Origin of the sequence: Pseudoxanthomonas gei, assembly GCF_010119615.1 — a bacterium.
In the GTDB taxonomy this organism is placed as follows: domain Bacteria; phylum Pseudomonadota; class Gammaproteobacteria; order Xanthomonadales; family Xanthomonadaceae; genus Pseudoxanthomonas_A; species Pseudoxanthomonas_A gei.
In genome coordinates, this window is sequence record NZ_QOVG01000001.1 from 284,449 (window position 1) to 341,051 (window position 56,603).

Annotated in this window: 52 protein-coding genes and 1 tRNA gene (1 of these 53 running past the window's edge); 28 read left to right on the forward strand and 25 right to left on the reverse strand. The window is 64.8% G+C overall.

What is annotated here, in order from left to right:
* Together DT603_RS01265 and DT603_RS01270 are read left to right on the forward strand one after the other, a co-directional pair.
* On the forward strand, positions 1-1,720 hold the 3' portion of the coding sequence (locus DT603_RS01265) for a 3-hydroxyacyl-CoA dehydrogenase/enoyl-CoA hydratase family protein (RefSeq protein WP_162348034.1). 653 nt of this gene lie to the left of the window's left edge; the window shows 1,720 of its 2,373 coding nt (coding positions 654-2,373); its start codon lies beyond the left edge, outside the window; the stop codon is at positions 1,718-1,720.
* 98 nt (positions 1,721-1,818) lie between these two features.
* Positions 1,819-3,024, forward strand: coding sequence for an acetyl-CoA C-acyltransferase (locus DT603_RS01270; protein WP_162348035.1), 1,206 nt, complete (start codon positions 1,819-1,821; stop codon positions 3,022-3,024).
* 79 nt (positions 3,025-3,103) lie between these two features.
* On the opposite strand, the gene galU is transcribed toward DT603_RS01270, so the two are convergent.
* The 8 genes from galU to cmk all read right to left on the reverse strand — a co-directional run bounded on the left by galU (position 3,104) and on the right by cmk (position 11,376).
* Positions 3,104-4,003 carry a UTP--glucose-1-phosphate uridylyltransferase GalU gene (gene galU, locus DT603_RS01275; RefSeq protein ID WP_162348036.1) on the reverse strand — a complete coding sequence of 300 codons (900 nt, stop codon included), beginning with the start codon at positions 4,001-4,003 and terminating at the stop codon, positions 3,104-3,106.
* Positions 4,000-5,910 carry a polysaccharide biosynthesis protein gene (locus DT603_RS01280; RefSeq protein WP_162348037.1) on the reverse strand — a complete coding sequence of 637 codons (1,911 nt, stop codon included), beginning with the start codon at positions 5,908-5,910 and terminating at the stop codon, positions 4,000-4,002. The genes galU and DT603_RS01280 overlap by 4 nt, the downstream gene beginning before the upstream one ends.
* Positions 5,907-6,908: an MraY family glycosyltransferase gene (locus DT603_RS01285; protein ID WP_343037706.1), complete on the reverse strand. Its 1,002-nt coding sequence runs from the start codon at positions 6,906-6,908 to the stop codon at positions 5,907-5,909. The genes DT603_RS01280 and DT603_RS01285 overlap by 4 nt, the downstream gene beginning before the upstream one ends.
* The gene (gene lapB, locus DT603_RS01290) at positions 6,908-8,086 is read right to left on the reverse strand and encodes a lipopolysaccharide assembly protein LapB (RefSeq protein WP_162348038.1); all 1,179 of its coding nucleotides are present in this window, start codon (positions 8,084-8,086) and stop codon (positions 6,908-6,910) included. The genes DT603_RS01285 and lapB overlap by 1 nt, the downstream gene beginning before the upstream one ends.
* A gap of 16 nt (positions 8,087-8,102) precedes the next feature.
* Positions 8,103-8,375 (reverse strand): hypothetical protein, encoded by a 273-nt coding sequence (locus DT603_RS01295; protein ID WP_162348039.1) that lies wholly within the window; start codon positions 8,373-8,375, stop codon positions 8,103-8,105.
* A 90-nt stretch (positions 8,376-8,465) separates the two neighbouring features.
* Entirely contained in the window at positions 8,466-8,771 is a 306-nt protein-coding gene (locus DT603_RS01300) for an integration host factor subunit beta (protein WP_162348040.1), read from the reverse strand.
* A 73-nt stretch (positions 8,772-8,844) separates the two neighbouring features.
* Positions 8,845-10,539 (reverse strand): 30S ribosomal protein S1, encoded by a 1,695-nt coding sequence (gene rpsA / locus DT603_RS01305; RefSeq protein WP_162348041.1) that lies wholly within the window; start codon positions 10,537-10,539, stop codon positions 8,845-8,847.
* Positions 10,540-10,704: 165 nt separating this feature from the next.
* Positions 10,705-11,376: a (d)CMP kinase gene (cmk, locus tag DT603_RS01310; RefSeq protein WP_162348042.1), complete on the reverse strand. Its 672-nt coding sequence runs from the start codon at positions 11,374-11,376 to the stop codon at positions 10,705-10,707.
* 190 nt (positions 11,377-11,566) lie between these two features.
* Between cmk and ykgO the strand changes: the two genes are divergently transcribed.
* From ykgO to DT603_RS01340, 6 genes are all read left to right on the forward strand, one after another.
* Positions 11,567-11,692, forward strand: coding sequence for a type B 50S ribosomal protein L36 (gene ykgO / locus DT603_RS01315; protein ID WP_005913193.1), 126 nt, complete (start codon positions 11,567-11,569; stop codon positions 11,690-11,692).
* A 239-nt stretch (positions 11,693-11,931) separates the two neighbouring features.
* Positions 11,932-12,258 carry a hypothetical protein gene (locus tag DT603_RS01320; RefSeq protein WP_162348043.1) on the forward strand — a complete coding sequence of 109 codons (327 nt, stop codon included), beginning with the start codon at positions 11,932-11,934 and terminating at the stop codon, positions 12,256-12,258.
* 18 nt (positions 12,259-12,276) lie between these two features.
* Entirely contained in the window at positions 12,277-13,308 is a 1,032-nt protein-coding gene (locus tag DT603_RS01325; protein ID WP_162348044.1) for an agmatine deiminase family protein, read from the forward strand.
* Between the two features lie 69 nt (positions 13,309-13,377).
* Entirely contained in the window at positions 13,378-14,283 is a 906-nt protein-coding gene (locus DT603_RS01330; protein WP_162348045.1) for a carbon-nitrogen hydrolase, read from the forward strand.
* Positions 14,280-14,810 (forward strand): GNAT family N-acetyltransferase, encoded by a 531-nt coding sequence (locus DT603_RS01335; protein ID WP_162348046.1) that lies wholly within the window; start codon positions 14,280-14,282, stop codon positions 14,808-14,810. Before DT603_RS01330 ends, DT603_RS01335 begins: the two co-directional genes overlap by 4 nt.
* Positions 14,803-16,059, forward strand: coding sequence for a TraB/GumN family protein (locus DT603_RS01340; protein WP_162348047.1), 1,257 nt, complete (start codon positions 14,803-14,805; stop codon positions 16,057-16,059). The genes DT603_RS01335 and DT603_RS01340 overlap by 8 nt, the downstream gene beginning before the upstream one ends.
* A gap of 558 nt (positions 16,060-16,617) precedes the next feature.
* On the opposite strand, the gene DT603_RS01345 is transcribed toward DT603_RS01340, so the two are convergent.
* The 3 genes from DT603_RS01345 to DT603_RS01355 are packed head-to-tail and all read right to left on the reverse strand — an operon-like array spanning position 16,618 to position 24,397.
* A complete protein-coding gene (locus DT603_RS01345) occupies positions 16,618-19,737 on the reverse strand; it encodes an efflux RND transporter permease subunit (RefSeq protein ID WP_162348048.1) in 3,120 nt (1,039 codons plus the stop codon).
* Positions 19,734-23,291: an efflux RND transporter permease subunit gene (locus DT603_RS01350; RefSeq protein ID WP_162348049.1), complete on the reverse strand. Its 3,558-nt coding sequence runs from the start codon at positions 23,289-23,291 to the stop codon at positions 19,734-19,736. Before DT603_RS01350 ends, DT603_RS01345 begins: the two co-directional genes overlap by 4 nt.
* Positions 23,288-24,397 (reverse strand): efflux RND transporter periplasmic adaptor subunit, encoded by a 1,110-nt coding sequence (locus DT603_RS01355; protein WP_162348341.1) that lies wholly within the window; start codon positions 24,395-24,397, stop codon positions 23,288-23,290. The genes DT603_RS01350 and DT603_RS01355 overlap by 4 nt, the downstream gene beginning before the upstream one ends.
* Before the next feature lie 288 nt (positions 24,398-24,685).
* On the opposite strand from DT603_RS01355, the gene DT603_RS01360 reads away from it, so the two are divergent.
* Both DT603_RS01360 and DT603_RS01365 read left to right on the forward strand, forming a co-directional pair.
* Positions 24,686-25,129, forward strand: a complete 444-nt coding sequence (locus tag DT603_RS01360; RefSeq protein WP_162348342.1) for a c-type cytochrome — start codon at positions 24,686-24,688, stop codon at positions 25,127-25,129.
* 7 nt (positions 25,130-25,136) lie between these two features.
* Positions 25,137-25,583, forward strand: coding sequence for a c-type cytochrome (locus DT603_RS01365; protein WP_162348050.1), 447 nt, complete (start codon positions 25,137-25,139; stop codon positions 25,581-25,583).
* Between the two features lie 72 nt (positions 25,584-25,655).
* On the opposite strand, the gene DT603_RS01370 is transcribed toward DT603_RS01365, so the two are convergent.
* Positions 25,656-27,233 (reverse strand): hypothetical protein, encoded by a 1,578-nt coding sequence (locus tag DT603_RS01370; protein ID WP_162348051.1) that lies wholly within the window; start codon positions 27,231-27,233, stop codon positions 25,656-25,658.
* 13 nt (positions 27,234-27,246) lie between these two features.
* Positions 27,247-27,843, reverse strand: coding sequence for an NfuA family Fe-S biogenesis protein (locus tag DT603_RS01375; RefSeq protein ID WP_162348052.1), 597 nt, complete (start codon positions 27,841-27,843; stop codon positions 27,247-27,249).
* A 94-nt stretch (positions 27,844-27,937) separates the two neighbouring features.
* On the opposite strand from DT603_RS01375, the gene DT603_RS01380 reads away from it, so the two are divergent.
* Positions 27,938-28,279 (forward strand): 4a-hydroxytetrahydrobiopterin dehydratase, encoded by a 342-nt coding sequence (locus DT603_RS01380; protein WP_162348053.1) that lies wholly within the window; start codon positions 27,938-27,940, stop codon positions 28,277-28,279.
* 34 nt (positions 28,280-28,313) lie between these two features.
* Complete coding sequence (locus DT603_RS01385) at positions 28,314-28,745, forward strand: energy transducer TonB (protein WP_246191516.1); 432 nt, start codon at positions 28,314-28,316, stop codon at positions 28,743-28,745.
* 98 nt (positions 28,746-28,843) lie between these two features.
* Here the strand turns inward: DT603_RS01385 and DT603_RS01390 are convergent, their stop codons facing one another.
* Complete coding sequence (locus DT603_RS01390; protein WP_162348054.1) at positions 28,844-29,824, reverse strand: RluA family pseudouridine synthase; 981 nt, start codon at positions 29,822-29,824, stop codon at positions 28,844-28,846.
* A gap of 415 nt (positions 29,825-30,239) precedes the next feature.
* Here DT603_RS01390 and DT603_RS01395 point away from each other — a divergent pair, with 415 nt between their 5' ends.
* Complete coding sequence (locus DT603_RS01395; protein WP_162348055.1) at positions 30,240-33,416, forward strand: Rne/Rng family ribonuclease; 3,177 nt, start codon at positions 30,240-30,242, stop codon at positions 33,414-33,416.
* Between the two features lie 21 nt (positions 33,417-33,437).
* On the opposite strand, the gene DT603_RS01400 is transcribed toward DT603_RS01395, so the two are convergent.
* The 3 genes from DT603_RS01400 to DT603_RS01410 form a co-directional block, all read right to left on the reverse strand.
* Positions 33,438-34,082 (reverse strand): response regulator, encoded by a 645-nt coding sequence (locus DT603_RS01400; protein WP_162348056.1) that lies wholly within the window; start codon positions 34,080-34,082, stop codon positions 33,438-33,440.
* A gap of 324 nt (positions 34,083-34,406) precedes the next feature.
* Positions 34,407-34,496 (reverse strand) — tRNA-Ser (locus DT603_RS01405).
* Between the two features lie 67 nt (positions 34,497-34,563).
* Complete coding sequence (locus DT603_RS01410) at positions 34,564-35,550, reverse strand: LysR family transcriptional regulator (RefSeq protein WP_162348057.1); 987 nt, start codon at positions 35,548-35,550, stop codon at positions 34,564-34,566.
* Positions 35,551-35,664: 114 nt separating this feature from the next.
* On the opposite strand from DT603_RS01410, the gene DT603_RS01415 reads away from it, so the two are divergent.
* A complete protein-coding gene (locus DT603_RS01415; protein WP_162348058.1) occupies positions 35,665-36,243 on the forward strand; it encodes an FMN-dependent NADH-azoreductase in 579 nt (192 codons plus the stop codon).
* A 115-nt stretch (positions 36,244-36,358) separates the two neighbouring features.
* Here DT603_RS01415 and serS read toward each other — a convergent pair whose 3' ends face one another.
* Positions 36,359-37,639, reverse strand: a complete 1,281-nt coding sequence (gene serS, locus DT603_RS01420; protein ID WP_162348059.1) for a serine--tRNA ligase — start codon at positions 37,637-37,639, stop codon at positions 36,359-36,361.
* A gap of 113 nt (positions 37,640-37,752) precedes the next feature.
* On the opposite strand from serS, the gene DT603_RS01425 reads away from it, so the two are divergent.
* Entirely contained in the window at positions 37,753-38,418 is a 666-nt protein-coding gene (locus DT603_RS01425) for an energy transducer TonB (protein ID WP_162348060.1), read from the forward strand.
* A 120-nt stretch (positions 38,419-38,538) separates the two neighbouring features.
* Positions 38,539-39,108 carry an energy transducer TonB gene (locus DT603_RS01430; protein WP_162348061.1) on the forward strand — a complete coding sequence of 190 codons (570 nt, stop codon included), beginning with the start codon at positions 38,539-38,541 and terminating at the stop codon, positions 39,106-39,108.
* Here the strand turns inward: DT603_RS01430 and aroA are convergent.
* From aroA to serC, 3 genes are all read right to left on the reverse strand, one after another.
* Entirely contained in the window at positions 39,095-40,408 is a 1,314-nt protein-coding gene (gene aroA / locus DT603_RS01435; RefSeq protein WP_162348062.1) for a 3-phosphoshikimate 1-carboxyvinyltransferase, read from the reverse strand. The genes DT603_RS01430 and aroA overlap by 14 nt on opposite strands.
* 3 nt (positions 40,409-40,411) lie before the next feature.
* On the reverse strand, positions 40,412-41,572 hold the full coding sequence (pheA, locus tag DT603_RS01440) for a prephenate dehydratase (RefSeq protein WP_162348063.1): 1,161 nt from the start codon (positions 41,570-41,572) through the stop codon (positions 40,412-40,414).
* A gap of 129 nt (positions 41,573-41,701) precedes the next feature.
* Positions 41,702-42,787 (reverse strand): phosphoserine transaminase, encoded by a 1,086-nt coding sequence (gene serC, locus DT603_RS01445; RefSeq protein ID WP_162348064.1) that lies wholly within the window; start codon positions 42,785-42,787, stop codon positions 41,702-41,704.
* 182 nt (positions 42,788-42,969) lie between these two features.
* On the opposite strand from serC, the gene msrP reads away from it, so the two are divergent.
* Positions 42,970-43,938: a protein-methionine-sulfoxide reductase catalytic subunit MsrP gene (gene msrP / locus DT603_RS01450; RefSeq protein WP_162348065.1), complete on the forward strand. Its 969-nt coding sequence runs from the start codon at positions 42,970-42,972 to the stop codon at positions 43,936-43,938.
* A 100-nt stretch (positions 43,939-44,038) separates the two neighbouring features.
* Entirely contained in the window at positions 44,039-44,674 is a 636-nt protein-coding gene (gene msrQ, locus DT603_RS01455) for a protein-methionine-sulfoxide reductase heme-binding subunit MsrQ (protein WP_162348066.1), read from the forward strand.
* Here the strand turns inward: msrQ and DT603_RS01460 are convergent.
* Positions 44,637-45,458, reverse strand: coding sequence for an FHA domain-containing protein (locus DT603_RS01460; RefSeq protein WP_211368227.1), 822 nt, complete (start codon positions 45,456-45,458; stop codon positions 44,637-44,639). The genes msrQ and DT603_RS01460 overlap by 38 nt on opposite strands.
* Before the next feature lie 68 nt (positions 45,459-45,526).
* On the opposite strand from DT603_RS01460, the gene DT603_RS01465 reads away from it, so the two are divergent.
* Complete coding sequence (locus DT603_RS01465; protein WP_162348067.1) at positions 45,527-45,802, forward strand: polyhydroxyalkanoic acid system family protein; 276 nt, start codon at positions 45,527-45,529, stop codon at positions 45,800-45,802.
* A 30-nt stretch (positions 45,803-45,832) separates the two neighbouring features.
* On the opposite strand, the gene DT603_RS01470 is transcribed toward DT603_RS01465, so the two are convergent.
* A complete protein-coding gene (locus tag DT603_RS01470; protein ID WP_162348068.1) occupies positions 45,833-46,546 on the reverse strand; it encodes a DUF8198 family protein in 714 nt (237 codons plus the stop codon).
* A 130-nt stretch (positions 46,547-46,676) separates the two neighbouring features.
* Between DT603_RS01470 and DT603_RS01475 the strand changes: the two genes are divergently transcribed.
* The 3 genes from DT603_RS01475 (at position 46,677) to DT603_RS01485 (ending at position 49,803) form a co-directional block, all read left to right on the forward strand.
* Positions 46,677-47,942: a patatin-like phospholipase family protein gene (locus DT603_RS01475; protein ID WP_162348069.1), complete on the forward strand. Its 1,266-nt coding sequence runs from the start codon at positions 46,677-46,679 to the stop codon at positions 47,940-47,942.
* 90 nt (positions 47,943-48,032) lie between these two features.
* Positions 48,033-48,575 carry a phasin family protein gene (locus DT603_RS01480; RefSeq protein WP_162348070.1) on the forward strand — a complete coding sequence of 181 codons (543 nt, stop codon included), beginning with the start codon at positions 48,033-48,035 and terminating at the stop codon, positions 48,573-48,575.
* Between the two features lie 259 nt (positions 48,576-48,834).
* Positions 48,835-49,803, forward strand: coding sequence for a restriction endonuclease (locus DT603_RS01485; protein ID WP_162348071.1), 969 nt, complete (start codon positions 48,835-48,837; stop codon positions 49,801-49,803).
* 51 nt (positions 49,804-49,854) lie between these two features.
* Here the strand turns inward: DT603_RS01485 and DT603_RS01490 are convergent, their stop codons facing one another.
* Positions 49,855-51,843, reverse strand: coding sequence for an SDR family oxidoreductase (locus DT603_RS01490; protein WP_162348072.1), 1,989 nt, complete (start codon positions 51,841-51,843; stop codon positions 49,855-49,857).
* Positions 51,844-52,004: 161 nt separating this feature from the next.
* Here DT603_RS01490 and DT603_RS01495 point away from each other — a divergent pair, with 161 nt between their 5' ends.
* From DT603_RS01495 to DT603_RS01505, 3 genes are all read left to right on the forward strand, one after another.
* Positions 52,005-52,262 carry an acyl-CoA-binding protein gene (locus DT603_RS01495; RefSeq protein ID WP_162348073.1) on the forward strand — a complete coding sequence of 86 codons (258 nt, stop codon included), beginning with the start codon at positions 52,005-52,007 and terminating at the stop codon, positions 52,260-52,262.
* Between the two features lie 39 nt (positions 52,263-52,301).
* The gene (locus DT603_RS01500; RefSeq protein WP_162348074.1) at positions 52,302-52,928 is read left to right on the forward strand and encodes a TetR/AcrR family transcriptional regulator; all 627 of its coding nucleotides are present in this window, start codon (positions 52,302-52,304) and stop codon (positions 52,926-52,928) included.
* A gap of 69 nt (positions 52,929-52,997) precedes the next feature.
* Positions 52,998-53,864, forward strand: coding sequence for a DUF6929 family protein (locus tag DT603_RS01505; RefSeq protein ID WP_162348075.1), 867 nt, complete (start codon positions 52,998-53,000; stop codon positions 53,862-53,864).
* Positions 53,865-53,936: 72 nt separating this feature from the next.
* Here the strand turns inward: DT603_RS01505 and DT603_RS01510 are convergent, their stop codons facing one another.
* Positions 53,937-54,356 (reverse strand): hypothetical protein, encoded by a 420-nt coding sequence (locus tag DT603_RS01510; protein WP_162348076.1) that lies wholly within the window; start codon positions 54,354-54,356, stop codon positions 53,937-53,939.
* 235 nt (positions 54,357-54,591) lie between these two features.
* Between DT603_RS01510 and DT603_RS01515 the strand changes: the two genes are divergently transcribed.
* From DT603_RS01515 to DT603_RS01525, 3 genes are read left to right on the forward strand one after another with little or no spacing between them, the layout of a single operon-like run.
* A complete protein-coding gene (locus DT603_RS01515; RefSeq protein WP_162348077.1) occupies positions 54,592-55,446 on the forward strand; it encodes a tetratricopeptide repeat protein in 855 nt (284 codons plus the stop codon).
* Positions 55,424-56,068, forward strand: coding sequence for a hypothetical protein (locus DT603_RS01520; protein ID WP_162348078.1), 645 nt, complete (start codon positions 55,424-55,426; stop codon positions 56,066-56,068). The genes DT603_RS01515 and DT603_RS01520 overlap by 23 nt, the downstream gene beginning before the upstream one ends.
* Before the next feature lie 10 nt (positions 56,069-56,078).
* Entirely contained in the window at positions 56,079-56,600 is a 522-nt protein-coding gene (locus DT603_RS01525) for a hypothetical protein (protein WP_211368228.1), read from the forward strand.
* The last annotated feature ends 3 nt before the right edge of the window (positions 56,601-56,603 follow it).

The following is a 56,603-nucleotide window of genomic DNA, read 5'->3' on the forward strand; positions in this document are numbered from 1 at the left end:
CTTCGATGAAGTGGATGCCGTCAGCGGCCCGCTGATCGGTCGTCCGAAGTCCGCGACCTACCGGACCTCGGACGTGGTTGGCCTGGACACCATGGCGCATGTCATCAAAACCATGGGCGACACCCTGCCGGACGACCCGTGGCACAAGTACTTCGCCGCGCCCAAGTGGCTGGAAGCCCTGATCGCCAAGGGCGCCCTGGGCCAGAAGACCGGCGCCGGCATCTTCCGCAAGGTCGGCAAGGACATCGTGGTGCTTGACCTGAAGGCGCAGGACTACCGGCCGTCGACCGGCGCTGCCGCGCCCGAAGTCATCGAGATCCTGAAACTGAAGAACCCGGCGGAAAAATTCGCCAGGCTGCGCGAGAGCCAGCACCCGCAGGCGCAGTTCCTGTGGGCGACCTTCCGTGACCTGTTCCATTACAGCGCCTACCACCTGGCTGACATCGCCGAAACCGCGCGCGACGTCGACCTGGCCATCCGCTGGGGTTACGGCTGGTCGCTGGGGCCGTTCGAAACCTGGCAGGCGGCCGGCTGGAAGCAGGTGGCGCAGTGGATCGCCGACGACATCGTTGCCGGCAAGACCATGAGCAGCGCGCCGCTTCCCAACTGGGTATTCGATGGCCGCGACGGCGTGCATGCCGCCGAGGGCAGCTACAGCCCGGCAAGGAACGCGAAGTTGCCGCGTTCCACCCTGCCCGTCTACCAGCGCCAGCGGTTCCCCGATCCGCTGCTGGGCGAGAAATTCCCCGCTGGCGAGACCGTGTACGAAAACGACGGCGTCCGGATGTGGACCGACGGCGACGGCATCGCGGTGGTCAGCTTCAAGACCAAGATGAATACCGTCAACGACCATGTGCTCAACGGGCTGCAGGAAGCGATCGGCATTGCCGAACGCGATTTCAAGGGCCTGGTGCTGTGGCAGAACAGCGAACCGTTCTCTGCTGGCGCCGACCTGTCCGGTGCCATGGGCCTGCTGCAGGCGGGCAACGTGGCTGGCTTCGAGGCCATGGTCGCCAACTTCCAGGCCACCAGCCAGCGCATCAAATATTCGCTGGTGCCGGTCGTGGCTGCGGTGCGTGGACTCGCGTTGGGCGGGGGCTGCGAGTTCCCGATGCACAGCGCCAAGACTGTTGCGAGCCTGGAGAGCTACATCGGCCTGGTAGAGGCCGGGGTGGGCCTGCTGCCCGCCGGCGGAGGCCTGAAGGAAATCGCGGTGCGCGCCTCGCAGGCCGCCGGTCCGGGCGGCGACGTGTTCGCCGAGTTGAAGAAGACGTTCGAGACCGTCGCCATGGCCAAGGTCTCGGCCTCGGCGATGGAGGCGCAGGAACTCGGCCTGATGCGCAAGACCGACCGCATCGTATTCAATGCATTCGAGCTGCTGTACGTGGCCAAGCAGGAAGCACTGGCGCTGGCGGAAAGCGGCTACCGGCCGCCCCTGCCCGCCCGCCGCATCCAGGTGGCCGGCGACGTCGGAATCGCCACCTTCAAGATGATGCTGGTCAACATGCTGGAAGGTCGCTTCATCAGCGAATACGACTATGAGATCGCCGTGCGCATTGCCACCATCCTCTGCGGTGGCGAAGTGGATCGCGGCTCGCTGGTGGACGAGGAATGGCTGTTGAAGCTGGAGCGCAAGCACTTCGTCGAACTGGCCCAGCAGGAAAAGACCCAGGCGCGGATCGGACACATGCTCAAGACCGGCAAGCCGCTTAGAAACTGAGAATAGTGAATCTTGAATCGTGAATCGGCCAAGCCAGTAGCTTTTGCCGTTTCCATTCCCCACTCCCTATTCCCCATTCTCGATTGAGGAACGAAACAATGAGCAAGCAGATCCAGGAAGCCTATATCGTCGCCGCCACCCGCACGCCCGTGGGCAAGGCGCCGAAGGGCGTATTCCGCAATACCCGCCCCGACGACATGCTCGCGCACGTGCTCCGGGCCGTGGTCGCGCAGGCGCCGGGCATCGACGTCAACCGCATCGATGACGCGATCATCGGTTGCGCCATGCCCGAAGGCGAGCAAGGCATGAACGTGGCGCGCATCGGCCTGTTGCTGGCCGGCCTGCCCAACACGATTGCCGCCCAGACCATCAACCGCTTCTGCTCCTCCGGCTTGCAGGCGGTAGCCCTGGCTGCCGACCAGATCCGCCTCGGCAATGCCGACCTGATGCTGGCCGGTGGCACCGAGTCGATGTCGATGGTGCCGATGATGGGCAACAAGATCGCCATGGCCCCCAGCGTGTTCAACAACGACCACGTCGCCATTGCCTACGGCATGGGCATCACCGCCGAGAAGGTGGCCGAGGAATGGAAGATCTCGCGCGAGGACCAGGACGCCTTTGCGCTGGCCTCGCACCAGAAGGCCATCGCGGCCGTGCAGGCAGGCGAGTTCCGGGGCGAAATAAGCCCGTACGAAGTGATGTCGCATGTGCCCGACCTGGCCGGCAACACCATCCAGCTGCGCAAGCTGCTGGTGGAAAACGACGAGGGCCCGCGTCCGGACACCACGCTGGAAGGCCTGGCCAAGCTGCGCACCGTGTTCCGCAATCCGCAATTCGGCGGCACGGTCACGGCCGGCACCTCCTCACAGATGAGCGACGGCGCCGCCGGCGTGCTGCTGGCTTCGGAACAGGCCATCAAGGATTACGGGCTGACCCCGCTGGCCCGCTTCGTGTCCTTCTCGGTGGCTGGCGTGCGTCCCGAAGTCATGGGCATCGGCCCCATCGCGGCGATTCCCAAGGCGCTGAAGCAGGCCGGCATCACCAGGGAGCAACTGGACTGGATCGAATTGAACGAGGCCTTCGCCGCTCAGGCACTGGCCGTGATCCGCGATAGCGGGCTGGACCCGTCCAAGGTCAATCCCCTGGGCGGCGCCATCGCACTGGGCCATCCGCTGGGCGCCACCGGCGCCATCCGAACGGCGACGATCGTGCACGGCATGCGCCGTCGCCAGCAGAAGTACGGCATGGTGACCATGTGCATCGGCACCGGCATGGGCGCGGCGGGCATCTTCGAATCGCTTTGATTCAAGCACCCGTCCGGATGTAGAAAAGGGGCAGCCATCGGCTGCCCCTTTTTGATTCTTGCAGGTGGCCCGGGTCCGCCTATTCCAGCTCGGTGACACCCAGTTCCTTCAGCGCGTTCTGCATCAGTTGCTGCGCCGCATCGCTGAGCTTTTCATGGTCCAGCGCGTAGCGGATGGTCGCCTCGATCAAGCCGATATGGGTGCCGCAGTCGAAACGGGTGCCGCGAAAACGGTAGGCATGCACGGGATCATCGGCGAGCAGCGAGGCGATGCCGTCCGTGAGCTGGATTTCGCCGCCCGCACCGGGCGTAGTCCTTTCCAGCAAGTCGAAAATGCGGGGGCTGAGGATATAGCGACCGACCACGGCCAGGTTGCTGGGCGCGACGTCGGGCTCGGGTTTTTCCACGATTGCCGAAATGCGTCCCTCGCGACCATTGAATGCCTCGGTCGCGACAATGCCGTAACTGCCGGTCTGCTCGCGTGGCACGTCCTGCACTGCGATCTGGCTGGCACCGGATGCCTCAGCGGCGTCGGCCATCTGGCTCAGCGCACCCGGGCCGCGGTTCCAGATCAGGTCGTCCGGCAGCAACACCGCGAAAGGCTCGTTGCCGATGATCGGCTTGGCGCACAGGACCGCATGTCCCAACCCCAACGCCTCGGCCTGGGTGACGAAAACCGCGCGTACGTGGCTGGGCAGCACATTGCGCACCAGCTCCAGCTGCTCAAGCTTCCCAGCGCGCTCAAGCTTCTGCTCCAGCTCGTAGGCCTTGTCGAAATAATCGGCAACCGCGTGCTTGTAGCGGTTGGTGACGAAGATCAGGGTGTCGCACCCGGCCTCAACCGCCTCATCGACCGCGTACTGGATCAGCGGCTTGTCGATGATCGGAAGCATTTCCTTCGGCACCGTCTTGGTGGCGGGCAGGAACCGCGTTCCCAAGCCCGCCACGGGGAAGACTGCCTTGCGTATGCGTTGCGTCATCTTGTCCTTCTTGCGTCGCGTGCCGGGAACTGCACGATGGTGGCCCCGGTCTCCTGTACATGGCCGGCGGGCGAAAACTCGGGTACGGAAGCCCGCAGGATCCGCGACAGCTCTTCGTTGTCATAGGCAGCCGCTGCCGCCTGCAACGACACGATTGCCCGGCTGATCATTTCCACCGAGGCATCACGCGCCCGGGCTTCCAGGATCTTGGAATGGGAAGTGGGACGGTACAGTTCGTCGGCATGGAACAGCGTTTCATGCAGCTTCTCGCCCGGCCTGAGGCCGGTGTAGACAATGGCGATGTCCTTGCCGGGCTGCTTGCCTGCCAGGCGGATCATCTGCTCGGCCAGGACCCTGATCGGCACGGGCTCGCCCATGTCCAGCGTATAGATCGAGGCGTGTGCGGCGCCGGCAGCCGCCTGCACGATCAACTGGCAGGCCTCGGGAATGGTCATGAAATAGCGGGTCACGTCGGGATCGGTGACGGTGACCGGCCCACCCAGGCGGATCTGCTCGCGGAACAGCGGCACCACGCTGCCCGCCGAATCCAGCACGTTGCCGAAACGGACGGTGACGAAGCGGGTGGACTTGCGGTCGTCCATGGTCTGGCAGACCATTTCCGCGAACCGCTTGGTCGCGCCCAGCACGTTGACCGGGTCCACCGCCTTGTCGGTCGAGATGAAAACGAAGGTGGCAACACCCGCATCCCGGCAGGCACGCGCCACAACTTCGGTAGCCAGCACATTGTTGCGTACGGCCTCGCGCAGCTGCTGCTCGAGCAAGGGCACCTGCTTGTAGGCGGCGGCGTGGAACACCGCATCGGGTTCGGAAATCTTCAGCGCATGGGCAATAGCCGCGGGGTCACCACAATTGCCCAATACCGACACGATCTCCAGGTCCGGAAAAGCGCGGCTCAACTCGGCGTGAGTGGTGGTCAGTGCAAGCTCGTCGACCTCTAGCAAGGCAATCTTGCGCGCCCCGTGACGCGCGCACTGGCGGCACAACTCCGAGCCAATCGAGCCACCGGCGCCGGTCACCAGTACGGTACGGCCGCCCAGCCAACCACGTATCAGCTTCCAGTCCGGCGTCACCGGCTTGCGGCCGAGCAGGTCATCGATGGCGACCTCCTTCAGCTCGCCCGGCAACGACCTTCCTTCCAGAACGTCCACCAGTCGCGGCACGGTACGGAAAGGCAGCCCGGTACTTTCGCAAATAGCCACTACCCGCTGCATGTTCGCCGCGTCCAGAGACGGCATGGCGATCACGATCAATTTCGCGGCAGTCTCGCGGGCGATGGCCACGGCATCATCCAGGCCGCCCAACACCGGCACGCCGTGCAGCTTGGTGCCTTTCAAACGGGCGGCATCATCCAGCAGTCCCACGGGCTGGTAGGCACCGCTGCGGCGCAGATCGCGCACCAGCGCTTCGCCCGCACGGCCAGCACCCAGGATGAGCACGCGCAGTGCGACTCCGCTCTTCAGGTCTGAATTCTGGTTGTCCTTCCACGCGCGGAACAGCAACCGGGGCATCCCCAGCAGTCCGACAAGCGCAAACGGGTACAACACCAGGACTGCGCGGGGTACGGTTCCAAGGCGGTTATAGAGGGCCAGCCCCAGCGCCAGGGCAAGCAGGCCGAGCAGCGCGGCCTTCAGGATGTTCCACAGGTCGGGAACGCTGGCGAACCGCCACAGGCCGCGATAAAGGCCTACGCGCCAGAACACCAGGCCCTGGGCCACCAGAACGATGGCAATTTCGGGCGACCACAGGGGGGACGCCGGCGGATTGGGCAACATCGCGTAGCGCAGGTGGTGCAGACCCTGCCAGCAAAGCCACACCATCAACAGGTCATGGCTCACCACGGTAAGCCGCGGTACAAGCGCAGACAGCCGCTCACGCCATGAAATCATTGGCCTGCTTCCTTACTCAATTGAACGTCCTTGCGCAATCGCGCCCAAACCAAGATGCCTGCTGCGTACCAGGTGATCGCTCCAGCGACAATCCAGAACGCGGTCCAGCCTACGGCAGCGAGCATCAGGATCACAGCCAAAAGGCTGAATACCGCATAAGCCAAGGTGACACCGGCGTGCCCCCCGACCTTTCGTACCCATCCTTGATAGAGATGCTGAACATGGGGCTCCCACCAGCGTTCACCAGCTAGGATGCGCATGCACAGGGTGAAGCCCGCGTCTATTAGGAATGCCGACAACGGCAGCAGGAGCAGAAACAGAGCGGGGCCAGGCGCCGGGCTCAACGAGAAGGCAGCGGCCAGCAGTACTGCCAGCATGTATCCCAGTGCGCCGCTACCCACGTCTCCCAGGAAAATCCGCGCCCTGGGGAAATTGAATGGCAGGAATCCGCATATGGAAGCGAACAGCACCGCGGCCAGCCAAAGCCAAGGGCCTGCTCCAAGCAGCCACGCATAACCGAACGCGGCAATTGCTGCCTGGCTGGCCGCCAGGCCATTGATGCCGTCCATGAAGTTCCATACGTTCACCAGCACCATGACGGCCACGAACGCCAATGCCGCGTACTGTATGGCGCCCGTAGCCTGGTAGAGGACCCAGCCCAGGATGAGGGCCGCCAAGGCCTGGATGAACAGCCGCAACAGAGGGGACAGCGGGCGATGGTCGTCAAGCCAGCCTATTCCTCCCACCAGCATGAGCCCGGTGGCGAGCCCGGCCATGGACACCCGGTGTGCTGGGTGGGCGACCGCGATCCAGGCCATGCCCAGCAGCACGCAGGCCACGATCGAAATTCCACCGCCCCTCGGTGTAGCCACGGCATGGCTGCGGCGCTCGCCGGGATGGTCCAGGAGGCTCTTCCCAAGGGCGTATCCCCGGGCCAGCCAGGTTGCAGCGGCAGACAACAGGAAAGGCAGCACCAGCCAGATCGTGACTGCCGCCATCAAACCACCGCGTAGTTGAGCAGCGGCTTGACCGTGCCCCATTCCTTGCAGCTTGGGCATTGCCAATGATGGGTTCGCGCTCCAAACCCGCACCGGGTGCAGCGGTAACTGGGATTGCGAACCAGCAACTGGTCGGTGATGTGCTTCAGGTCGTTCAGGGTCGCGGTGGGATCTGCACCCTCGGCCAGGGTGAGGTCGATCAGTGCCGCCTCGCCACGAACCGAAGGCCGGTCCTTGAGCTGGCGGGCCAGGTAGGCCCGTGCCGCGGCGACCCCATCCTGGCTCTCGACCAGGCGCGTCAATGCCAGCACCGGGGCGATGCCGCGGTAGTGTTCGCACATCTCGGAAAGGAAGGCGCGCGCACCGGCAAGATCGACGCCCAGCTCATAGTTGGCCATCAGACTGGGCAACACTTCCGGCAGATAATCCGGGTCATGCCGTGCAGCGCGCTCGAAGGCCCGTATCGCGGCTTCGTGGTTGCCTGCGTCCGATTCGATGCGCCCTTCAAGTATGCCCGCGCGCACGCAACTGGCATCGGCCTGGTAGGCGCGGGTGATCGAGGCGCGCGCGGCATCGGAATCGTTGGCGGTGCGGTGGCGTTCGGCCAGTTCGCACTCGAACTGGGCAATGAGTTTGCCCATCGGTTCGCCGGCCACTTCCTCGTAGCGCGTGGCGTTGTCGATCGCCTTTTCCCAGTCGCGCTCGGTCTGGTAGATGCCTATCAGGTGCTTGAGGGCCTGCGGTGCGCGCTGGTCTATGCGGGTCAGGTCACTGAACACCGTCTCAGCGCGATCCAATAGTCCCGAGCGCATGTAATCCTCGCCCAGGGCCAGCAGTGCCTGCACCTTCTGCTGGTCGCTCAGGTCGTTCCGCTGCACCAGGCCCTGGTGCAGGCGGATGGCGCGGTCGACTTCGCCACGCCGGCGGAACAGATGCCCCAGCGCAACCTGGGTCTCGAAGGTTTCCTTGTCCAGTTCGGCGATGTGCAGGAAAAGCTCGATGGCCTTGTCAGGCTGCTCATTGAGCAGGTAGTTCAGGCCGCGGAAATAGGTGCTGGAAAGCCGGCTGACCTGGGTGTCGCCATGGCGTTGCCCTCCCCGCCGGCCGATGATCCAGCCGCTCAGGGCAGCCAAAGGCAGGAACAGGAAGAACCAGAACCATTCATTGAGGAATTGCATGCGTCAGGGCCTGCTGTCAGGGTCCCGTGCCGGAACCGGCAACGGGCGTAGCGGCTTGCTTGTTCGCCTTCCGCAACTTGGAATACAAAGGCCAGACCATCGTCGCCAGCACGATCATGCCGCCGATGATCACCCCGGTCAGCAGCGACAGGATGATGGCATTGCCAGGTGTAGTGACCCAGCTGAGTGAAAACAATTTCAGGGTGATCTGCGGACTACCGTTCTGGAAACCGACAATCAATCCGAGCGCAAGAAACACCAGCGCGATGACCAGACGAAAAATATTCATTGGCCGCTCCATGCTTGGGAAGCACTAGCTTAGCCGAGACCGCCGATATCCACACGCAGGGTCAGCGTGGATTCTTGCGCGTAAACCTGATTATTCGCCGCTTTCTTCAAGCGGTGTGACACCACTGACGCGCTCGCGCAACTCCTTGCCCGGCTTGAAATGCGGCACGTGCTTGGCGGGCAACGCCACCGAATCACCGGTCTTTGGATTGCGGCCCAGGCGGGGTGGACGGTAATGCAGGGAGAAGCTGCCGAACCCGCGGATCTCGATGCGCTCACCGTGGGCAAGGGCACCGCCCATCATCTCCAGCAGTGACTTCACCGCAAGATCCACGTCGTCCGCCTTCAAATGCGGCTGGCGACGGCTGAGAATTTCAATGAGTTCGGATTTGGTCATCGTCACGGAGCTAGGCGAAAGGCACCACTACCGGCCCGGGACTAGCCGGGCCGGCGTGGATCGGATGACTTGCTTACTCGGACTTGTTGCCTTCCAGCTGCGCACGCAACAGCGCGCCCAATTGGGTGGTGGCACCGGTGGACGAGGAAGAAGACTGCGACTGGTAGTCTTCAAGCGTCTCACGCATTTCCGCGTCGTCCTTGGCCTTGATCGACAGCTGCAGCACACGGCCCTTGCGGTCCATGCCCACGAAGCGGGCTTCGATCTTCTCGCCGACCTTCAGGTGCTGGCTGGCGTCGTCGACGCGCTCGGTGCTGATGTCGCGCGCGGCCACATAGCCCTCGACGCCTTCGGCGATGTCGATGATGGCGCCCTTGGCGTCCACTTCACGCACCACGCCTTCCAGCTTGGCGCCCTTGGGATTGGCAGCCATGAACTGGCCGAACGGGTCCTGCTCAAGCTGCTTGACGCCTAGGCTGATGCGCTCGCGTTCCGGGTCCACTGCAAGCACCACGGCTTCCAGGGTGTCGCCCTTCTTGTAATTGCGGGCCACGTCTTCGCCGGTCGAGTTCCAGCTGATGTCCGACAGGTGGATAAGGCCGTCGATACCGCCGTCCAGGCCGATGAAGATGCCGAAGTCGGTGATCGACTTGATCTGGCCCGACACCTTGTCGTTCTTCTTGTGGATGGCAGCGAAGGTTTCCCACGGATTGGCGGCGACCTGCTTCATGCCCAGCGAGATGCGGCGACGCTCCTCGTCCACGTCCAGCACCATCACTTCGACGTCGTCACCGACCTGCACGACCTTGGACGGGTTGACGTTCTTGTTGGTCCAGTCCATTTCCGAGACGTGCACCAGGCCTTCGACGCCCGGCTCGATCTCGACGAACGCGCCGTAATCGGTGACGTTGGAGACCTTGCCGAACACGCGGCTGTTGGCCGGGTAGCGACGGGCGATGTTGTCCCACGGATCTTCGCCCAGCTGCTTCAGGCCGAGGCTGACGCGGTTGCGCTCGCGGTCGTATTTCAGCACGCGGACGTCGAGTTCCTGGCCGACTTCAACGACTTCGGACGGATGGCGCACGCGCTTCCAGGCCATGTCGGTGATGTGCAGCAGGCCGTCGATGCCACCCAGGTCCACGAACGCGCCGTAATCGGTCAGGTTCTTGACCACGCCCTTCAGCACCACGCCTTCCTGCAGCTTGTCCATCAGCTGCTCGCGCTCTTCCGAATGCTCGCTCTCGACCACCGCACGGCGGGAGACCACGACATTGTTGCGCTTGCGATCCAGCTTGATGAGCTTGAACTCGAGTTCCTTGCCTTCCAGGTAACCCGGGTCGCGCACGGGGCGCACGTCGACCAGCGAACCTGGCAGGAACGCGCGGACGTCCTTGATGTCGACGGTGAAGCCGCCCTTGACCTTGCCGCTGATGCGGCCGGTGATGGTGGCGTTGGCTTCCAGCGCTTCTTCCAGCTCGTCCCAGACCATGGCGCGCTTGGCTTTCTCGCGCGACAGGACGGTTTCGCCGAAGCCGTTCTCGAGGGAGTCGAGTGCAACCTTTACTTCATCGCCGACCGCAACCGTGAGGGTGCCGTCGTCGTTACGGAACTGTTCGATCGGCACGATGCCTTCTGACTTCAGACCGGCATTGATCACCACTACGTCGTTGCGGACTTCCACGACGGTGCCCATGACGATGGAACCGGGCTTCAGCTTGGTGAGATGGATCTGGCTCTGTTCAAACAGTTCTGCAAATGATTCGATCATTGAATAAATCTCGGTTGATGACGCAGACCGGCACGGGATAAGGACGCGACGGTCCACTCGTTGTCGGCCTGGGCGGGATGCCTGTGACCGTGAGTGTTGTGGTGGAGAAAACCGCTGGGAGGATTCCCCCGGCGGGACTTGCCGCTTCGCTTGATCCTGGCTGGCTCAGGTCTGGACCAGGGCCAGCACGCGCTCAACGACCTGGTCGATGCCCAGGCCGGTGGTATCGACAAGGACGGCGTCTTCGGCCGGCCTGAGCGGTGCCACCGTGCGCTGGGCGTCACGGGCGTCGCGGGCGAGAATCTCGCGTAGCAGACCGCCGATTGTGACCGAAACCCCTTTGTCTTTCAACTGGTTATAGCGCCTTTCCGCCCGTTCCTCGGCGCTTGCGGTCAGGAAAACCTTGTAGGGCGCGTCCGCGAAGATGACCGTACCCATGTCGCGGCCGTCTGCGACCAGGCCGGGGGCCTGCCGGAAAGCCCGCTGGCGCTCCTTCAGCGCCGATCGCACTTCCGGGAAGGCGGCAATGGCCGAGGCTACCGCGCCGGTGGTCTCCAGGCGCAATTCATCGGTGGCATCGGACTCGTTCACCCATACCCGCAGGTCGCCTTTGGCGTCTTCACGGAAGGTCACGACCGTGTCGAACGTGCAGCGGACCAGCGCCGCCGGGTCCGAAACGTCCAGGTTGGCCCAGCTTGCAGCCACGCCGACCGCCCGGTAGAGCGCGCCGGAATCCAGGTAATGCCAGCCCAGCCGCTTGGCGACCAGCCTGCTGACCGTGCCCTTGCCTGCGCCGGAGGGTCCGTCGATGGTCAGTACTGGAATATTCTCGGACATTGCGACCCCGTGGTTTTCAGCCATTATGCCCGCCCGCGCGGCCGTGGCTGCAGGATGCCGAGCCCCCGGATCATGCAAAGGCTTGAACCTCAAGGAAAAAAGCCGCTAGAATGCGCGGCTTGATTTTCGCTGCACCGTCCATTCCAGCCCCATCCCAGAATTTCCACCCAGAATCCTCCAGAGGTATGTCATGAAAGTCCTTTCCTCCCTGAAGTCGGCAAAGACCCGTCATCGCGACTGCAAGGTGGTCCGCCGCCGTGGCAAGGTCTTCGTGATCTGCAAGTCGAACCCGCGTTTCAAGGCGCGTCAGCGCTGAAACAGCACCACCCCGGCGGGCAGCGTTGAGGCGCAGCCACCGGGGTGAACGCAGAAAGCCGCCGCGAGGCGGCTTTCTTGTTTTTCGGCATTCCGTGCCCGTGCGCGTTTGCAAGGCGCCCGTAGTCCCAAGCCGGTGGGGATGTGACAAACCGCGCACTGCCATGCATTCCGGCAGGCCGGCGGTATTTTGTTGGGCTGCTTTTGCTATAAAGACCCGTCCTTTGGGGAGCCACCGCCATGAATCGTCGTCTTTTCGCTGTTCCGATGTTCGCCCTGCTTTGCTGCGCCGGTGTCGCCAGCGCCGAAACCCTGCTGATCGAGCGCGTGCAGGAAGAACCCGCCGCCCTGCCCGCCCGCGGCCAGACCGCTGCCGCGGTGGAAGCCCGGTTCGGTGCGCCCCAACAGCGGCTGGAGCCCCGTGGCGGCCAGAAGCGCCAATGGCCGGTGATCAATCGCTGGGTCTATCCGGCCTTCACCGTGTATTTCGAGAAGAGCCGGGTGATCGACGTGGTCGCCAACCAGGCCGGGCCGGAAGAAATCGGGCCCAAACCCCCCATCCGATAAGAGTTCGACCCGACGTCCATGACCGATGCTTTTCGCTTCCCTGCGGAATGGGAACCCCAGTCCGCAGTCCTGATTGCGTGGCCGCATGCCGAGACCGACTGGGCCGAGCGGCTGGGCGAGGTCGAGGAAACCTATGTGGCGCTGGTGGCGGCCATCACCTGCTTCCAGGCGGTCATCATCTGCGTGGCCGACGAAGACCTGCAGACCTATGCCGAGGCGCGCCTGCGCTCGGCGCGCGTGGACATGACCCGGGTGCGGTTCGTGCCGGCCGAATATGACGACACCTGGCTGCGCGATACCGGTCCCATCACCCTGCGCGTCGGCGACCGCTACAAGCAGCTGGATTTCCGGTTCACCGGCTGGGGTGGCAAGTACCAGGCCGGGCGCGACGACCTGCTGGTCGGCGAACTGGCCGGCATGGACCTGTTCCACGATTATTTCGTGCAGAGCATCAACTTCGCCCTGGAAGGCGGCGCCATAGAAACCGATGGCGCCGGCACCCTGCTCACCACCTGGAAGTGCCTGCACGAGCGCCACCCCGACCTGCCACGCGAGGACCTCACCGCGAAGCTGGCGGGCTGGCTGAAGCAGGACCGGGTGCTGTGGCTGGAGCACGGCTATCTGGAGGGCGACGACACCGACGCCCACATCGATACCCTGGCACGCTTCGCCAGTGCCGGATCCATCGTGTTCCAGGCCTGCGACGATCCCGCCGATTCGCACTTCGCCGAACTGGGCGCGATGGGCAAGGAGATCGCCGCCTTGCGCACGGCCGACGGGCAGCCGTATCGCCTGTTCCCGCTGCCGTGGGCGCAACCGGTGCTGGATGCGGGCCGGCGCCTGGCCGCTTCCTACGCGAATTTCCTGATCATCAATGGCGCCGTATTGATGCCGGCCTATGGCGATCCGGCCGACGATGCGGCAGCCGCCGTGCTGGCTGAGGCGTTCCCGGGCCGCGAGATCGTGCAGGTGCCCTGCCGTGCGCTGATCTGGCAGAACGGCAGCCTGCATTGCATCACCATGCAGCTGCCGGACGGCATCCTCGCCTAGCCGAAATTCCACCGGCCATCGCAACCCCGCGGGACTGCCTCGTCCGTCCCTGCCGCAAGGAATCCACCGATGTCGAACAAAAACACGTTGCCCGTTGCCCTGATCCAGGAAAAGAATCACGGCGACGCGGAAGCCAATCTTGCGGTCATCGAAATGCGGGTGGCCGAAGCGGCGGCGCGTGGCGCCAGGCTGGTCCTGCTTCAGGAACTGCACAACGGCGCGTATTTCTGCCAGCACGAATCGGTCGACGAATTCGACCTGGCCGAGACCATACCCGGCCCCAGCACCGAACGACTTGGCAAGCTTGCCAGGCAACACGGCGTGGTCCTGGTCAGCTCGCTGTTCGAGCGCCGGGCGGCCGGGCTGTACCACAACACCGCCGTGGTCTTCGAGAAGGACGGCAGCGTGCTCGGCAAGTACCGGAAGATGCATATTCCGGACGACCCGGGCTTCTACGAGAAGTTCTATTTCACCCCCGGCGACATCGGTTTCAAGCCGATCGACACCTCGTTCGGCCGACTCGGCGTGCTGGTGTGCTGGGACCAGTGGTATCCCGAGGCCGCGCGCCTGATGGCCCTGGCCGGCGCCGAAGTGCTGCTCTACCCGACCGCCATCGGCTGGGACCCGGACGACGCTCAGGACGAAAAAAGCCGCCAGCGCGATGCCTGGATCCTCAGCCACCGCGGCCACGCGGTAGCCAACGGCCTGCCGGTGCTGTCCTGCAACCGGGTCGGCCATGAGCCATCGCCACTGGCCTCCGAAAAGGCCACCGGTGCCGCGGGCATCCAGTTCTGGGGCAACAGCCATGTGCTGGGGCCACAGGGCGAATTCGTTGCCGAGGCCGGCGCCGAACCGGAAATCCTCAGCGCCGAAATCGACCTGGCACGCAGTGAGGACGTGCGCCGCATCTGGCCGTTCCTGCGCGACCGCCGCATCGATGCCTATGGCGACCTGCTGAAGCGGTACATCGATTGAAACCGCTGTTGCGAGCCGCCACCCGCGCCGACCTTGCGGCGATCCAGCGGCTGTACGCGCAGCAGGTCCGCGACGGGGTCGCCACCTATGAATACGACATCCCCGACGAAGCCGAAATGGCCTCGCGCATGGACGCCGTCCTGGGCGGTAATTTCCCCTACCTGGTCGCCGAATACGATGGCGCCTTCGCCGGTTACGCCTACGCAAGCCCGTACCGCAGCCGCGCCGGTTATCGCTGGACGGTGGAAGATACGGTCTACGTGATGCCCGGCCTGGGTCGCCGTGGCATCGGCACTGCCTTGCTGGAGCGCCTGATGCAGGAATGCGCCGCGCGGGGCTTCCGGCAGATGGTCGCGGTGATCGGCGAACCGGACAATCGCGACTCCGTCGCCCTGCACCAGAAACTTGGCTTTACCACTATTGGAATTTTCCCCGGCCTGGGCCGCAAGCATGGCCGCTGGCTGGACACGGTACAGATGCAATGCGCGCTTGGCCGCGGCACACAACAGGCGCCTGACGATGAATGAACACATGACCCCGATACTCGATGAAGCCGCGCCGGCCGACGGCGCCTACCTGGCTGGCCAGCCGTACCAGATCGTGGAACGCAATGGCGTGCGCTATACCCTGCTGGGCACCGCGCATGTCTCCAGGGCCAGCGTCGATGCGGTGGTCGCGGCGATCGCCGACGGCAATTTCGACGCGGTCGCGGTCGAACTGGACCCACAGCGTCTGCAGGCCCTGGACGATCCCGAGGCATTGGCCAAGCTGGACCTGGTCAAGGTGATCCGCGAAGGCAAGGTGGCGCTGTTCGCCGCCAACCTGGGCCTGGCCGCGTACCAGCGCCGACTGGCGGAACAACTGGGCATCGAGCCGGGCGCCGAGCTGAAAGCAGCCGCCAATGCGGCCAAGGGTCGCGACCTGCCCTTGCACCTGATCGACCGCGATGTCGGCATCACCTTCAAGCGGATTTCCGCCGGGCTGGGTTTCTTCGGCCGCATCAAGCTGGGCACCGGCCTGGTCACCAGCCTGCTCGTCGATGACGAAGTAGGCGAGGAGGAGATCGAGAACCTCAAGCAGGGCGACATGCTGGAGTCGAGTTTCGGCGAGTTCGCCAAGCAGAGTCCTGCCCTGTTCGCCGCGCTGATCGACGAACGCGACCAGTACATGGCGGCGCGACTGCGCCAGATCGAGGTGCCAACGAAGGCGGACGGAACCCCCTACGAAGTGCTGGCGGTGGTCGGTGCGGGCCACCTGCAGGGCCTGGCGCGGTATCTGGGCGAGGAACAGCGCGAACCCGCCGGTCTTTGCGCCGGGCTGGAATATGTGGAGAACCGCAGGAAGCTGCCGTGGTTCACCATCGTCATCACTGCGCTGGTGCTGGGCGGCATCGGCTGGGGCTTCTGGAACGGCGGGCTGGCGGTCGGTGCCGACCTGCTGAAGCAGTGGGTGCTGTACACGGCCGGGCTGGCGGCGCTGGGCTGCGCACTGGCCGGCGGCCACCCGCTGAGCATTCTTGCCGGTGCGATTGCCGCGCCGCTGAAACCGTTCCGCCCCGGGATTCCGTCCGGCACCTTCAGCGCCCTGGTGGAAGTACGCATCCGCAAGCCGGCTTACGGGGATTTCCTGGCCCTGCGCGACGACGCCCAGACCTGGCGCGGCTGGTACCGCAACCGGGTTTCGCGCGTGGTCCTGAATTTCATCCTGACCAACCTGGGCACCGGCGTAGGCGTATGGATCGCCGGGGCGCGGATTTTCGGCAAACTGGCCGGATGAGCAACGCCCCGGGGGCCCGCTGGTCCTTGTAGATCCGGGCTCGCGCGAACCTGCAACAGGCGCCGGCCGACTGGCCGTTGAGGCTTTTCTGCCTTCCGGAAAGCAAAAAAGGGATTCCGTTGGACAAATTTTCATCAACGGAAGCCGGAAAAGTCATTCCGGAACAGCAATTCCGCTTTCCCGAATCACTATTTGGCCTTCCGGAATCACTATTCGGCCTTCCGGAATGACGATCCGGCTTTCCGGAACAGCTTTTTCGCTATCGGGAATGACGATTTGCCCTTCCGGAAAGGCAATTCCGCCTTCCCGAATGACTATTTGGCTTTCTGGAAAGCCTTGGAGGCTTTCCGGACCCGATGTCCCGTTACGGGACGGGGCAGGTTGCCTTGTGGGAGGGGCTTCAGCCCCGACGCTTCACCCTTTCCGCCGTCGGGGCTGAAGCCCCTCCCACAACGGCCAGCAAGAGGCGGAACCCGGCCCGGCGGACGATGTTGATCCGCATTGGTCGCAGGGCGGGTTGAAACCCGCCCTGCATTGGCTACGTCGCTGGCGTCCTGCCTACTCCGCCTTCAGCGCCGTGATCGCCGCGGCCGGCACGCCGCCTTCACCCTTGCGCAGGCGCGCGCGCTGGTTGATGCGGGCGGTGCCGCTGCGCATATCGTCGAGGATGGCGTAGATGGTGGGCAGGAACAGCAGGCTGACCACGGTGGAGAACGCCAGGCCACCTGCGATCGCGCGCGCCATCGGGTAGTACGGCGGGCCGTCGCCACCCATCTGGGTATTGCCCCAGGCGATGGGGATCATCGCCAGGATGGCCGTGCCCATGGTCATCAGGATCGGGCGCAGGCGTTCGCGGCTGCCATCCACCAGCGCATCGGTGCGCGACATGCCGCGCCGGCGCAGGTTGTTGATGTGCTCGATCATGACGATGCCGTTGTTCACCACCACGCCCATCAGCACCAGGATGCCGATGAAGGCCATGATGTTGAACTCGGTGCCGGTCAGCCAGAACAGCCAGAACACCCCGAACACCGAGAACAGCACGCCGCTCATGATCGCCGCGGGGAACAACAGCGATTCGAATACCGCGGCCATGACGATGTAGATCAGCAGCAGCGCGATCACCAGGTTGGTCATCATCTGCTTGCCGGCCTCGTCTTCTTCCTGGAACGCGCCACCGTCGAACGAATAGCTGTAGCCGGTCGGGAACGACACCGATTTCAGGGTGTCCTCCATGGCCTTGCGCGCTTCGGGCACGGTGACCTTGTCGGCCAGGTTGGCCTGCAGGGTCAACGTGGTCTGGCGGTTGGTGCGGGAGATCTGCGTCGCCGCCGGGGTCACGCCCACGTCGACCATGCTCAGCAACGGCACCGTGCGCCCGTCGGCGGCGCGGACCATGAAGGTATCCAGGTCCTCGATGCCGTACTGCTCGGCGCCTGCGAAGCGCACCCACACCGGCACTTCGCTTTCGCCGCGGCGGAATTCCCGCAACGGCGCGCCGCGCAAGGCGACGCCGACGAAACTGGCGACCTCGTTGGCACTGAAGCCGAACGCGGCCGCGCGCTCGCGGTCCACGCGCACCGACAGCTCGCTGTTCTGGTCGCCGGCATCCACGCGCACGTCGCGCAGCTGCTTGCTCTTGGCCAGCATCGGCACGATGTCGTTGGCGATCTCGGCCAGGGTCGAGGTGGAGTCGCCGACCAGCTGGACCTGCACGTTCTCGCCTGGCTGGCCGCCGCCGCCGCCCGGGCCGCCGCCGCCATTGCCTATGCCAAGGGTGGCGCGCGCGGACTTGGGCAGGGCCTTGCGGATCTCCTCGATCAGCTTGGCGGTGTCCTTGTTGTCGAGCGTGCTCATGTCGAACTTGATGCGCGTGCCGCCGTCGCCCTGCTCGCTGTACCAGGAATAGATCTGCTCGACATGGAAGCGCTTGCGGTTGGCGTCCATGAAGTTTTCGACCTTGAGCACTTCGTCGGACATCTGCTGCAGGCTGTAGGAACCCTTCCACTGGTAGAAGATATTGGTCTCGCCGCCATCGTCGCCGCCAAACATGTTCTTCTTGGTCAGCACCATGGGCACGATGCTGATGGCGATGATCAGCGCGATGCCGGTCACGCTCCAGCCACGGTGTTCCAGGGTCCAGCGCAGCAGCCGGGCATAACGCTTCTGCATGCGCGGGATGATGCCGTTGGGGTTGCCGACTGCAGGCGGCGTCTTCAGGCGCGCGGACAGCATCGGGATCAGGCTCACCGCGACCAGCCACGAGGCCAGCAGCGACACCGAGATGGTGATGGCGATCTGCGACAGGTAGATGCTGAGGAAGTTGCGTTCGCCGAACAGGTTGGGCACGAACACGATGCAGTGGCACAGGGTGCCGGCCGACAGCGCGATGGCCACGTGGCGGGTGCCGACGATGGAGGCCAGGCGTGGCTGGCCGGGCATGCGTTCGCGTTCCTGGTAGATGCTTTCGACCACCACCACGGCGTTGTCCACCAGCATGCCGATAGCCAGCAGCAGGCCCATCATCGACAGGATGTTGAGGGTGACCCCGGCGAAATACATGAAGCCCAGGGTCATGATGAAACAGATCGGAATCGCCAGCGTGACCATCATCGTAGAGGGCCAGTGGCGCAGGAAGAAGAACAGCACCGCGATCGACAGCACCAGGCCGATGGCGCCGGCCTCCGCCAGTTCGACCAGCGAGGTGGTGACGTTGTCGCCCTGGTTGTCGATGACCTTGATCTGCAGGTCGCTCAGCGAGGGCTCCTTGCGGATCTCCTCGACTTCGGCCAGCGCGCGCCTGGACACTTCCACCAGGTTGGCGTTGCGCTCCTTGAAGATGTCCAGGCCGACGGCCTGCTTGCCGTCCAGGCGCCTGCCCATGTCCATGCGCGCCTGCCTGAAGCGCACCTCGGCGATGTCGGAAAGGCGCACGCCGTTGCCGATGACCAGGTCGCGCAGCTGCTGCAGGTCGGTGAGTTCGCCCACCGGCTGCACGCGCAGGCGCTGGCCGCCATCGGTGATGGTGCCGGCCGAGACCGAGAAGTTGATCGCCTGCAGCTTTTTCGTGAGGTCGTTGAGGCCCAGGTTGTGCGCGGTCAGGCGGTCCTGGCTGATCGCGATCTCGACTTCATTGGAGGGCGCGCCGGAAATGTCGACGCGCGCCACCCCCGGAATGCGCTCGATGCGCCGCTTGAACTCGCGGTCGATCATGTCGTAGGAGCCGGCCAGGTCCATCTCGCTGGCCAGGCGCACCCGCAGCACCGGCTGGTCGGTCGTGGAGAACTTCAGCACCAGGTAACGCTGCAGGTCGTCGGGCAGGTCGTCGCGGATCGCATCGATGCGCTCGCGCGCATCGGACGCGGCGATGGCCACGTCGCGTTCCCAGTCGGTGAACTGGATGAACAACTGGGCGCCATTGGCATTGGCGCTGGTGTCCATGCGCTTGATGCCTGGCATGGTCGACAACGTTTCCTCCACCGGCCGCAATACCGTGCGCTCCACTTCTTCCGGCGTCGAGCCCACGTAGGGCAGCTGCACGAAAATGAAGGGCGGCGAGACCTCCGGAAAGGCCTCCAGCGGCAGGCGGAAGGCCGCGATCAGGCCGATCACGGTCAGCGACACGAACAGCATGATCGCGCTGACCGGCCGCTTGATGCTGAGTTCGGCGATGCTCATGCGGGGTCGAATCCTTCATTGCCGGCTACCGGCTGCTCGATGGCGTCGCGATGCAGGCGGCCGCGCGTGGCGTAGTACTCGTCCGGACGCCGGTCCAGCAGGTCGTAGACCACCGGAATGACCACCAGGGTCAGCAGCGTCGACACCAGCAGGCCGCCGATCACGGTGATGGCCATCGGCGAACGCACTTCGGCGCCCTCGCCAAAGGCCAGGGCCAGCGGCAGGAAACCGAACAGCGTGCACAGCGTGGTCATGATGATCGGACGCAGGCGCGAGCGCGCGCCTTCCACCAGCGCCTCGCGCTTGGGCACGCCGTGCTCGCGCAGCTGGTTGACCTTGTCGATCAGGATGATGGCGTTCTTGACCACCAGCCCGACCAGCAGGATCAGGCCGATGAACACCACCACCGACACCGGCGAACGGGTCAGCAACAGGGCCAGGACCGCGCCCACCAGCGCCAGCGGGATGGTGAACAGGATCACGAACGGATGCAGCAGCGATTCGAACTGCGAGGCCATGACCAGGTAGACCAGGAACACCGCCAGGCCGAAGGCAAACAGCAGTGCCTTGACCGATTCGGCCAGTTCCTCGCCCTGCCCGCCGATGTGCATGCCCACGCCGGCGCCGACGCTGTCCCTGGCCACCATGTCGCGCACTTCATTGACGGCCCCGCCCAGGTCGATGTCACGCAGGTTGGCCGAGACGATGGCCACGCGCACCTGGTCGGCGCGGTGGATCTCGCTCGGGCCCACTGTGGACACCACCTCGGCCACCGACTCCAGCGTCACCGGCCGCGAACTGCCCGGATTGACGATGAGCTGGCGGATGCTCTGCACCGAATCACGATCCGATGCCTGTGCGCGCACCAGCACGTCGATCTTGCGGTCGCGGAAGCTGTAGCGCGTGGCCACGTCGCCGCGCACTTTCTTCACCACCACGTCAGCGATCTGCCGGGTGGTCAGGCCCAGCGCACCGGCACGGTCCTGGTCGAAGCGGATCTGGATCTCCGGGAAGCCCTCTTCCACCGTCGACTTGACGTCGGCGTAATGCGGGTTGGCACGCAGCATCGCCGCCATCTTCTGGCCAGCGCGCTGGATGGTCTCCATGTCCTGGCCGCGCAGCTCGATTTCCAGCGGCGTGGAGAAACTGAAGAGCTCGGGGCGGCGGAAATCGACCTGTGCGCCGGGATGCGCCTGCATGGTCGTGCGCAACTTCTCGGTTTCAGCCGCTTCCAGCTGCTTGCTGCCGCCATCGGCCATCACCACGGTGATCTTGCCGATGTTCTCGCCACTCTCGGTGGGATTGGCATCCAGGCGGGTGCCGCTGCCACTGACGCCGTACATCGAGCTGATGCCTTCGTCCTTGGCATGGGCCTGTTGCAGCTCGCGCACCAGCTTGTCGGTTTCCGCCAGCGGCGTGCCGGGCGGCAGTTTCACCGTCATCTCGAACCGGTCCTGCGCCAGTTGCGGGATCAGGTCGGCGCCCAGCATCGGCACGGTCAGCATGGTCAGGGCGAAGGCCGCCGCGGCGAAGCCCAATACCAGCCACGGACGCCGCAACGAACCCGGCAGCAGTTTCATGTAACCGCGTTCGGCTTTGTCATAGGGCGCCATGGCGATGTCGCTGGCCTTGCGCATCACCGGACCGACCACGGCCACCAGGCCACGCCACAGCCGGACAAACACCCAGCTGATGCCGAACAGCACGCCACGCGTGCCCTTGCCGATGCCACGCTCGGTCGCTGCCAGCGGCTTCTGCCACTTCGAGGCGGGCGTCCACTGCGGATGCGGCGCTTCTTCCGGGAAGGCCATCGGCGGCCTGCCCTTGAGCGCGCTGAGCATCGGGATCAGCGTCATCGACACCACCAGCGACACGGCGATGGCAATGGCCACGGTCAGGGCCTGGTCGCGGAACAGCTGTCCGGCGATGCCCTGCACGAACACCAGCGGCAGGAACACGGCGATGGTGGTCAGCGTGGACGCAACCACCGCCATGCTGACTTCACGGGTGCCGGTGATCGCGGCCTGCAGGATGCCCAGGCCGCGCTCGCGCGCCTTGGCGATGCTTTCCAGCACCACGATGGAATCATCCACCACCAGTCCGGTGGCCAGGGCCAGGCCGCCCAGCGACATCACGTTCAAGCTCAGGCCCAGCCGGTCCATGAAGAAGAAGGTGGTGACGATGGACGCCGGCAGCGACAGCGCGACCACGAAGGTGCTCCAGCCGTCACGCAGGAACAGGAAGATGATCAGGATGGCGAGGAAACCGCCGATCACCGCATCCAGCTTCACGTCCCTGATGGCGTGACGGATGAATTGCGACTGGTCGTCGATGGGGGTCAGTTCGGCATCGGGCGGGATCAGTGTCTTCAGTTTCTCCAGCTTGGCCTGGATGGCGTCGGCGGTGGCGACGGTATTGGCGTCGCCTTCCTTGTAGATCGCCAGTTCAACGGCCTCGTTGCCGGCCAGGCGGATGATGCCCTCGCGCTCCTTGTAACCCTGGCGGACGTCGGCAATGTCCTTCAGGCGCACGGGCACGCCGCCGGCCACGGTGCTGGAACCTGCCGAGGAAGCGCTCTGCACCGACGCTGCCGCGGCCATCGCCGCCGCATCGCCGCTGGAGGCCGCAATGGCCGCCATCTGCTGTGCCGCCGTGGCCGCCGCATTGCTGCCGCCGCTCTGCGTGGTCACCAGCATGTTGCGGATCTCCTCCACGCTGGCGAACTGGTTGACCGTGCGCACCAGGTAGCGCTGCGAACCCTGTTCCAGGCGGCCGCCGGAGATGTTGATGTTCTCCTGCTGCAGGCGCTGGATCACCGTGTCGATAGGCAGGTTCAGCTGCGCCAGCTTCTGCTGGTCGATGTCTACCTGGATCTCGTCTTCCAGGCCGCCGCCCACCTTGACCGCGGCCACGCCTTCCACCGGCTCCAGCTTCTTCTTCAGGTCCTCGTCGGCGTAGCGACGCAGCTCGGTGAGCTGGCGGATGGAGTCGGCCTCGGTCTTGCCGGCGACTTTCGAGGACAGCGCCAGGCGCATGATCGGCTCGGTCGACGGATTGAAGCGCAGCAGCACCGGCGCCTTGGCTTCCAGTGGCAACTGCAGCACTTCCATCTTGTCGCGCACTTCCAGGCTGGCCTGGTCCATGTTCGTACCCCAGGCGAACTCGAGCACGACATCGCTCTGGCCGGTGCGCGAGACCGACTTCAGCTTGCGCAGGTTCTTGACCACGCCCACCGCTTCTTCCACCGGCTCTGAAATCAGCGTCTCGATTTCCGAGGGCGCAGCGCCGGTGTATTCGGTGCGCACGGTCAGGGTGGGATAGCTCAGGTCCGGCAGCAGGTTGACCTTCAACGCGAACAGCGCGATGCAGCCGAACAGGAACATGGTGACCCAGAACATGGCCACGGTGACCCGGCGACGCGTGCAGAACTCGACCAGGCCGCCACCGGTCAGGCCGGCGGGCGGTGCGAGCGGATCGTTGTTGTTGCCATCGGTGTTGTTGCGTGGACCGGAGCCTCCGCCCGATGCCCCCTGCCCTGATCCGTGGCCGCTCATTGTTTCTTACCGGGTGCTGCAGCCTCCACCTTGGCGGTGGCGGGCTTGGCGACGGGCTGACCGATCACCTCGACCGGCGTGCCATCGCGCAGCGCTATCTTGCCGGCGGTCACCACGCCATCGCCTGCCTTCAGGCCCTGGCGCACTTCCACCCATTCGCCGTCCATGTAACCCAGCTTGATCGACACGCGCGCGGCCTTGCCGGCGCGAACCGCGAACACCGCCGGATCGCTGTCGTCATCCAGCAGTGCCGCACGTGGAATGACCAGCGCATCGGCGCGCTTGTCATAGTCGATCTTGATGCGCCCGAACATGCCGGGCTGCAGCAGGCCGCCGCCTGCGAACGTGGTCACTACGCGGAAAGTGCCGCTGCCCGCATCGACCACCGGCGCGATGCGATCGACGATGCCGGTGAAGTTCTGCCCGGGCAAGGCGTCGGCGGTCAGCTGCACCGGCTGGCCGGCCCTGAGCGTGGCGATCTCGCGTTCCGGCACGTTCAACGTCGCCTCCAGCTTCGAGTTGTCGACGATGCGGAAGATCGGCGTATTGATCTGCACGAAGTTGCCGGTCTTGATCGAGCGCGACGCAATCACGCCGGAAATGGGCGCGATCACCGTGGTGTAGGAAAGCTCCAGCGTGGCCATGCGGTGCTGGGCGCGCGCGTTTTCCAGGTCGAACTTGATCTGGTCGACGTCATTGGCGCTGATCATCTGCTGGGTGACCAGCTGCCGGGCGCGGCTGTAGTTGTTTTCCAGCTTGTGCATCTGCGCCGAGGCCTGGGCCACCGCCAGCCGCGCGCGGTCCGGATCCAGCCGCACCAGCGCCTGGCCCGCGCGAACCTGCTGCCCTTCCTCGACCATGACCGAAAGCGCCACGCCGGACGTCTTGGCCACGACCTGCGCTTCACCGCTGGGCTCCAGCGCGGCGGTGCCGGTGTAACTGGCGGCCACGGGTCGATGCGCGGCCTTGGTGACTTCCACCGGCACCGCATCAGGTGGCTTGGGCGGGTCGCCAGGCTTGGCCTGGGCCTCACCATCACCGCCCTTGCAGCCGGCAAGGCCGACGGCCAGCAGGGAGACCAGGGCAAGGATGCGCAGCGGCCGCATCACGGGGCGGCCAGCGGAAAATTCGGGTCGAGACATGATGGTACCGGGTGGTTGTTAGGTGTAGTAGCTAGGTATATCACCCAAGTTCAAAACCGGCATGCGCCAAACGTCATGGTGACTTGCGTCAGAGGATGTGCTGCCCCTTTCGCAAACGCCGGCTTCCATCCGCCGCGCCCATTGCGCGACCCATGGATGGCCGCCACCTGAACTCGCACGTTATACTCGCCTCAGCCAAGCGCTGCGGTTGGACGTAGCGCGCGCAATCAGAGAGTCCCGGATTACGACATGATGCGACCGCTTCCGCTCGCCGCTTGCCTTGCCTTGGCCGCCACCCTTTCGGTGGCCGCCGTCACGGCACAAACCCCTGCCGCAACCCCTGCCGAGGCAAAGCCTGCCGAGGCCGCGCCCGCTACTCCGGCTGCAGCGGCCACCCCGGCAGCGGCCACCGCCGCAGCGCCGGCCCCGGTTGCCGCCGCCCCGACGGGCAACCCCCAGACCGGACGCACCCTGGCCTATACCTGCCAGGGCTGCCACGGCGTGGAGGGCTACAAGAATGCCTATCCCAGCTTCCACGTCCCGCGTATCGGTGGCCAGTCCGCCGCCTACCTGACCCAGGCACTGACCGAATACAAGCAGGGCAATCGCAAGCACCCGACGATGCAGGCCCAGGCGCAGAGTTTCTCTGCCCAGGACATCGCCGATATCTCCGCCTATCTCTCTACCGTGAAGTAAGCCAACCATGTCGAATGCCGTGCACGCCCCGCGTCTAGCCATCGCCCTGCTCGCCGCCCTCGCCCTGGCCGCCTGCTCCCAGAACAACGAAGTGGCCGCCGAAGACCCCGGCCACGCCAGCGGAGAACATGGTTCCAGCTCTTCGGCCGGCCTTCCCGACGGCCGCATCGCGATGGGCGAGAAACTTGCCAACGCCAAGGGCAAGGCCACCGGCCAGAGCTGCGTCGACTGCCACGGCGCCGAAGGCAATGCGCCCATCGACGCGACCTATCCCAAGCTGGGCGGCCAGTACGGCGACTACCTGGCCCATGCCCTGCAGAACTACCGTGCCGGCGATCGCCAGCACGCGCTGATGACCCCGCAGGCCGCCGCACTGACCGACCAGGAGATTTCCGACCTGGCGGCCTACTTCGGCTCGCGTCCGTCCCAGCTTCGCGACCTGCACGGACTCTGACGGGTTTTCACCAGGCAATCGAAAACGGGGCCGACTGGCCCCGTTTTTTTGGGTTGTGATTGCAACCGGTGATCAACTGTCGGTCGGTATCGGATTCCGTTTCACCGGGATGTCCGGCGGCGGCCGCGCCGTCGCCGGCTGGTCGTTGAGATTGGGATCGAACAGGCTGCAGGCGCCGCCGGCCTGCAGCACCGACACCACGCACTTCACCTTCTTCGAGGTGCCGGGAATGGGGATGTCGACCTCGCGGATCGCACGGCGCACCCATTCGGCCAGCAGGCTCTCGTTGGTGGGGCGCCAGTATTTGTCGAACATGGTCGGTTCGTAGGGAAAGTCCGGGCGCTCCAGCCATTTGCTGGCCCGGTCCGCATCGGCGCGCTGCGCCTGCTTGGAACCCGGCGCACCTGGCTTGCTGGCATTGCCCGTGGCATTGCCGGGAAGGCGCACGCTGCCGTCGCTGTTGAACAGCCCCGGTTTGTCACCGCGGCCACTGCCATCGGCAGCACCGGCGACGTTGCGGGTGGATGCGCCCCAGTCATCGCCACGTACCGGGCCGGGCGCCGCGCCAGGTCGCGCGCTGGCAGCACCCGAACCCGCGGAACGGGCATCGGCTTGCGTTCCTTGCTGCGACGGCGCCGGGTTGGCTGCACTCGACGTGCTGGCGGCGTTGGCGTTGGCAGCGCTGGTGTTGCTGGCCGCCGCCGCGGCGCGACTCGGCGCTGCAATCTCGGCCTGGCGCACGCTGGGCGTGGCGGTCCGCACCTCGGCCGCGGCGATGTCACGTGCAGGCACCTGCACCGCGCGGATCTGCGGCAGGGGGGCGGCGACTTCGCGCTGGCGGACTTCGGGCGTTACTTGTGAAGCCTGTGGCACGGCCAGTTCGGGTTGCGGCACCCGCAACTGGGTAGGCGGCAGCAGGACCACCGTGACTTCGCGGGTAGGAACGCCCAGTTCTCGCGGCCTGATCTGCGGAGGTGCGACCTGCGGGATGCGGGCGGTGGTGGGCGGAAGCACGAAATCGCTGGTCGGTTCCGCCACTTCGGTCACCTGCAGGTTCTGCTGTTCGGTCACCGGCGCGGGCTGTTCGACCTCGGCCTGTGGCACCGACGACACCTGTTCGCTGGCTGCGGAACTGGGTGACTCGGCGACCGACGTTGCGGCCGGGGAGGCGGACGCCTGTTCGGATGCAGGCGTTGCCGGCGGTCCGCCGCCGACTTCCTCCGGAGTGCCCTCGCCCATGAATTCCACCTGCACCCGGCTGCTGTCTTCCTCAACGGCCGGCGGCGCCACGTTGACCAGTGCGAACAGCACCAGCAGCAACGCAAACAACAGATGCATGAGCAGGCTGACCATGCCGGCGAACCAGCGCAGGCCACGTTCCTCGCGCGGCGGCGGGCCCCAGTCCTGGTAGAACAACGAGCGGAATGCCTGCCACCGGTTGAGCGGCATGGAATTTGGGGTAACGGTGCTGGGCCGGTCCGCGAAGCGCTGGACGATGCCCTCGGCCAGCTCGCGCTCGATGATGCCCAGACGCTCCCGCAACCCCTTCAGCCACAGGGCCCAGCCATACGGCATGCCGGTATGGCGCTCGACCACGGGCGCAGGCTTGCCGGCAAGCAGCGCGGCGATGATGTCGGCGGCTTTCGTCACCCGGGGTGCGGAATCAGGCCGCGGTGTCGCGCGGAATATAGGGCGCGTCGCCCGTGTCGTGGTCGGTCACGTCACGCACCGCGGTGACGCCGGGAACGCGGGCCATCAAGGTCTTCTCGATGCCCTGCTTGAGGGTCACGTCGGCCATGCCGCAGCCGTTGCAGCCGCCACCAAAACGCAGCAGCACCACGCCTTCGGCGCTGACCTGCTCCACGGCCACGCGACCCTTGTGCTGGGCCAGCTGCGGGTTGACCTCGTTCTCGACGACCCAGCGCACGCGCTCGACCAGCGAAGCGGATTCGGCCGGCGCCTGGCCCTTGATCTTGGGTGCCTTGATGGTCAGCTGGCTGCCGGTGGCCTGGGTTACATAATCGATCTCCGCACCGTCCAGCCACGCTACGCTGTTGGCATCGACGTAGACGGTGAACCCATCGCAGTCGACGGCCCACTCATCGCCCGCCAGGTCACGGGGCTCGGCGAATTCAAGACGCGCATCGGCGCGCGCGGTGCCAGGATCCACCGCACTGAGCCTCACGCCCAGGCCGGGTAGCGCCTCGCGTTCGATCAACTTGCGGAAATGGGTCTGGGCGGTGTCTGAGAGATGGATCATGGCGGTATTCTAGCGATCAGCCTGTTAGACGTTCATTCGAGCACATAACGGCGGGGGTGGTACGTTCAGCCTGCCGCCGACCAAGGAAAACACCATGTCCGACCTCATTCCCCTGGCCCAGGCGCACTGCCTGTCCCTCAAGGGCAGCGAGCACAAACTCACCCAGGCCCGGGTCGCGGAGCTGATCCTTGAGGTGCCTGGCTGGGATCTTGTCGAGGAAGGCCGCGCGATCTGCAGGACGTACCGTTTCGACAATTACTACCAGACCATGGCCTTCGTGAACGCCCTTGCCTACATTGCCCATGCCGAGGACCACCATCCCGACCTGGGCGTCCATTACGACCGTGCGGTAGTGCGTTACTCCACCCACGACGTTGGCGGACTGAGCGAAAATGATTTCATCTGCGCGGCCAAGGCCGACCTGCTGGCTGCATGAGCGCAGCCGCCTCCACTTCGCCATCCGGAGACCCATGAGCATGGACAAACTTGCCAGCCACTTCAGCCTGTCACGTCCGGCGGCGGTCGCGCTCAGTGCACTGGTGCTTGTGACGGCCTGCGGAAAAAGCGAGCCGGAGGCTGCCTACATTCCCTCCACCATGGTGGCTGCCGTGCAGACACCCAAGCCCGAATATCCCATGGAGTTGCTCTGCGCAGGGATTGGCGGGGTCAGCACCCTGAAAGTGCTGGTGGGAGTGGAAGGCAAGCCGGTGGAAGTCGTCCTGATCGGCAGCAGCGGCCAATCCGCGCTGGATGCCGCCGCGGAGAAGGTGGTTCCCACCTGGATATTCGAGGCCGCCACGCGTAACGGCCAACCGGTCTCGCAATCCATCCAGGTGCCCGTGAAGTTCACTCCGCCGGCAGAAAGGCCCAATGAGTGCTTCAAGCTGGACGAACGGCGCTAGACCTGCTGTATCTGTAGAGCCGAGCAAGCTCGGCCGCCTTCAACAAGGTCGCCGGGAAAGTAAAGCTGGGCAGCCGGCAAGCTCGGCTAAAAAAAACGTCAGGCCAGTCGATCCAGCGCGGATGCAAGGTCATCGGCCAATGGGGCGTTGAGCAAGTACGGCGCCTTGCCGCTGTCCAGGGCGAACTCCAGCGAGGCCGCATGCAGGAACAGGCGCTTCAGTCCCACCTGTTCGCGCAGGCGCTTGTTGACCTCCGCATCGCCGTATTTGTCGTCACCGGCCACCGCATGGCCGATGTGTTGCGCATGCACGCGGATCTGGTGGGTGCGGCCGGTTTCGATACGGACTTCGCAATAGGAATGGCCGCCCCGACGTTCCAGCACCTTGAAGTGGCTCACTGACTCCTTGCCGATCGCATTGACCTGCACATGGCGCTCGCCACCCTGGCGCAGGCCCACATGCAGCGGTGCATCGACGCTCATCACGCCGTCCGGCATCCGGCCGACCAGCAGGGTCAGGTAACGCTTGCGGATGCCCGTGCCGCCTTCCTCACGCATCAGCGCCTGCAGTTCGGTCAGCGCCGAACGCTTCTTGGCCACGATCAGCAGGCCCGACGTGTCGCGGTCAAGGCGGTGCACCAGTTCCAGACTCATGTTGGGACGCAGGGCCCTCAGGGTCTCGATGGCCCCGTGGCTGATGCCGCTGCCCCCATGACTGGCGACGCCGGTCGGCTTGTTCAGCACCAGCAGGCGCGCATCCTCGAACACGATCGCCGCCTCCAGCCGCTGCAGGAACCCCAGCGGCGGCGCTGCCTTTTCTTCCGGATCACTGAGACTGACCGGCGGAATCCTGACCTCGTCGCCCGCCTCCAGCTTGCGATCGGCCTTGGCCCGGCCACCATTGATCCTGACCTGGCCACTGCGCACCAGCTTGTAGACCAGGCTGCGAGGCGCCCCCTTGAGTTGTCCCAGCAGGAAATTGTCGAGGCGTTGGCCCTCACGGTCTTCAGGCACCTTGATGGTGCGAACGGCGGTCTTGGTGGCCCCATCGGGCCTGCTTGCGGGGGGCTGTTCGGTCATGCGGCTTTATCTGATACACTCGGGGAGCGAGATAAGGGTTTGATTTCGCAGGAAGTTAACCAGCATCTTCGTGATGCTGCGGGCCAGAAGCCCAGCTTCCCGCGATTCCGGCAAGATGCGTAACCACTGCCCTCGGGGCAGCCAATGTTACCGCGGCTGGTCGGCGAATCCGGACATCGCCCGGCGTGTCACACGTCGGTAGCTGAACATGTCCCGTGAGGCGCAAGGGTTTCCCGAGCAGCCTCCGGCCCGCAACATATTTTATTGAACCAAAGCGCTCCCGCGGCCTGCCGTGGTGTTGCAGCGCTGGAAACCAACCCCTGCCTCATCGCGCCTGCGCGAGGGGCGGTGATCAGTGTCCAGATTGCGAAACCCACGGTGTTCCGCGCGGTAGCAGCGCGCGAGGAACGCACACATGAAACGCATGCTGATCAATGCGACGCAGGAAGAAGAACTGCGCGTCGCCATCGTTGACGGACAGAACCTGTACGACATCGATATCGAACAACCGTCCAAAGAACAGAAAAAGTCCAATATCTACAAGGGCCGTATCACCCGGCTCGAGCCTTCCCTGGAAGCGGCCTTCGTCGAATATGGCGGCGAACGCCATGGCTTCCTGCCGCTGAAGGAAATCTCCCGCGACTATTTCCAGGCAGGCGTCGACCACAACAAGGCCGGCCTGAAGGAACTCCTGCGCGAAGGCCAGGAAGTCGTCGTGCAGGTCGACAAGGACGAGCGCGGCAACAAGGGCGCCGCCCTGACCACGTTCATCTCGCTGGCCGGCCGCTACATGGTGCTGATGCCGAACTCGCCCACCGCCGGCGGCGTCTCGCGCCGGATCGAAGGCGATGACCGCGCCGAGCTGAAGAAGGCCATGGACGCGCTGGCCATTCCCGAAGACATGGGCGTGATCATCCGCACCGCCGGCGTCGGCCGCGATGCCGAAGAACTGCAATGGGACCTGGACTACCTGCTGCAGGTCTGGCGCTCGGTCGCCGAGGCCGCGCTGAGCAAGCCCGCGCCGTTCCTGATCTACCAGGAGTCGCGCCTGATCGTGCGCGCCCTGCGCGACTACCTGCGTTCGGATGTCGGCGAGATCCTCGTCGATACGCCTGAACTCTATGAAACCGCCAAGGAATTCATGGAGCAGGTGATGCCGCACAACCTGCGCAAGCTCAAGCACTACACCGACGATATCCCGCTGTTCAACCGCTTCCAGATCGAGTCACAGATCGAAGGCGCCTACGAGCGCAACGTGCGCCTGCCATCCGGCGGCTCGATCGTGGTGGACCAGACCGAAGCGCTGACCGCGATCGACGTGAACTCCTCGCGCTCGACCAAGGGCAGCGACATCGAGGACACCGCCTTCCAGACCAACATGGAAGCGGCCGACGAAGTGGCCCGCCAGCTGCGCCTGCGCGACCTGGGCGGCCTGGTGGTCATCGACTTCATCGACATGTCCAGCAGCAAGCACCAGCGTGATGTCGAAAACCGCCTGCAGAACGCGCTCAAGTACGACCGCGCGCGCGTGCAGATCGGCCGCATCTCGCGCTTCGGCCTGATGGAAATGAGCCGCCAGCGCCTGCGTCCCTCACTGGGCGAATCCAGCCAGATCGTCTGCCCGCAATGCGAAGGCCACGGCCGCATGCGCAGCATCGAGTCGCTGTCGCTTTCGATCATCCGCGTAGCCGAAGAGCATGCGATGAAGGAGAACACCGGGCAGGTGCTGGTCCAGGCCCCGGTGGAAATCGCCAACTTCCTGCTCAATGAAAAGCGTGGCGCGCTGCGCGAGATCGAGAAGCGCCACGACGCGCCGATCATCATCGTCGCCGACGAAGCCCTGCACACGCCCCACTACGAAGTGACCCGCGTGCGCGAGAACGAACTGGGTGAAGAGACGGCCAGGCCCAGCTACCAGCGCAATACCCCGCGCAAGCTGCCGGTGCATGCACTGACCAAGGCGCAGCTCAACATCCCCGCGCCTGCCGTGACCCACGTGAAGCACAGCCAGCCGGCGCCGATTCGCGAAGAACGCGAGGAAGTCGCGGTACCCGCAGCGGTCGTGACCGCAGTAGCACCGGTTGTGGCGGCTCCCGCGGCAACAGGCGTGGTCGGCTGGTTGAAGCGCGTATTCGGAGGCTCCGCTGCAGAAGACGGAAGCCAATCCCTCGCCGAGCAGACACGCCAGCGCAACGATCGCCAGCGCACCGACCGTGGCAATGATCGCAACAGCGGCCAGCGCCGTGATGGTCGCGATGGCGGCCGCGGCGGGCAGTCGCAAGGCCAGGGCCGTGGCGGCAGCGCCGGCCAGCGCCGCGACGAGCGCGGCCCGAAGCCGCAGAACGCCGCGCCGGCCACCGCACAGGCAGGACAGCAGCAGAAAGCGCGCACCGAGCCGCAAGCGCCCAAGCAGGCGCAGCAGCCCAGGCAGCAGAACCAGCCCAGGCAGCCGAAGCCGCAGAACGAAAGCGGCCAGAACGCCAGCGGGCGGCCGCCGCGCCAGCCACGCAATGGCGAAGCGCAGAGGCAACCCAGGCAAGAGGGCACGGAAGCTGTCGAGCTCAATTCCGTTCCCGCCCTGGGCGCGGTCACGACCGCAGCGATCGTTGTGCCGGCCGATAAGCCGGCAAGCGACATCACCACGCGCGAAACCGCTGAATCTTTTGCCCAGCCCGAAAGCCAACCGGGAGATGTGCTGGTGGCAGCTGCCAATGACTCGAACGAAACCGATACCGCCGAAGCCGAAGCGGGCGACGGCACCGGTCGTCGCCGTCGTGGCCGCAGGGGTGGCCGACGCAGGCGCCGCGGCGCAGGTGAAGCAGGCGCAGGCCTGGAAGGCGATGGTGCGGACGATTTCAACGACGGCGAGCAGCCACAGGCAATCGTTGGCAATGGCTCGCAGCCGGAATTCGATTTCGATGACGAGTCGCCGACCATGGCCCCGGCCGTCCAGAAGGTTGCAGTGCAGTCGGCTGTTGCCACCGCGGTAACCGCGCCGGTCGAGGCTGAGCAGCCCCGCCCCGCCGCGCCGATCCGGCCCGTGCCGGCGGTCGTAGCGGAGCCTGAGGCAGCATCGGTTGCCGTGTCCGGTGCTGCTCCCGTCACCATGGAACCAGAGCTGCCAGTCCAGGCGCAGCAATTGGTTTCAGCACCTGCCGATCTGCTGGTGGAAGCGCATCGCGCGGACGCCGAAGTGCTGGCGCAGGACATCCTGAAAAGCGATACGGTTGAAAGCTTCAACGTTGTCGACACCGCGCCGGCCCCTGCCGAAGCCGCCGTGGTCGCAACGCAGCCCGTCGCGGAACAGGTCGCGGAAGCAACCGCAGCGCCGCCAAGGAAAGCAGTGGAACCGGCGAAGCCTGCACCTGCCCGGCCTGCTGTCGGCAATACCGGCTCGCTTTTCTTCACCGCCGATGCCGACACGCCTTCCTCGGTGACCCGTCATCTGTTCGAACCGATGCCGCCCATCGTGCAGGCTGCCTCCATGCCGGATGCAGAGGCCGAAGAGCCCAAGCCGGACCCGGCGCTGCTTGCGGGCAACGACGAGCCGATCGAAGAAGGCAAGAACCAGGGCGGCGAACGCGGCGCCTGATGCTGCCGCTCCGCGCGTCCGTCAGATCGGACGCGCGGGGTCCAGCAATCCGTACTGCGTGGCCAGACGCGCCAGTGCGATGCTGTCGTAGATGCCCACCTTCCGGAACAGCTTGGATTTGTGGGTATTGATGGTCTTGGCACTCAAGCTCAGGCGTCTGGCGATTTCCTCCTGGCGAAGGCCCTGGATGAGCAACATCGCTACTTCCACCTCGCGTTGGGTCAGGTCATCGAAAGGTGAAACCGTGCCATCGATGTTGGCAAGGGCCATGTACTGGGCCACATTGCTGCCCAGATAGCGGCCGCCACGCGCGACCTCACGTACTGCCCGCAACAACTCGCTGGCATCCCCCGCCTTGCCCAGGTAACCGGACGCCCCGGCTTCCAGCAACCGCTTGGGCATGGGTCCATCTTCCAGTACCGACACGATGATCACCCTGGCCTCAAGATCGCTGCGTGTGATCCGCTCGGTGATCTCCAGGCCACTCATGCCCGGCAGGTGCAGGTCGCACAACACCACGTCCGGCTGCAGCTCCCTCACTTCGCGCAAGGCGTCGCCGCCATTGTCGGTGTCGCCCACGATTTGAATATCAAACTCGTCAGCCAGGATCATTTTCATCCCGGTGCGGACCAGTGCATGGTCTTCGATCAGGTATACGCGGATCATCCTTGATTCCCCTTATGCCACTCCAAGCGCCGAGCCTAGCCTCCCTGGCAAGGCCTAGGCAAGTCAATCGGCGTGTTTTCAAGGGTTTTTTGCGGCAAAGGGGGCTGGTTGCAGCTACTACTGGTGGCAAGACTCCAGAGGTAACCAAAACCCATACAGCACGTGCACTATTCGACTGCGTCCCAGCACAAAGCCTATTACGCCTGCCGGCTGGATACAGGCAGCACGCCAAGCCTTGCGACATGCGAGCGGAGATATGCGAATGGGCAGCGGCTGGTGGAAAGACCGCTGGCTCGCGCGTCGACGACGATGAGCGAACTGGAATGGCGGAGAGAGTGGGATTCGAACCCACGGTAGGCTCACACCTACGGCAGTTTTCAAGACTGCTGCCTTAAACCACTCGGCCATCTCTCCGTTACTGCGGAGCACGCGGGCCAGCGACTGGCCGCGCCATATTTTCCCATGAACGGCGTGGTCGTGACTACGATGCCTTGCGGACCTTTGCCTGTGCTGCTGGCGCGGCCTGCTCAGGCTCTTCGCACTTGCCGCCACAATCCAGCCGCGAACCTTCGATCTGCGCGGGAAGGTGCTCGGCGAGAAAATCGATGAACACCCGCACCGCCGGCAACATGCCGCGGCGGGAAGCAAAAACCGCGTGGCAGATGCCCTGGGGCAGCGTCCATTCCGGCAGCACAACCTCCAGCTCGCCCTTGCGCACGAGTTCCGCGCATACGGTTTCTGGCAGCAGGGTGATGCCGAAGCCACCGCGCGCCATCGACTGCAGCAGCGGGAAATCAAATCCGGACAGGCGTGGCTGGATATCCACGCGCCGCACTTCGCCATCGGGCCCATGCAGTTCCCAGCGCTGGCGTGCCTCGTCCTCGCTGGTGCTGAGGGTCACGTGCTCGGCCAACTCTTCGGGGCTCTTGGGGCGTCCGGCGCGGGACAGGTACTGCGGGCTGGCAACCATCAGCTGGCGGATCTGGCCGAAGCTGCGCATCACCAGGCTACCGTCGTCATCGAGCTTGGACCGCACCCGCAGGGCCACGTCGTAGCCTTCGTTTATCAGGTCCACGCGACGGTTGCTGATATGCAGCTGCAGTCGGACTTTCGGATATTTGTCGAGGAAGGCCGGCAGTATCTTCGGCAGCTGGGTCTGCGCCACTTCAACCGGAACGCTGACCCGGACCACGCCGCGCGGTTCTGCACTGAGGCGATCCACCACCTCCCGCGCGGCCTGCGCCTCGGCAAGCATGGTCTGGGCATGACGGTGCACGCTCATTCCCACGTCGGTCACCGCAAAGCGCCGGGTGGAACGCTGCAGCAGGCGCACGCCCATGTCGGTTTCCAGCTGGCTGATACGCCGGCTGAGACGCGACTTGGGAATGCCCAGCGCGCGCTCCGCCGCAGCGAAGCCGCCGTGGTCCACCACCATGGCGAAGTAATAGAGGTCGTTGAGATCCTGCATACTTTTATTCCATATGTAGAACAATTAATGGCATTCAAGCATCTTTATTCCATGGAAGCAACAGTCTAACTTGGCCTCCAACGCGGATAACCCGCCTCGCCAGATGGACATTCCATGAAACTCCTGCATCTCGACTCCAGCGCCCTGGGCACTGCTTCCGTAACCCGCGAGCTGAGCGCCGCCATCGTAGCCCGTTGGCAGGACAAACTCCCGCGCCTGGAAGTGGAATACCGCGACCTGGATACCAACCCCCTGCCCCACCTGACCGGCCAGTCGCTGGCCCAGTCCGATCCGGCGGAAAAGGCCGATGCGGCCCGCGTGCTGGAGCAGTTCCTGGCCGCCGACGTGCTGGTGATCGGTGCGCCGATGTACAACTTCTCCGTGCCTTCCACCCTGAAGGCGTGGATTGACCGCATCGCGGTGGCAGGCAAGACCTTCCGCTATACGGAAAACGGGCCGGAAGGCCTGGCCAAGGGCAAGCACCTCATCATCGCCAGCGGCCGGGGCGGACTGCATACCGGTGCACCTACCGATTTCCAGGAAGCCTACCTGCGCCAGGTATTCGGGTTCCTGGGCGTCACCGACATCGACTTCGTGCGCGCCGAGGGGGTGGCGTACTCACCGCAGCACCGCACTGACGCGATCGCAGCCGCCTTGGCCTCAATTCCCGAGCCAACGCGTTTGGCTGCATGACAGCAGCAAAAATGCAGTTCCCCATTGGGCCCGCCACGCGGGCCTTTTTTTAGAATTGAGCGGGCCAACGGGTCCTTTTTTTCAGGACCGGGCCCGCCAGGCGGACCTTTCTTTCTCAGGCGATGACGTCAATGCCGCCCATGTACCGGCGCAGGGCCTCGGGTACGGCAATCGAGCCGTCGGCGTTCTGGTAGTTCTCCATCACCGCGATCATGCAACGGCCCACCGCCACGCCGGAACCATTGAGCGTATGCACGGGTTCGGGCTTGCCGGTGGCCGGGTTACGCCAGCGCGCCTGCATGCGACGCGCCTGGAAATCGCCGCAATTGGAACACGAGGAAATCTCCCGGTAGGTCTCCTGCGACGGCAGCCACACTTCCAGGTCGTAGGTCTTGGTAGCCGAAAAGCCCATGTCACCGGTACACAGCAGCATGCGCCTGTAGGGAAGCCCCAGCTTTTCCAGCACCACCTCGGCGCAGCGGGTCATGCGCTCGTGCTCGGCGTCGCTTTCCAGCGGGCGCGACACCGACACCATTTCCACCTTCTCGAACTGGTGCTGGCGGATCATGCCGCGGGTATCGCGGCCATGGCTGCCGGCTTCGGCGCGGAAGCACATCGAGTGCGAGGTCATGCGCAACGGCAACTTGCCGTCCTCGACGATTTCGTCGCGGATGATGTTGGTCAGGGGCACTTCGGAAGTCGGGATCAGGTAGCGCTTCGATTCGCCGACCAGGGTGGAGAACAGGTCCTCTTCGAACTTGGGCAATTGCCCGGTGCCACGCATGGAATCGGGATTGACGATCAACGGCACGTTGGTTTCCTCGTAGCCGTGCTCGTTGCTGTGCAGGTCCAGCATGAACTGCGCAAGGGCCCGGTGCAGCCTGGCCAACTGGCCACGCAATACCGTGAAGCGGGCGCCGGAAAGCTTCGCGCCGGCATCGCCATCCAGCCAGCCGTGGCGTGCGCCCAGTTCGACATGGTCCCTGGCGCTGAAATCGAAAACCCGTGGCGCGCCCCAGCGATGCTGTTCGACGTTGCCGGCCTCGTCACTGCCCGGCGGCACACTTTCGTGCGGCAGGTTGGGAATGCCCAGCGCAATGGCCTCGATCTCGCCCCGGATCCGCTCAAGCTCTATTTCGGAAACCTTGAGTTCGTCGCCGAAAGCAGCGACTTCGGCCATCAACGCCGACACATCCTCACCCTTTGCCTTGGCCTGGCCGATTGCCTTGGAGCGCGTATTGCGCAGGTTCTGCAGTTCCTGGGTGCGCGCCTGGATCTGCTTGCGCGATGACTCCAGGGATTCGATGGCGGCGACATCCAGCAGGTAGCCACGCGTGGCCTCGAGCCGTTGGGCCAGTTCGGCAGGGTTGGCGCGGAGCAGGGCGGGATCGAGCATGGAATGGCTTTCATGGAAAAATCGACGCGCAATTATCGCCTGTAATGCAGGTACTTGCCTCGTCCAGGACAGCTGCCCATGTCAGAATCACAGGGAATCGACCCGGACCTGTCATGCCTGCTTCCAACCCGCCAGACCACGACTACACCTTCCGCCTGCCACGCAGCGCCTTGCGCATCGCCGGCTTCGCCTTCGGCATAGGCCTGTTGCTGTTCGTGGTCGTGTGGTGGATGGGCCGCGACCAGGCCTTCTACAAGGTCGAGCCCACCGCAACAGGCAAGCCCACCGGACAACTCGAAGCACTGCCGGAGCCCTTGGCCGGCAGCGCGGGTGCCAGCGACATGCCCGATGCAGGGCCAACGGCAACCGAACGCCCACAGCTGGTCGAGGCAGCGCCCTCGCAGGAAATGCCGGCATCCATCGATGAAGAGCTGCCGGCACCGACGCAGGCTCCGGCGACAGCCGAATCCGATGCGCCAGGCGCTACCCCGCTGGCTGCCGGCGACCAGCCGGTGCCCTTGCGCGGGGCGATGCCTGCACCCAGATACCCAGCGGGTGCCCTGAGGCGCGGAGAGAGCGGCACGGTCATGGTGCGTGTGGAAGTCGATGCCTCCGGCATGCCGGCGGGGGTGGCGTTGGTCCAGCGCAGCGGCTCACGGGACCTGGATCGCGCGGCCATGGAAGCGGTACGCGGCTGGCGCTTCCAGCCTGCACAGCGGGATGGCAAGGCGGTGGCCGGCAGCCTGGTGATTCCGGTTGATTTCAGGGCCGACGAATAGCGCCTTGATCCGCGCATAAGGCGTGGACAAGGCGTGGCCTTCACGTCGCCATGACGCCGACGCAACGATCCCGCATGCAAGACTCGTCCCTGTTCATCCACTTGTTCAGGGAGATCAACCATGTCAACACCGAATCCTAATGAGCCTGGCTACAACCGAGTCGATCCCGACGCGCCGGTGGTTGCACCGCCGCGAAGCAGCACCGCGCTGGTCTGGATCCTGCTGCTCGTCGCGCTGGTGTCCCTGGGACTGTGGTGGTACAGCAGGCAAACATCGGTCGTGCCCCCGCCGGCGCCCGCGGCCACCGAAACGCCCGTGATAGCGGACGATACCGCCAGCGCACCTGCGGTCCGTGCCGACAGGCCTGCCGCGGTCAAACCGCAAGCAAAGCCGAAGCCGACGCCCGCCGTCACCCGCGATCCTTCCCCGCTTGCGAGCAACCAACAGCCGAAGTATCCGGGCCAGGCCTTGCGCTCGGGCGTCGAGGGCAGCGTCAGCGTGCGGATCGAAGTCGACGCTACCGGTACCCCTACCGATGTGAAGGTGGTGGAACGCAGCGGCGAACGCAGCCGCGACCTGGATCGCGCGGTGCTCGATGCGGCGCGCAAATGGCGTTTCGAACCGGCAATGAAGAATGGCAAGGCCGTGGCCGGCGCCGTGATCCTGCCGGTCGAATTCAAGAGCGAGTAAAGGCTCCGAAACCGACGCGCCTGGCAAGCGCGTCGTACCCCGGGAACGAGGTAGCGACGTTGGCTACGTCGCCTACCCGCACCGGGCCCGATGCAACCTGGGCAGCCACGCTGAATGCCATGGCGATGCGATGGTCGCCGTGGCTCTCCACCGATCCGGCGCCAATATTGCCGCCATGGAGGGAGGCGCCATCGGCCGTCTCCTCAACGTCGATGCCCAAGGTCCGCAGGCCCGCCGACATGGATGCCAGTCGATCCGATTCCTTGACCCGCAACTCGGCCGCGCCGCGCACCACCGTGACGCCCTCGGCCGCCGCCGCCGCCACGAACAAGGCCGGGAACTCGTCGATCATGTCCGGCACGATTTCGACCGGGACCTCGATGCCATGCAGGGGTGCGTGGCGCACCACCAGGTCGGCGACCGGCTCACCACCATGCTCGCTGCGGTTCTCCTCGGTGATGTCCGCGCCCATCGCACGTAACGCGACCAGCAATCCTGTCCGACGTGGATTCAATCCCACTGCATGCAGGCGCAATTCGGATCCGGGGACGATGCTGGCCGCCACCAGGAAGAAGGCCGCCGAGGAAAAATCGGCGGGCACCGCGATATCTGTCGCGCGCAGGCGCTGGCCGCCCTGCAGGCGTGCGTAGCCCGGCGAGAACTCAATATCCACGCCCAATGCCGACAGCATCCGCTCGGTGTAGTCGCGCGTGGGATGCGGTTCGCGAACCACGGTTTCCCCGCGCGCATACAGGCCGGCCAGGAGGATCGCTGATTTCACCTGGGCGCTGGCCACTTCCAGCGTGTAGTCCATTCCCCGCAGCATCTGCCGCCCCTGGATCCGCAGCGGCGGCATGCCACCCGGGGCCGACTCGATGCTCGCACCCATCCGCGACAGCGGATCGATCACCCGGCGCATCGGACGCCTGGACAACGATGCGTCCCCTACCAGCACCGTGTCGAACGGCTGCGCGCACAGCAGGCCCGCCAGCAGGCGCATGCCGGTGCCGGCGTTGCCGCAGTCCAGCGGACCCTGCGGCGCGCGCAGCCCATCCACGCCCACGCCATGGACGATGCGTTGCGACGGCGACGGCGTTTCGAAGCGCACGCCCAGCTGCGAAAAGATCCCTGCCGTGGCGCGGGTATCCTCGCCTTCCAGGAAGCCGTCAATGCGGGAAACCCCGTCAGCCAATGCGGCGAACATGACCGCGCGATGCGAAACCGATTTGTCGCCGGGAATCCCGGCCTCGCCCCGAAGCGCCGTGCCGGGGGAAACGATCCAGTCCTGCTGCCCGCCCATTGCTCAGGGCACCGCCACGGGATAGGAACCCAGGATCTTGATCTGGGCAGAATGCGCCTTCAGTTCGGCCAGCGCTTTCTTCATCGATTCGTCCTCGATGTGGCCGGCCAGGTCGATGAAGAACCCGTATTCCCACTTGGCGTTGTGCGAGGGTCGCGATTCGATGCGGTTCATGCTGATGCCGTGCCTTGCAAACGGGCTCAGCACATCGAACAGCGCGCCCGGTTTGTCGTGGATGAAGACCAGCACCGAGGTGCGGTCATGGCCGGAGGTCGGGAAGATGCTGCGCCCGATCACCAGGAAGCGGGTGGTGTTGTCCGCGTCATCCTGGATCGAGGACATGATGACTTTCTTGAGGCCGTAGACATGGCCCGCGCTTTCGCCCGCGATGGCCGCCGCGTCATCGGAATTGCGCGCGCGGCGCGCGCCTTCGGCATTGCTGGAAACCGGGATCTTCTCGACCTTCGGCAGGTGGGAGCGCAGCCACGACGAGGTCTGCGCGAATGATTGCGGGTGCGAGTAGATGCGTTCTATGTCCTCGATGCGACCGGTGCGCGACAGCAGGTACTGGTGCACGCGCAGCTCGACTTCGCCACAGATCTTGAGGTTGGAAGTGAGGAACATGTCCAGGGTCACCTGGATGGTGCCCTGCCCCGAGTTTTCCACCGGGACCACGCCGAAGTCGGCATTGCCGGACTCCACTTCCTGGAACACTTCCTCGATGCTCGCCAGCGGAAGGCCATGCGCGGAGCGACCGAAGTGCTTCATCACCGCCTGCTGGCTGAAGGTGCCTTCGGGACCCAGGAAGCCGACCTTGAGCGGCTCCTGCTGGGCCAGGCAAGCCGACATGATCTCGCGGAACACGTGCACCAGCACTTCATCGCTGAGTGGACCTTCATTGCGGTCCACGACCATGCGCAGCACCTGTGCCTCGCGTTCGGGACGGTAGTAGTCGACCGCGGCGGCGAGCTTGCCCTTGGCCTTGCCCACCTGCAGTGCATAGGCGGCACGGTCGGCGATCAGGCCCTGGATCTGACGGTCGATGCCGTCGATGTGGGCGCGCACGTCCGAGAGCACAGGAGCCGCCGCCACGGCGGCTTTTGGGATCTTCCGGGCGGTGGGCTTTGCAGCTTTCTTCGCCGGCTTCGTGGATTTGTCGACCATGGATTCTCTCTTTGTACGGCGGTTGACGGCTGCAATTCATGCAGGAGCAATGCGAATCGCGATGAAGCTCCCGGGACATGGCGACGGGCGTCGCTCCTTCATGCCCCGGTCATTGGAGTCAGGACATTTCTACCCGTTGCGCTGCTGGAAGTCGCGCATGAAGTCGACCAATGCCTGCGCCGCCTGCACCGGCAGCGCGTTGTAGAGCGAAGCACGCAGGCCGCCCACCGCCTTGTGGCCCTTCAGCGCCAGCAGGCCGGCTGCCTTCGATTCGGCGACGAAGCGTGCCGTCAAGGTTTCGTCGGGAAGAAAGTAGGGAATGTTCATGCGCGAACGCGCCTGCGGAACCACGTCGTTGCGATAGAAGCCGCCTGAGGAATCGATGGCCTCATAGACCAGCCTGGATTTGGTCGCGTTGCGGCGGGCGAATTCATCGACGCCGCCCTCGGCCAGCATCCACTTGAACACCAGCCCTGCCAGGTACCAGTTCCAGGTGGGTGGCGTATTGAGCATGGAATCGCGCGCGGCGTGCGAGCGGTAGTCGAAGATGTCGGCTCGCGGCTGGCCGCTCCGTTCCAGCAGGTCGCGGCGGATGATGACCACGGCCACCCCGACCGGCCCCAGGTTCTTTTGTGCCCCTGCGTAGATCACGCCGTATTTCGACACATCGACCGGCTCGGAGGCGATGCTGGAACTGAAGTCCGCAAACAGCGGGACATCCCCCACCACGGGGGCGTCGCGGAACTCAACGCCATGGATGGTTTCATTGGCGGTGATATGCACGTAGGCCGCATCGGGCGTCAGCGTCCAGCTGTCCCTCGCCGGAATATCGTGGAAACCACCAGGCTCCCCGTTAGCCGCGATATGGACGTGCACGTACGGGCTTACCTGCTTGATCGCAGTCTTGCCCCAGTGACCGGTGACCACGTAATCGACCGCCTGGCCCGGGGCGGCGAAGTTCAGGGCCAGCAGCGCCTGTTGGGTGGTGGCGCCACCGGACAGGAACAGCACTGCGTAATCGTCCGGGATCCCGATCAGGCTGCGCAGGTCGGCTTCGGCCTGGGCGGCAACGGCGATGAAATCCGCGCTGCGGTGGCTGATCTCCACGATCGAAGCACCGACGCCGTTCCAGTCCAGCATTTCCGCCTGGGCCTGGAGCAGGACCGATTCGGGCAGGGTGGCGGGACCGGCACTGAAATTGAAAAGGCGCGTCATGGGAGGCCTGCAAACGGGGAGCCTAGTATGCCGCAGCGCAGCAGCGCGGCAACCGGTCGCGATGCGGCTGACTGCATCCCTGCACTGGTTTCAAACGTAACTTGTGCTGTGCTGAAGACCGGCTGCGGGAACCCTTGGCTGCCCGCCTGGTTCTATAGTTGTCGCCACCCCGAGGAACGACCATGTCACTTCGCGATGCATTGAAGATTCCTGCACGCCAGATCACCGAGGAATCGGTCTATCAAGGGCGTCGCACCCTGTTGCAGGCGTTCGCCATAGCGCCCGCCCTGACCCTGGCGGGCTGCGCCGATGCCGAGCCACCGCCGCCGCCCCGGACCGTGGTCACGCCCGCACAGGCCCGCTCGGGGTTCCGCACCAGCGAGGCGCTGACCCGGTACGCCGATGTCACCAGCTACAACAACTTCTACGAGTTCGGGACCGGCAAGACCGACCCTTCGTCCGCGGCCAAGACATTGCGGACCCGGCCTTGGTCGATCGCAGTCAGTGGCGAATGCGCCAAGCCCGGCCGCATCGCGCTGGACGATCTGATCAAGGGCCTGACCCCGGAGGAGCGCATCTACCGCCTGCGCTGCGTCGAAGGCTGGTCGATGGTGATTCCGTGGCTGGGCGTGCCGTTGGGCGAAGTGCTGAAGAGATTCGCACCTACCTCCAAGGCCAAGTACGTCGCCTTCACCACGCTTGCCGATCCCAAGCAGATGCCCGGTATCCGCTACAGCTCGATCAACTGGCCTTATCGCGAAGGCCTGCGCATCGACGAAGCCATGCATCCACTCACGTTGCTGGCGACCGGGTTGTACGGCAAGCCGTTGCCGCAGCAGAACGGCGCGCCACTGCGGCTGGTGGTGCCGTGGAAATACGGGTTCAAGAGCATCAAGTCGATCGTCGAGATCAAGTTCGTCGAAAAGATGCCGGAAACCGCCTGGCACGACCTGCAACCCTCCGAGTACGGCTTCTTCTCCAACGTCAATCCTGCCGTTGATCATCCCCGCTGGAGCCAGAAAACCGAGCGCCGCATTGCCGGTGACGCCAGCAAGCTGTTCGCCAACCGAATCCCCACCCTGCCCTTCAACGGTTACGCGGCCCAGGTCGCTTCCATGTACGCCGGACTGGACCTGAAGAAGTGGTACTGAATACGGGCCCGTAGCAAGCGCCTCCGCCCTGCGCGGGCCGGTTTGCTCTGCACCCGCAGTGCCGTTACCACAATCCATCCAGCTCCAACGACGGAACCCCATGGCACGAACTTCGAGCGGCCTCATCGCGGCAAAAACATTGGTGCATCTGCTGGCCCTGCTGCCCGCCAGCATCCTGGCCTGCCAGTTCTACGATGTCTGGAAGCACGGCAGCGACGCGCTGGGCGCCGACCCGATCGCGGCAATCGAGCATCGCACCGGCCTGTGGGCGCTACGGTTGTTGATGATCACACTGGCCATCACTCCGCTGCGCCAGCTCAGCGGCCAGCCGGTCCTGGTCCGGTTCAGGCGCATGCTCGGCCTGTATGCCTTCTTCTACGCCTGCCTGCATTTCGCGGCTTACCTGGGTCTGGATCTGCGTGGGTACTGGGCCCAGATCTTCGAGGAGATCGTGAAACGGCCCTATATCACCGTCGGCTTCAGCGCGTGGCTGCTGCTGCTGCCACTGGCCGTCACCTCGACCAAGGGCTGGATCAGGCGCCTGGGCCGCAACTGGGCACGCCTGCACAAGCTGGTCTACGCCATCGGCATACTGGCCGTACTTCACTTCTGGTGGCTGGTGAAGTCGGACATCCGCGAACCGGCGCTGTATGCGGCGATCCTCGCAGTGCTGCTCGGCTGGCGTGCCTGGAAAGCCTTCAGCGTGCGCCGAACAGCAGCAACGCGCTCAGCGTAGCGCCCAGGAACAGGGCAGCCAGCAACAGCCAGGGCCAACGCCGGATCGAATGCCTGCCCTTGGCTGGCTCCGACTCGCCGCGGCCGTCGGCAATTCTATCCTCGGTGAATTCCCGCGCGTCGCCTGCCGCTTCCTGCCAGGGCACTTCAAGCACGAAGCGATGCTGGCTGTCGAAGGCGACCTGGTCACCTGCCGCGAGCAAGGCATCGCGCACGGCGGTGCCGTTCACCATGCTGCCGGTGGCCGATCCCAGGTCGCGCAGCAGGACGCGGTCGCCGCGGCGTTCCAGCTGGGCATGGCGCTCGGCGAAAACCGGGTCGTCGATGCGGATGGCCGATGCCGCCGAACGGCCCACCAGGCACGGCTCGAGAAGCGTAAAGCTGCGACCATGGTATTTGCCACCCACTCCACGCAGGACGATGCGCGGATCGGTCGCATCGCCTGGCTCGCCCTTCGGCAGCACGTCCACGCCGTGATGGGATGCCTGCACGAGTATTTCAGCGCCATCAAGGTAAACGGTGTCGCCCGCACGCAGCATGGCCATGCGCTGCACGGGCCGGCCGTTGACATGGATGCCGCGGCTGCCGGTAGGCACCTGCAGCCAGAGGCCGCGACGGTCCATGCAGAACTGGGCAAGCAGCGCGCCTTGCGCACCGTCGCCGACACCCAGCAGGCCGCTGGCCTCACGCACCACGCGGTGCACGCCCGTGACCAGCACGCGATCGGGTTGCTGCCTGTTGCCGAAATGTAGTCTTAGGTTTTCCACGCGGCGCGAGACTAGCATGTCGCGCTGCGGCTTGGACTCGCGGCCCGGCATCCGCACAATAGAGCCAGTACAGAAGGAACCCCTGCATGCCCAGTATCGATATCCGCCACCCGCATACCAAAACGCCGGCCCAGGCACGCAAGGCCGTCGACGGCGTAGCCAAGAAGCTGTCCGAACGCTTCGAATTCCATCATGAGTGGGAAGGCGACACCCTGCACTTCAAGCGTTCCGGCGTGGACGGCAAGATCAAACTCTCGCCCAAGAGCCTGCATGTCACGGCGCAGCTCGGCTTCATGCTGTCATTCCTCAAGGATTCCATCGAGTCTGAAATAAAGAGGGTGCTGGGCGAAAAGTTCGACTGAGCGCGTCTGCATTTCCCCGGCAGCCGCTGGCTAGCGGAAGGGGTCGGGATCACCTGCGAACAGGCGCCTTGCGACCACGCGTTCCGACTTCTCGATATCGGCCACGAAGGCCTTGCCGTCGCCGAGCGCTGAAAAAGCTTCGAAGCCACGCTCCAGGAAACCCTGCAATTCCCCAAGACCGCTGGCCTTGGCCGGGCCGCGCGACAACCGCAACAGCAGGGCCACGCCAGGCGTGCGCACCGCGTTGGCCAGGCCCACGCCCACCCCGGCTATCAGGTCGATCTGGTGCTGGCGCAGGCGCTCATGGCCCACAAGGCGGTAGGCCTTGGCATACAGGGCGTCATCCAGTCGCTTGCGCGTGGGTGCAATGCGCTGCAGTTCCGTCGCCATGCGCAGGTCCAGCGCATGGGTCAGGGCACCGAGCTCGATGCCGTCGGCAACCGTGCCCAGCACTGCCGCTGGCAGCAACCGCTGCATCATCGGCAACACCTTGGCCACGTTGGCATCGCGCTTGCTGAAATCGCGGTCGCCATAGACGTCGGTGACGAAGAATACCGCCGCTGCACGACGCTGCGGATCGTGCAGGAAATGCTCGAAACTGCGTTCCAGGCGCCTGGTCTGCCAACTGCGCAGCAGAGGCAGCCAACGCAACTGGTTGCGGGGTTCCAGCTTGGGGTCGTGCAGCGCCTGATGGGAAGCCAGCCGGCGCCCCAGCCTTTCGATGTGTGGATTTGCACGCGCCATGCGCTCAATGATCGTGTGCGGGGCCTGCATCCGCAAGCGCAATTGCGCAATTCGCGGACTCGCCGGATGACCTTACGGGGCCTCCTGCTTCTCGGCTACACTCTGGGCAGTTTTTCGCAACCGGATGCACATGCTTTCACTACACAGTGCCCGCAAACGCGGCTCCCGGGGTCGTGTCGGCCTCGCCATCGCGGGCGGTGGCCCGATCGGCGGGATGTACGAACTGGGCGCATTGCGCGCCATGGACGAGGCCCTGGATGGACTGGACCTGACCCGCATGGATTGTTACGTCGGCGTCAGTTCCGGCGCCTTCCTTGCAGCCGGCCTTGCCAACCGCATGAGCACCGCCGAGATGTGCCGCATCTTCATCACCGGCACCAGCGACGACGCTGAATTCCGCCCCGACATTTTCCTCAAACCCAACCTGTCTGAATACCTCAGCCGGGCCGCCACCTTGCCTGGCCTCTACGCGGACTGGGCGCGCCGCCTGTTACTCAATCCCCGCAAGGCGACTCGACTTTCAGACCTCATCCTGCGGTTCGGTGGCCTGGTGCCGACGGGTCTGTTCGACAGCGCGGGCGTGGAGGGTTTCCTGCGTGATATCTTCACCCGCCGGGGCCGCAGCAACGACTTCCGTACGCTGGGCGCCGACCTGTTCGTAGTGGCGGTGGACCTGGATACCGGCGAAGCCGTGCGCTTCGGCGAGAAGGGCTGGGACGGCGTACCCATCTCGCAGGCCGTGCAGGCAAGCTCTGCGCTGCCCGGCCTGTATTCGCCGGTGGAAATCAATGGCCGCCACTTCCTGGACGGCGCCCTGCGGCGCACCATGCATGCCTCGACGGTGCTCGAGCGCGGCATCGACCTGATGATAGGCATAAACCCGCTGGTGCCATTCGATGCCAGCCAAGCCGCGCCGCAGGCCGGGGAAGAGGAACGTATTGGATTGGTCGGCGGTGGCCTGCCCGCCGTCCTGTCGCAGACGCTGCGCACCCTGTTGCAATCGCGCATGCAGATCGGCATGGAGAAGTATCCGCACCAGTACCCCAACATCGACCAGCTGGTATTCGAGCCGAACGCCGAAGACAGCGAGCTGTTCTTCACCAACCTGTTCAGCTTTTCCGCACGCCACCGCGTCTGCGAGCTCGCCTACCGCAACACGATGGCCGACCTGCGCAAGCGTGCCGATGTACTGGGCCCGATGCTGGCCGCCCATGGCATCGCGATGCGCAAGGAAATCGTCAACGACCGCCACCGGTCATTGCTGGATGGCCTGGACGTGGTGCCGCGCATGACCGAAACCACGGCGCGACTGCGACGGGCCCTGGATGACGTGGACAGGGTCGTGGCCAAGCGCCGCGCTGCACCCGGGACGCGCCGGTTGCGCTCCAGCGCCTGAGCCTGGCGCACGGCCACCCTCGCAGGTGGTGTGAAAGCTCTAGACAAGCCAGTGATTCTGCGGCTTCCTCATTCTTTGTCGACGGATATCATGGCCAAGCTCAAGAAAACCGCGCGCAAGACCGCCTCGGCGAAAAATCCGAATTTGCAGGACCAGGCCGAGCGCCTGTCGAAGAACCTCGGCGAATCGGCGCAACAGGTATGGCTTGCCGGCGTCGGCGCATTCGGTCGCGCCCAGGCCGAAGGCACCAAGCTGTTCGAATCCCTGGTCAAGGAAGGCCTGTCCCTGGAGCAGATCACCCGCAAGGTAGCCGGCGGCAAGGTTGAAGCAGTACGCGATGTTGTCGAGAACAAGGTCGGACAGGCGCGCGGACGCGCCTCGGACACCTGGGATCGCCTGGAAAAGGTCTTTGAAGAACGCGTACAGCGCGCCCTGCGCCGCCTTGAAGTGCCCAGCCGCGAAGATCTCAGCGCGCTGATCGACCGCGTTGACTCCCTCAACGGTGAACTGCGCAAGCTCGGTGGCCAGGCTGCGCCGCGCAAGCCAGTGAAGAAGGCCCCGGCTGCTCCGCGCAAGGCGCCTGCCAAAAAGGCCGCGCCGGTAAAGAAAGCTGCGCGGAAATCAGACAAATAAGCAGCGCTCAACAGTGGTACTCAGTGTTGCCAATTTTTTTGTTGCACGGCAGCATCTGAAGCGTAACAATCATTATTAGCCCGCCAGTTCCATCGAAGCACGTATGCTCCCCTCCCCTTACGACTTCGAACTGGCGGGCTTTTTTGTGCCAGCGATCCGCCCACCCCGACTTGAATCCCACGGAATGTGTGGCGTAGACATGGCATTGATACGCAACGCGTAGAATGGCGGCGCACTTCCCATACTCGCAAAGGTCTACATGCCCGCCTGGTTGTTCGGAATAGCCCTCACCTTGCTGGTGGGTACGGCCACCACCGCCTATCTCTGGCTGATCCGCCGCCGCGACGATGAAACTGCCGCTGGGCTGCTTGCCCTGGCCGGCATGCGCTGGCGGGATTTTTCCCGGCTGGTGCTGGAAGCGATGGAAATGCGCGGCCTGGCGCGGCTCCCCTCCACGCACGAGGAAAAACAGGAGCACAGCTCCAGCTTCATGCTCGCGGGCAAGGGCGAACAGCTGCTCCTTGCATGCAAGCATGGCTCGGCCTATCGCATCGGCACGGCCGCGGTGGACGAATTCGCCTCCGAGATTCGACTGCGCGGCGCCCATGGCGGAATCCTGGTCACCGAAGGTGTGCTGGACAAGGGCGGCGTTGAAAAAGCGGCCAAGCACAACATCGAGGTCATCGACGGCCCGCTGCTGTGGCCCGCCGTCAAACCCCTGGTCGAAGGCAACCTGCAACGCCGCATCGTAGGTACTGCATCAGCACGCGCGCGCCGCCACATCGGCATCGCCTGGCTGGGTGCGTTGACCCTGGGCCTGGCTTCGGCCCTGGTATTCCCGGCCGTCCTCAAGCCGGCGGGGACGCGGGGCGAAGCGGTGGTGGCTGCCGACAGCACAGCGCAGGCGCCTCCGGCCGCCCCGACATTGGTCATTCCGCCTGTGCAGCCCCCCGCAGTCGTCGCGGCGCCGGTCGTGTCAGCGGCCGATACGGAAAAGCACCGCGCCGAAGTGTCGCGAAAGCTGAGCATCACCCCAGGTATTGGCCGTGGCATGTGGATTTCCCGCTCCACGCTTTCCGTGGACCGCGAGATTGCCGAAAAGGATGCCTGGCCGCTGGTCTGCCGCCATCTGCAGTCGTATCCGGATCTTGTCATGACCCGGGTACAGATGAACCCGCCGCAGGGCAGCACCGACCCGGTGCACTGGCGCCAATGCGAAGCGCTCTGAAACAGCGCTTCGGCTAGACCCGGCTACTCCAGCAGGTCCGGCACGCGGCTGTTACCAATGCACGCCGCGCATCAGCGAGGCGAACGCGATCTGTTCCTGGCTGGGGGCCGCTTCCTTGAGCGCCTTGCGGTCGCCCTTGGCCGCGGCTGAATCAGGGAACAGTTCGAACGCGGTGCTCATGATGACTTCGTAGGCTTTCGGCGCGAACGCATGGATCAGCGCCGAGAAGATGCCCAGGCGCGTGGCGATGCGGCTCGGCTTCTCGATGATGGCCTTGACCAGCAGGTCGGCCGCCTCCTCCGGCGACAAGGTGGGCACGCTGTCATACATCTTGGTGGGCGCGATCATCGGCGTCTTCACCAGCGGCATGTTGATGGTGGTGAAGCTGATGCCCTTGCCGGAGAGCTCGCCCTGCGCGCAGCGGCTGAATGCGTCCAGCGCGGCCTTGGAAGCCACGTATGCCGAGAAGCGCGGCGAGCTGGCCAGCACGCCGATGGAGCTGATGTTGATGATGTGGCCCTTGCGGCGCTGGGTCATGGTGGGCATGAAACCCATGATCAGGCGCACGCTGCCGAAGTAGTTCAGCTGCATGGTGCGCTCGAAATCATGGAAGCGGTCATAGCTGGCCTCGATGGAGCGGCGGATCGAACGCCCGGCATTGTTGATCAGGATGTCGACGTGGCCGTGTTCCTCCAGCACCAGCTTCACCAGCCGGTCGCAGTCGGCCATGTCGGCAAGGTCGGCGGTGTAGGCGAACACCTTGCCGCCGGCCTTCTTCATCTCGTCGCGCGCCTTGAACAGTTCCTCTTCGCCGCGCGCCACGATCACCGTGATTGCCCCTGCTTCGGCCACGCGCTGCGCGGTGGACAGGCCGATGCCCGAGGAGCCACCGGTGATCACCACCACCTTGTTGCGTACCTTGCCCTTCAGGGTGCGGTCGATGAACAGGTCCGGATCAAGGTGCCGTTCCCAGTAATCCCAGAGCCGCCAGGCATAGGTGTCCAGCTTGGGCACCACGATCCCCGTACCCTTCAATGCCCGCTCGGTCTCGCGGCTGTCGAAGCGGGTGGGATAGGTGATGAACTTCAGGACTTCCTTGGGGATCTTGAAGTCGCGCAGCAGCATGCCGATGAAGCGCTTGATCGGGGGCAGGTTGCCCACTGCACCGCGGATGCTGCTGGGCACGAAGGCGAACATGCGCGCGTCCAGGCGCATGGTCATCTCGGGCGCATGGCCGGCCCGGCAGAAAATGTTCAACACCTCGCCGACACGCAAGGGCTCGGGGTCGGTCAGGTGGAAGGTCTGCCCGTCCAGCTTCGGCTTATGCGCAATGTGGTCCATGGCATCGGCGACGAAATCCACCGGCACAATGTTGATGCGCCCGCCTTCGATACCCAGCACCGGCATCCATGCCGGCAGGACTTCGCGCAGCTTCTTGATCAGGGTGAAGAAGTAATACGGGCCATCGATCTTGTCCATTTCGCCGGTCTGCGAGTGGCCGACCACCATGCCCGGACGGTAGATGCGCCACTTCAGGCGCTTCTCGTTGCGGACCAGGCCTTCCGAATCGTGCTTGGTGCGCAGGTAGGGATCGTCAAGGCCTTCGGCTTCTTCGAACATGTCCTCGCGGAAGATGCCCGGGTACAGGCCGGCCGCTGCAATGGAGCTGGTGTGATGGAAGGTGCCCGCCTTGATTGTCGCGGCCAGGTCCAGCGCATGCTGGGTGCCATCGATATTGGCGGCACGCTGCGATTCGGCGCTCGCGGCCAGGTCGTAGATGGCGGCGAGGTGGAAGAAGTGCTTGACCTTGCCCGACAGGGTGCGCAGTTGCGCGGGGGTCAGCCCGCATTTCGCCTTGGTCATGTCGCCGTGCACCACGCTGACGCGCTTGAGGTCCCAGCCGGCCTTCTTGGCGATCGCGTCGAATTTTTTCTGCGAGTCCTTGCGGACCAGCACGTATACCGTTCCACTGCGCTTGAGCAGATTGGTGACCAGGTAGCGGCCAATGAAACCCGTGGCGCCGGTGACGAAATAACTCATGTGCAGTCTGTCCTGGTATGTGGGGACGGCCCCTCCGCCGTGCCCCTGCGCCCTACGTTGCCAGAGATGGCACGCTTCGACAATGCCGCCCTGGCCTGGCCGCCATTGACCCATCCAGCCCCGCATGGTGTGATGCGCGCGATCACCCGGAGGGATCTTACATGGCAGATCTGAAAAGCAGCTTCGAACAGGCATCCAAGGCGGTACAGGCCCTGCCGGAGCGGCCTGACAACGACACCCTGCTGCGGCTTTATGCACTCTACAAGCAAGGCTCCGAAGGTGACGTCGTCGGTGACAAACCGGGTTTCTTCGACTTCGTCGGCACTGCCAAGTACGAAGCCTGGGCCAAGCTCAGGGGCACCTCGCAGGAGGATGCGCAGAAAAAGTACGTCGACCTGGTGAAGAAGCTGACCGCCTGACCATGGGCTGCCCTACCCGGCCCGGCCGACCCTGACCTGGTGGCACGCGACACACGCCAACGCATCCTCGATGCCTCGCTTGCGATGTTCAACACGCAGGGCGAGCCGCATGTCACCACCAACCATATAGCCGACGAGCTGGAAATCAGCCCGGGCAACCTGTACTACCACTTCCGCAACAAGGACGACATCATCGAGCAGCTGTTCGCGCGCTATGAAGAGCGCATGGACGCCGCGCTGGAGACGCCCTCCGGCCGCCTGCCGGGGCTGGAAGACATCTGGTTGCAGCTGCACCTGGTGTTCGAATGCATCTGGGACTACCGATTCCTGTATCGCGACCTGGTCGAGATCCTCAGCCGCAACCGCCGCATCCGCATGCGCTTCGCCCGCATCCTCAAGCGCGCCGACGACAGCGCCCATACGGTGATGCGCGGCATGTCGCAGGCGGGCATCATGCGCGCCTCGGCAGCGGAGCTGGCGGGCACCGCGACCAACGTACTGGTCATCGCCACGTTCTGGCTCAACTACGCCGCTGCGCGTGGGGACAAGGACGAGCAGGTCGCCATTCGCCATGGCATCGTCCAGGTGATGATGCTGCTGGCCCCGTTCCTGCGCGATGCAGAGCGCGTGCACCTGAATACCCTGACGCAGGCTTACCTGGACTGACTGCGGGTGGTCGTCGCTACCCGCCAGGTTCGCACCCTGCACCTGCAAGTGGCGCCGAAGACACCCGCCATGGCGCACATCAGCGCCGCCAGCGGCATGGTGGTGATCGGGAACTGGCTCTACGTGGTGGCCGACGATGAACTGCATCTGGGCGTGTTCGACCTGGCAAGCCCAAACGCGGGCCGCCTGGTGCGCCTGCTCGAGGGCGTCCTGCCCGACGGCCACGCCGAGCGGAAAGCGGCAAAGCCCGATTTCGAAGTGCTGGTGCGGCTGCCCGCGTTTCCCGCACACCCGCACGGCGCCCTGCTGGCCCTGGGGTCGGGTTCAAGACCCAACCGGCGCAGCGCGGCGTGCCTGCCATTGGACGCGTCGGGCCGCATAGCAGGCAAGCCACGTGCAGTGGACCTGTCGCCATTCTATGTTCCGCTGGAAGGCACCTTTCCCGATCTGAATATTGAAGGCGCGGTGGTCGTGGAAGACCAGCTGGTACTGCTGCAGCGCGGCGGCAAGTCGCGGCCACCAGGCGGCCTGGCCTACTTTCCCCTGTCACGATTCTTCGATGCGATAAATGCAGATGGGCCCATCGCAGGGGGGACGGTTCCCAGCCAGGTTCGCCATGTCGACCTCGGCAGCATCGAGGGGGCTACACTCGCATTCACCGACGGCGCGGCATTGCCTGACGGGCGGCTAGTATTCACCGCAGTCGCCGAAAACACCTTGGACAGTTACCTCGACGGACCCTGCCTTGCCGCCGTGGTTGGCATCCTCGACCGGCACGGCCACGTCCAATCCATGCAGCGGCTCGAGCCGACCGCAAAAGTGGAAGGTGTCCACGCCGTGCTGGCGCAGGATCACCTGGAACTGATGCTTGTCACCGACGCGGACGATGCGGCTATACCGGCCAACCTGCTGACGGTACAGATGCCGCTGCAATGAGCGAACGGGCTTCGCGAAAATACGAACGCCCCGCATTGCGGGGCGTCCTCATACCGACACCAGCGACGGGAATCAGGCGCGGGACGTGCGTACCGCGCGCTTGGCAGCCGGCTTGCGGCCCGGCGTGACGCGAGTGCGCTTGGCGACGACCTTCTTCGCCGGCTTGCGGCCGCGCGTGGCCTGCTTCGACTTGGGCTTGAGCCCCAGCTTGACGAGCACCGGCGCCAGGCGTGCCTCGACCTCGGCGCTGAACTGGCTGGCCCTGGCCTCGCCCTGCTCACGCACGCTGGAAAGGCTGCCGAGCAAGTTGACCTGCGCTTCCTCCGCCAGCTTGCCTGCCTGCTTCTTGAAGGACTCGACCTTGGCGGCAGTGTCATGGGTCGCGTTCAGGGCTTCTCGACGCGCGACGGCGACTACGCCCAGGCCGGCCAGCCACAGGTGACGCAGGGTGGTGTCCTGCACTTTGGATCTGGGTTTCTTCTTGGCAGCCATGGGGGAGCTCCGGAATGCCGGCCCCGATGGCCGGCTTATGGGGTGGAGTCTGCCCAGCCGCCATGGAGCAAACACACTACGCTGCCCCGCGCCAGGACCAGGCCGCGGCGGCCCTTTTTTCCGTTTGTACCTAGGAACATGGCGGGCAAGGCCCGCTCCTGCGCGGCCGGACAACACTTGCCAGCCCCACATGGTCCGGCCATGCTCGGCTCAATTCCTTGGAGGGGATCCGTACATGGCAGGAAAATCATCGAAGTGGGCCGCATTCCCGCACGACGCCAAGGCTTACGCCTACAGCGGCGACGCCTTGAAAAAAGCATGGCCTGCTCTGCATGCGGGTGACACCGAACCCTATCCAGATGTCAAGCGCGCGCAGGCGCTTATCGACGCTGCAGGCAAGGCGGCCAAGGGCCTGGATGCAGCGACACTGGCGGCCCGGCTGCAGGATGCATGGCGCTCGTTCCACCACGGCGATTTCCAGGCTGCGTTTGAGAGCGGCGAAGCGCTGGGAGTGCTGGGCGCCTCGGTCGCCGTCAAGGCGCTGGGCATCCACGCCACCTACCTGGTCGATGATGAAGCCGAGAAACTCCGGCGTTTCGAGCAGGCCGCGAAATTGGCCGAGGCTGCGGCCAAGGCCCTGCCAGACGAAGCCAACAGCCACTATCGCCATGCTTTCGCCCTGGGCCGTTACAGCCAGGGCCTGAGCATCGCCAAGGCCCTGAAACAGGGCATTGCCGGCAAGGTGCGTGATTCGCTCGATACGGCGCTGGAACTGGCGCCCAAACATGCCGAAGCCCACACCGCACTGGCGCTTTACCACGCCGAGATCATCGGCAAGATCGGCGCCATGATCGGCGGGCTTACCTATGGCGCCAAAGCCGCCGAGGCCGAGTCGCACATCAGGACCGCGCTGAAGCTGACGCCGGATTCACCCATTGCCCATGTGGAGCACGGCAACATCCTGCTGCTGCTGTATGGCGACAAGAAGGAAGACGACGCCGCGAACGCTTTCGAGAAAGCCGGCAAGCTCAAGCCGCGTGATGCGATGGAAGCGCTGGATTCGGAACATGGCAAATCGCAACTGGAATAAGACCGCGTTGCTGGCGCTGCTCGGGCTGGCGTGGGCGCCGGGCTGCGCGGCGACCGCACAGACACCGCTGCGCGCTCAGGCCACCGCGCCGCCCACGCCCATGCCCATGCCCGTTCCCGTTCCCGTTCCGGTGCTCCCGCCCGCAAGCGTAGGCGCCGATGCACTGGCCGACGCGCTGGCCTGCCGCATTGACGCGGCCCGCTACCCGGGCCTGATGCGGGAGATTCGCGAGGAACGCAAGGACGACTTCAAGCAGCCGTATCGCCAATACAGCGAGCCGATGATGGACGTCTACACGTTGCGCGAGCCGCTCCAGGCGTGGGGCAGCCAGAGCGACACCATCGTGATCGCGCCCAACCGGGTAATGCTGGGAGTCAAGGGAACGCTCGACGCGGTGACCGGGAGGCTAGAACATTCGCTGGAGGAATCCAGCGCATCGCCGTTGTCGGGCGCGCTGGACGACCAGCATGCACTGGTGATCTTCGAAGCAAACCAGCCGGGCCTGGAAGGACTGGTGCTGCTGGGATGCGAGTACCGCATGCAGGATATCTCACTGCTTGAGGATCCCGATGACGCGTGGCGCATGAAACCGTCCCCTGCCATCGCCCCGGCAATTCCCTGAGCTGGCCATCGTGGCCGTCGCCGCCCCCTCCACGCTCCCGCCAGAATCGTTCCTGCAGCCTTACCTGCAGCAGGGCGCCTACGTGGACTGTTATTCGACCCAGCTCCCGGGACTTGTCACGCAAACGCGCTTCGTGGAAGCGTTCTACATGACGCGTCTGTTCAAGCTGGAGCGGGCCATATTGGCATGGGTCGTCAAGCGACCGTCCACCGATGCACAAGCCACCCAACTGGCGCATGGCAGCACCGACTCATTCGCCGCCTGGAACGTGGAGCGGCAATCCGAAAACCAGGTGCTGCTCTGCGACCTGCATGGACGCACGCGCTCGTGGCTGATGGCGGTTGCGGAGGAAGCAGGCGGCACTGCCTGCACGCGACTCTACTTCGGCTCTGCGGTTGTTCCCGCTGCTTCCGGCAGATCAGGCAGGAAGAGGATGGGAACCTCGTTTCGCCTGCTGCTTGGATTCCACAGGATCTATTCGAGAGCATTGCTGGGCGCTGCGCGCGCACGGCTGCTCTCAGACGCAGCCTGACCG

Coding starts and splice junctions, on each gene's coding strand:
- DT603_RS01270 (WP_162348035.1), top strand. CDS start 1,819: ATGAGCAAGCAGATCCAGGAAGCCTATATCGTCGCCGCCACCCGCACG.
- galU (WP_162348036.1), bottom strand. CDS start 4,003: ATGACGCAACGCATACGCAAGGCAGTCTTCCCCGTGGCGGGCTTGGGA.
- DT603_RS01280 (WP_162348037.1), bottom strand. CDS start 5,910: ATGATTTCATGGCGTGAGCGGCTGTCTGCGCTTGTACCGCGGCTTACC.
- DT603_RS01285 (WP_343037706.1), bottom strand. CDS start 6,908: ATGGCGGCAGTCACGATCTGGCTGGTGCTGCCTTTCCTGTTGTCTGCC.
- lapB (WP_162348038.1), bottom strand. CDS start 8,086: ATGCAATTCCTCAATGAATGGTTCTGGTTCTTCCTGTTCCTGCCTTTG.
- DT603_RS01295 (WP_162348039.1), bottom strand. CDS start 8,375: ATGAATATTTTTCGTCTGGTCATCGCGCTGGTGTTTCTTGCGCTCGGA.
- DT603_RS01300 (WP_162348040.1), bottom strand. CDS start 8,771: ATGACCAAATCCGAACTCATTGAAATTCTCAGCCGTCGCCAGCCGCAT.
- rpsA (WP_162348041.1), bottom strand. CDS start 10,539: ATGATCGAATCATTTGCAGAACTGTTTGAACAGAGCCAGATCCATCTC.
- cmk (WP_162348042.1), bottom strand. CDS start 11,376: ATGTCCGAGAATATTCCAGTACTGACCATCGACGGACCCTCCGGCGCA.
- ykgO (WP_005913193.1), top strand. CDS start 11,567: ATGAAAGTCCTTTCCTCCCTGAAGTCGGCAAAGACCCGTCATCGCGAC.
- DT603_RS01320 (WP_162348043.1), top strand. CDS start 11,932: ATGAATCGTCGTCTTTTCGCTGTTCCGATGTTCGCCCTGCTTTGCTGC.
- DT603_RS01325 (WP_162348044.1), top strand. CDS start 12,277: ATGACCGATGCTTTTCGCTTCCCTGCGGAATGGGAACCCCAGTCCGCA.
- DT603_RS01330 (WP_162348045.1), top strand. CDS start 13,378: ATGTCGAACAAAAACACGTTGCCCGTTGCCCTGATCCAGGAAAAGAAT.
- DT603_RS01340 (WP_162348047.1), top strand. CDS start 14,803: ATGAATGAACACATGACCCCGATACTCGATGAAGCCGCGCCGGCCGAC.
- DT603_RS01345 (WP_162348048.1), bottom strand. CDS start 19,737: ATGAGCATCGCCGAACTCAGCATCAAGCGGCCGGTCAGCGCGATCATG.
- DT603_RS01350 (WP_162348049.1), bottom strand. CDS start 23,291: ATGAGCGGCCACGGATCAGGGCAGGGGGCATCGGGCGGAGGCTCCGGT.
- DT603_RS01355 (WP_162348341.1), bottom strand. CDS start 24,397: ATGCGGCCGCTGCGCATCCTTGCCCTGGTCTCCCTGCTGGCCGTCGGC.
- DT603_RS01360 (WP_162348342.1), top strand. CDS start 24,686: ATGCGACCGCTTCCGCTCGCCGCTTGCCTTGCCTTGGCCGCCACCCTT.
- DT603_RS01365 (WP_162348050.1), top strand. CDS start 25,137: ATGTCGAATGCCGTGCACGCCCCGCGTCTAGCCATCGCCCTGCTCGCC.
- DT603_RS01375 (WP_162348052.1), bottom strand. CDS start 27,843: ATGATCCATCTCTCAGACACCGCCCAGACCCATTTCCGCAAGTTGATC.
- DT603_RS01380 (WP_162348053.1), top strand. CDS start 27,938: ATGTCCGACCTCATTCCCCTGGCCCAGGCGCACTGCCTGTCCCTCAAG.
- DT603_RS01385 (WP_246191516.1), top strand. CDS start 28,314: ATGAGCATGGACAAACTTGCCAGCCACTTCAGCCTGTCACGTCCGGCG.
- DT603_RS01390 (WP_162348054.1), bottom strand. CDS start 29,824: ATGACCGAACAGCCCCCCGCAAGCAGGCCCGATGGGGCCACCAAGACC.
- DT603_RS01395 (WP_162348055.1), top strand. CDS start 30,240: ATGAAACGCATGCTGATCAATGCGACGCAGGAAGAAGAACTGCGCGTC.
- DT603_RS01400 (WP_162348056.1), bottom strand. CDS start 34,082: ATGATCCGCGTATACCTGATCGAAGACCATGCACTGGTCCGCACCGGG.
- DT603_RS01410 (WP_162348057.1), bottom strand. CDS start 35,550: ATGCAGGATCTCAACGACCTCTATTACTTCGCCATGGTGGTGGACCAC.
- DT603_RS01415 (WP_162348058.1), top strand. CDS start 35,665: ATGAAACTCCTGCATCTCGACTCCAGCGCCCTGGGCACTGCTTCCGTA.
- serS (WP_162348059.1), bottom strand. CDS start 37,639: ATGCTCGATCCCGCCCTGCTCCGCGCCAACCCTGCCGAACTGGCCCAA.
- DT603_RS01425 (WP_162348060.1), top strand. CDS start 37,753: ATGCCTGCTTCCAACCCGCCAGACCACGACTACACCTTCCGCCTGCCA.
- DT603_RS01430 (WP_162348061.1), top strand. CDS start 38,539: ATGTCAACACCGAATCCTAATGAGCCTGGCTACAACCGAGTCGATCCC.
- aroA (WP_162348062.1), bottom strand. CDS start 40,408: ATGGGCGGGCAGCAGGACTGGATCGTTTCCCCCGGCACGGCGCTTCGG.
- pheA (WP_162348063.1), bottom strand. CDS start 41,572: ATGGTCGACAAATCCACGAAGCCGGCGAAGAAAGCTGCAAAGCCCACC.
- serC (WP_162348064.1), bottom strand. CDS start 42,787: ATGACGCGCCTTTTCAATTTCAGTGCCGGTCCCGCCACCCTGCCCGAA.
- msrP (WP_162348065.1), top strand. CDS start 42,970: ATGTCACTTCGCGATGCATTGAAGATTCCTGCACGCCAGATCACCGAG.
- msrQ (WP_162348066.1), top strand. CDS start 44,039: ATGGCACGAACTTCGAGCGGCCTCATCGCGGCAAAAACATTGGTGCAT.
- DT603_RS01460 (WP_211368227.1), bottom strand. CDS start 45,458: ATGCTAGTCTCGCGCCGCGTGGAAAACCTAAGACTACATTTCGGCAAC.
- DT603_RS01465 (WP_162348067.1), top strand. CDS start 45,527: ATGCCCAGTATCGATATCCGCCACCCGCATACCAAAACGCCGGCCCAG.
- DT603_RS01470 (WP_162348068.1), bottom strand. CDS start 46,546: ATGGCGCGTGCAAATCCACACATCGAAAGGCTGGGGCGCCGGCTGGCT.
- DT603_RS01475 (WP_162348069.1), top strand. CDS start 46,677: ATGCTTTCACTACACAGTGCCCGCAAACGCGGCTCCCGGGGTCGTGTC.
- DT603_RS01480 (WP_162348070.1), top strand. CDS start 48,033: ATGGCCAAGCTCAAGAAAACCGCGCGCAAGACCGCCTCGGCGAAAAAT.
- DT603_RS01485 (WP_162348071.1), top strand. CDS start 48,835: ATGCCCGCCTGGTTGTTCGGAATAGCCCTCACCTTGCTGGTGGGTACG.
- DT603_RS01490 (WP_162348072.1), bottom strand. CDS start 51,843: ATGAGTTATTTCGTCACCGGCGCCACGGGTTTCATTGGCCGCTACCTG.
- DT603_RS01495 (WP_162348073.1), top strand. CDS start 52,005: ATGGCAGATCTGAAAAGCAGCTTCGAACAGGCATCCAAGGCGGTACAG.
- DT603_RS01505 (WP_162348075.1), top strand. CDS start 52,998: ATGGCGCACATCAGCGCCGCCAGCGGCATGGTGGTGATCGGGAACTGG.
- DT603_RS01510 (WP_162348076.1), bottom strand. CDS start 54,356: ATGGCTGCCAAGAAGAAACCCAGATCCAAAGTGCAGGACACCACCCTG.
- DT603_RS01515 (WP_162348077.1), top strand. CDS start 54,592: ATGGCAGGAAAATCATCGAAGTGGGCCGCATTCCCGCACGACGCCAAG.
- DT603_RS01520 (WP_162348078.1), top strand. CDS start 55,424: ATGGCAAATCGCAACTGGAATAAGACCGCGTTGCTGGCGCTGCTCGGG.